This is a genomic window from Rhizobium sp. Root1204 (assembly GCF_001424965.1).
Lineage (GTDB): Bacteria > Pseudomonadota > Alphaproteobacteria > Rhizobiales > Rhizobiaceae > Pararhizobium.
In genome coordinates this window covers 1-45223 of sequence record NZ_LMCZ01000024.1, presented here as the reverse complement: position 1 = coordinate 45223, position 45223 = coordinate 1, and the positions used below count along the sequence as shown (strand labels likewise).

Below are 45223 nucleotides of genomic sequence, written 5' to 3'. Positions count from 1 at the left end.
GATCTCGATGCTGCTCGTATTCGCGGTACCAGTTCCTCAGCGCATTCTTGGTCGGATAACCCAATTGGCGGATCGTCGCCTTAACCCGCTTGCCGAGCTGAATATAAAGCTCGACCGCGCGAACCCTGTCTGCATGGGAATACATGAACTACCTCCTGGTGGTCCAAGTTTTCGTCCGCATCCCCTTATGCGTCTAACCGGCTCAGTTCTGAGTGGAAACCAACATCCAAGTTTTTTAATAGCTGGCTCTGTTGTGCGTGGGGACTACCAGCAAATGCCGAGCAAGGTCGCGCTTGCCGATTTAGCGGCTGACTGCGTGATACTAAAGGCAATGTAGACCAACGAAGACGACAGAAGACGACTTACGAGCTGGCTTCCCTGCAAGAGGATGCGATATCCGGATTGAAAGCCCTTTTCTCAAGGCAGTGCAGGACGAGCAGCGCAATCGCGAGTGGTTCGAGACGGCGAAAGCAAATGATCTTGAAATCCAGTGACTGTGTTCGCATTCAAGGCTCAAACCCTGGTCGATAGCCGCCTGCTGAAGTTAGAACAAGAGCGGTTCAAAACCCTGCGCTAAGGCCGAACGGACTTCTGCCCCGGCAGCTTCGTCGCTGGCGTGCGGTGCCACGATCAAGGTGCTGTTTCCCATCCTGTCGCCCTCGAGTTTTTCCATTGCGGGCGCGCCAAGCCGGCCGCTTCAGGTTGAAGTCCATCATTTGCCAGACGTCGGTAAGCCACGCCACGCCGTCGTTCTAGACGCCAAGGCCGAGCTTGTCGTCCTGCTTCAGTGCAACGAAAGCGGATTTGGGCATGAGATGTTCGTCTACAGGCCGGAACGAGCGACTGGCCTCGACCCAGACATCTCCCGAGCGCAGCCGGTCACGAAAGTGAGTTTAGCGTCGCGATCTCGTAAAGTCGCCGATTTGCTTTCCTTCTAGTATCAGTTCACGAGGCCGCATCTCATGGGCGCCGTCGTCGGCCTCGTCATCCTGTCGGGGCTCGCCTCTGGTCTGGGGATTACCGCGCGCCGTTTCGTAGCGATCTGCGCAAGCCGGGCCTGCACTTGGTGTAAAAATGCCGCGGTAGTCGCCGCGGCGTTTGGATTGGCTACTCAATGGATGGCGGCTTCACCGCAGGCCAAAGAATGACAAGTCCGCGATTACGATAATGACGAGGCCCACAACATAGATAACGCGGTTCATGACGGGCTCTTTAGATTTTTGACGTACCAAAACACATTGTAAAGAGTGGGTTCCTTTCACAACGCCGGTCTCTCGAACGTCAGCCAGCCATGCTTTCTTTCACAATCGTGTCCCCAAGCCCAATTATTTCCCGGACCAGCAGGGTCAGATCGCTGCGCCGCGTTCTGTGATTGTCTATCGCGACCCGCAAGCAATGAGCGCCGTTAACTGTCGTATCCGATAGCACCGCAGTTCCTTCTTCCTGGAGTCTCAGCATTATCTCCATATTGAGTGCCTTCAGATCCCCGGCGCTCATCCCTTCCGCGCGATAGCGAAAGCAGACGATGCTGATGTTTGTCGGTGCGACCAGCTCCAAAAGAGGTTCGGCCTCAACCAGTGCGCTGAGATAGTGGGCCTGCTCAATATTCTGATCGATCAGGCGACCAAACTTCTCGATGCCATGTTCCTTGATAGCCATCCAGACCTTAAGCGCCCGAAACCCGCGGGAGGTCTGCAAGCTGTAGTCGGAAAGCCAATTGGTCGATGCAAGGCCGCGTGGTGTCATCTCCAGATATTCCGGTGTCACTGCAAATGTATTGCGATGCGCTGTGGCATCCCGGATCAAGGCGCACCCGGCCTCAATTGGCGAGTGTAGCCATTTGTGTGGATCGAGCGCAACGGAATCGGCGCGTTCGATGCCCGCAACGCGATAGGAATTCGACGGGGCAATGGCGACGAAAGCGCCGATGCAGCCATCGACATGGAACCAGAGGTTCTCCTGTTCCGCTAAGCTGGCGAGAGCCTGCAGATCGTCTATAGCGCCGGTATTGACTGTCCCGGCCGTGCCGATCAAACATGCAGGCTGGAGCCCCGCCGCACGGTCCTCCGCAATCGCCGCCCGCAAAGCCGTTAGATCAATGCGCAGCGCGCTATCTGTTGGAATGCGTCGCAGGGCCCGATTCCCGAGCCCCAACACCTCCATTCCCTTGCGGTGGCAACTGTGAATTTGATCAGAGCCGTAGAAACGCAAGGGCTTCGCCATGGCTGCGACACCGTGCTCACGCACGTCGACGCCCGCCTTCACATTTCGAGCCACGTTCAAGCCGATAATATTGGCCATCGAGCCGCCGGCCACCAACGTGCCGCTGGCAGACACAGGAAAGCGGACCATCTCTTTGCACCAGGCCACCAGTTGTTGATCGACCATTGGGGCCGCATGGTTTCCGCCGCCAACATTCGAGCCTTGGATGGCCGCCAAAAAATCTCCCAGCGCCCCCGTAAAATTGCTTGCCCCCATATACCAGGCCCAAAAGCGCGGATGCACGTTGCCCATGGGATAGGGCATCACGTTTTCGGTTACCTCGCGATAAACATCAGCCAGTCGTGCCGGTGATCTTGGCAAGGGGGATGTGAAGAATACCCTTACCTCCGCCGGCATCTCCCGCCAAACTGGACGGTCGCGGACGTCACGCAGATACCTAACTCCATCATCGACGATTTTGTGCGCTATATCTTCAACTTCCGACCAGTTGGTTGGGTCAAGCGTTTCTTCGATCGGGCTTGCTGCTGTAACGTCAACCATCAGAACCCCCAAAAAATACTGATGCCTTAAGATTATATACGCATCTCCTTATGAAAGCTATTCAACGGGGTTCGCGATTGGGTCCGATACTGTCAACTGGCGCCTTCGGTCAGCTTGTGGCTTCTTTCTCAAGGTTTCAATGGACGTCTACCAGGCTTGTGAAAATCGCAATCTTGCGGTGACCGCTGCGTCACGCCATTGCGTCAAGTTCTCCGACACCTTGAAGTCCCAAGCGAGATCAATCGGTGCGCTCAACGGCTGCTGCCTCGCGCGCCTTCCGGTCCGTGGGAGGTGGGTTCCTCGCCTTGACGGGGTACGCGAGGACCGGTCCCCGGACAGCGCGCGGCAGCTCTATAACATCGTCATTGCGGCGGCCCAGACCGCCAAGCCGGATGGGATCGCACACGCAACGCCACAGCTTGGTTACGCTCGTGTTGGAGGACGGCACCAACTGCAGTTGATAAGTCCCTGCAAAGGCCACGCCAGAATTCGAGGACACGCAATCTCGCACGCGAGCAAGTTGAACGCGACTGCGTCCCGTTCCAAAAAAGTAGCCGCTGGCATATTTACATCATCAGCTTCGGCAATTCGGTGGCCAGCGTATCGACAACAAGGCGAACTTTTCACGCAAGATGAGGTGTTCGCAACCACAGGGCGTAATTCTCAAATACGTGCCCCGGCTCACCCTGCAACAGCGGCATGAGCATGCCAGCTTCTACGCGTTCGCGAATGAGCCAGGAGGGAAGCCAGGCGATCCCCATGCCCGCCATCGCGGCATCGGCAATTCCTTCAAGATCGTCCAGGCGCAACCGACTGTTCAGCGTGATCTCGGCCGCAGGTTGCCCATTACGCGGAAACAGCCAGGGATGGGACCACCCGGGCCGACTATAGCGAATGGCGTGATGCCGGTCGAGGTCCTCCAGTTTAAGCGGCCTGCCGTTGATCTCGAGATAAGCCGGCGAAGCGCAAACGACCATGCTGTGACGGGCGATGCGTCGTGCGATCAATCCCGCCCTATTCTCGAGACCGCCTGTCCGGATGGCCAAATCATACCCATCCTCGGCAAGGTCGGCGATGTCATCACGGAACGACAGATCCAGTTCCATGGCAGGATATTGCCGCGCAAGCTTCACGAGAATCGGGCTCACGCATCGCCGCCCGAGAAGGGCGGGCATCGTAACGCGCAGCCTTCCACGCGGTTCCGATAGCTGTTCGGCCGCAAGAGCATCGGCCGCGTCGATCTCAGCAAGAATTTGCCGGCATCGCTCGTCGTAGTCGCGCCCGAAGTCCGTCAGGCTCTGACGGCGCGTAGTTCGGTTGATCAGACGCACTCCCAGGCATTCCTCGAATAGGCGTATATGTTGGTCCGGACATACCGAGTGCCGCGGCCACCGCCGCGAACGAGCCCAGATCAACGGCCTTCACGAAGACCGACAAGGAGGATCTTGAACTGCGGCTGAAAGAAATTGCCGCCCCCACTGGCGCCCGCATGGTGTTTGATCCCATCGGAGGTTCGATCTTCGAGGCACTGACAGCCGTGGCTTAGCGCCCGAGGCCAGCGCCCTTCCCGCTGTTCGCGGTCTTGAGCAAGCGCTTGACGCTGCGCGGCTACCTCGTCCACGAGATCGTGGCGACCCGGTGCGCCTGGACGCGGCAAAGGCATTCATCCTTGAAGGACTGGCGTCCGGCGAGCTTCAACCGGAAATCGCCAAAATCTTTCCGTTTGACCAGATTGTCGAAGCGCATCGCTACTTGGAATCGAACGAACAATTCGGCAAGATCGTCGTGAGGATTTGATGCCAAATCGGTAGAGCGAACGTACTCGGGCGACATCAGTCGCACTTCGTGTCCTCATGCTGCGAAAAGTCAACCAAGGTGGTGAGCCCCGCAGCATGCTTCCATTGCAATGACATTCTCGCCATTTTGATTTCCTAGAGAAGCTGGCAGACCAGACATTCTGGGAGGAGAACTATTGATGCTTAACTGGGTTGATCAACGACGGACACGGCGGCGAAATATCGCGGGCTTCTGGATGTACGGCACCATACGACCGATGACGATAGTTGCGTTATGGGCAGCCGTCAGCTGGTCGGGGCTCGGCAATCGGGCGTTTTCTCAAGAGACGCTTTACGTTGGGCGGCCAGGTCTCGCCGAGCCAGAGGGGACTCCGCTTGAAATTGCGACCTGCAAAACCATCAAACAGACACTGGATGGCTTCCAGCCACAGCGGGATCGGGTTGATCTTTGGATCTCCGGTCCGCTTACGCTCGTGCATACCGACAAGGTCCTCTGGTATCTTGCAGTCTGTCCGGACACTGGAATTCGCGTGATGTGCATCACCTATTCCGACAATGGCATGAAGACAGGCGATCACGTCGTTCTGGCGGGCGCGTTGGAAATCCAAGATCGCAAACACGCGGTTCTCGACCCCTGCCTTGCCTCACGCGATTAGACGACGGCCAACTAACGCAACGTCAAAGAGTCGCTCCGCCGGCATGGGTTTCTCCTCTTTCTGGCACGAGATAAAATATGATAAAACGAAACTCGTTCCTCCGCCCCGTGGTCAATAGTCAAGAATTTCGAGGTCGGAGAGATGCTCGTGACGCGTTAGCGTCATCGCGGGGCGTAGCGGCGTCGGCTATGTAGTTCGCGACAACTTCACTATGCCGTCCCATGACTCCCTCGCGCGTTCGCAGACTATCCTGTTTCAACCGGGGGGAGTGGCCGTGAGGTTCCCGACGCCCACTATGTGTGCTTGCGAAAGATCATGATAGATCGGCGTGGCAGCTGCTAGACAGCTGGCTTTCGAACCACTCCCTCGGATCGCCAGTTGGAGGCCTCGCCTGCCTGGCGCGATCAGGCCTCGCCGTTGAGGCACGGATCATGTTGATTTTATGGGATTGTAGGTATTGACCTTCTGCCGCGCCACACCAAGTCTGTGCACAAGCGAGGGGTAGCAATGACTTACGATTGGGATGGACGACGGAACCGGCTAGCCAGGGCGGCACGCATCACGACAGGGCTGGGGCTAACGTTGGCTATCCTATCTCTTCCACTACTAATGTTTATTTGATATGCGCCAACAGCTTTGCGCCGTGACACGCCAAGCACCAAGCCCGTCGCTTTAGTCGGGCGGCGGCCGGGTGCCTTTAAAAACGTCGTTTTTAGAGGTTGTAGAAAATGTGTCATTGTAGTCTGGCCCGAGAGGATTCAGGTGTGACGGCTAATGGATAATCGTCGTCAGATGGTATGGTCGGAACATAGCCCGTCTCCGAAGTGGCTACCCGTGTGGCACCTGGCGTCAGCTTTCGGCCAGAATTGATCGTCCGTGAAGTCAGCCGAAATCGGTCGATGGCCTAGATGTCCCAAGATGCGTGACAGAGGGCGGGGACATAGCCTGCGGACTGTTGCCACATGTCGCTGAGCCTCGCAGCAAAACCTGCGACGCTCGTAGTGGATCTCACGTATTTAAGGGCTTATTTCCCCCCTTGGCGAACTAATCTGAGTGTCGGGGGTTGATAGTAGTTTACCGCGATAAAGCAGAAGCAGCGTATTTTGCCGTCACAAAAGGGAGTTCTCAATGCGGGAGGGCCCATCACTAGAATCCTACGAACTGCGCCGCACCGGACTCGTCCGAGAACTAGGGTTGATGAATAACGACGGTAGTCAGGACGCTTATGACCGCATAGCCGGAATCGCCAAGAGGGTTTTTGCAACAGATATTGCCCTGATCACATTCATCGATGGCGATCGGCATTGGTTCAAGTCCCGCCTTGGAACGGACTTGACACAGACTCCGTGCACTCAGAGTTTCTGCACCCATGCCATGACGGCTAAACAAGTATTGGTCGTTGAGAACGCCCCAGACGATCCGCAGTTTCACGACAACGCTCTCGTCGTTGGCGCTCCCCACATTCGCTTTTATGCCGGCGCACCGCTGCTGACCCATGAAGGCTATCCCATAGGCACGATTTGTGTGATGGACAAACAGCCGAGACGGTTCGAGCACGAAGATCAGTATATGCTGCAGGCCCTAGCTGATCTTGTGATGACGCAGATGCGCGTGGACAGTGACCTGACCCACCGCGATACCGCTACAAACATGCCTAACCGCATTCAATTCTTCACGGACCTCGCCGAATTCGGCCGCACGCACGAGGCGCAGGACAAGTGGGTTGTGTTGATCGAATTGATGGGCATGCATGAGGCAAACGACGCCGTCCGGGCTCTTGGGCTCGGATATATCTACGATCAAATCGCCCACTCCGCGGAACGGATACGTTTCACCGTTGATAACGCGACGGTTTATCATGTCGGGCCTGCCCACCTTGCCTTCTGCCTGGATAAGGATAAAGATGCGCTTCAAATCCTTAATAGCGTCGTGGCGAGACTGCGCCAGCCGTTCATTACCAGCTCAGGCATTCCTGCGAAGCTCGCACCTGGCTGTGGCGCCCGCAACATAACCGGCGCGGAACTGTTTGCTCCCGAGGTTTTACGCACGCTCCTTCAAGCCGCGCGTGAAGCGCGTGATAGTCCCCGAGGTGTCGCGCTTTATGATCCGATCGCCGACGGGGCCCATCGACAAGCCTTTTCGCTGGTTGTCGAAATGCCGCGTGCGCTTAGCGCAGATGAGCTTTTTCTTGTATATCAGCCTCGCGTTAACGCACAGTCCGAATTGTGGGAAGGCGCCGAGGCTTTATTGCGTTGGCGCCATCCATCGCTCGGCGTCTTAACCCCCGGAAATTTTTTACCGCTGATTACGAAGACGCCGCTGATTCGGGATGTGACCGACTGGGTCATGGATGCAGTGTGTAGGCAGCTCGGCAGCTGGCAGGCGGAAAACCTTAATATGCGCTGTTCATTCAACGTCAGTGCCCGCAATCTGGAAGAGGACGATTTCGTGGAACGACTCGCCAGCGTAATGGCGGAGCATGCCGTCGATCCCCGCTGGCTGGAAATCGAAATTGTGGAAGACGTCTCAGCCACCGAAAATGAGACGATCTTGTCCAGATTGATCGCCATCCGAGATCTCGGAGTCACCATCGCAATCGACGATTTCGGCAGCGGATACAGCAATCTTGCCTATCTTCTGGAACTTCCAGCCACGGTGCTCAAGCTCGAGCGCTCCATCGTGGCTGGCATACTGACCAAGCCTTCGTACGCTACCGCCACCGCCTCCATCATCGCGATGGGTCATCAACTCGGCTATCGCATTGTCGGCGAAGGCGTTGAAACGGCCGATATCAAAGAGAAACTCGTCCAATGGGGCTGTGATGAGTTGCAGGGGTACCTGTTTGCCAAGCCGCTCGAAGCCGAGGCATTTAAGCAACATCTACTAGCACGTTAGTTTCTGACGTTAAGCTTGAGCTGAAGGTGTGAAAAGGGACGCAGCGCCGTTCTTGCGGATACGAGACCGGCAGCACTTGTCTCAAGCCGCAGAATGGAACATGCCTCGCCGTGAATCAACCTCTGACACCCTGCCCTGGTCACGATGTCATTCGAAGGGTGCTAATAGCCGACGACGAGCCGCTTGATCCGTCCGCTACATTGAACGCATTGGTTATGGCATGCGCCGACAAACGACGGTTCCCGGGGTTGGTCCCATCACCGCGGCGACGATAAAGGCTTTGGTTCCTGATCCAGGCGGGTTCAAGTCGGCGCGCCACTTTGCTGCTTGGGTTGGGCTGACACCCAGACCTCATTCCAGCGGAGGTAAGGAGCGATTGGGTGGAATCTGCAAAATGGGCAATCCCGAACTTCGTGTTCACCTCGTTCTCGCGGCACCAGCCGTTCTGCGGATTGCCCCGAACGTGACCGCGCGCGACCTTGGCTGAAAGCGCTGCTCGCCAGGCGTCCCTTCAAGGTTGCTGCTGTCGCATAGTCAACACGATGGCACGGATCATCTGGGCCCTTCTGACTAAGGGCGGGATCTACAATCCTCCCGAGCCATCCTCAATTGCTGCGACAATCTGACGAGTCTCGGCACCGATAAACTGATCTGGCCGGCGTCGTCCGGCAGATGCAGGGGCTACTGCAAGCCATGAACCCATGGGACGAAATTCCGGAACGAGTGAAGCCGCCGACGCTGCACTTAAAGTGCGTGGATGTGATTTAGCTCCTCGTTTCGCGGATCTCAACGAGGCCAGCGGTCATGTACCGCACTCAAAGGCCGTACATATGAACGCACCGTCATGGTGTGTGAATCCGATTGCCAAGCCCGTTGCCTACGAAGGAGAAATTCGATGCCACTCGGATGAACAATTGACAAGGATCCTGATGTGAGAGGATGCGAACCGACGGCCCGTCGTTCAGCAGATGTATTCGTATTAGATTTTCCAACCCGGGCAGCTACTTACCTGCTGATAGCCATCAGTTGTTTTTGGACACGCCCCCGATGCCGCATTAATCATGGTGACGGCGCCGCCGCGATGCGTAGTCATGAAGCCACGCAACCCTATAGCTGGCCAGCCGCTGGGCAGCCGAACGCAAAAACCAGAAAGCCATGCCTTCCGTTTGGGTCCAAACTGTCAGTGAAAAATGATCGGGTGGGGGGCCCCGCTGCCTATCCGCCGCAGATGAATCTTCGAAGGGGTGATCCGCCCCGGAAGGCAATGGACGTAAAAACCGGCCCCAATCACGACAAGACGGCGCGTCGTGAAAGCCGGAAGGCCTTCTATGACTGGCTGGCCGAGACGATCACGATCACGATCACGATCAACGGTATCCAAAAGATAGAGCGCGATACCGAATTCGACAATGAGACGTATCGCAGTGGCTGCATCCGCCTCTACTACCCCGAGACGTCCGGCACGAATCGGATCTCAAGAACGGCGTGTTGCTCGAAGCCGGCTTCGACACGGTGGCTCCCAATATCGACAAGGATATCAGCTCCTGGCCTAAAATTACGCAGCATCGCGCGTCGAGCTGATCGATAATCGCGTGCTGGCCGTTCCCTGCTACGAGCCCGGCTACACGCTGGTCGAGAAGCTCCATACCATTTCCACCAAATATCGCGAACAGCAGGAAACCGGCCAGTTTCCCGCTAATTTCCTGCGGCACTATTACAACGTGTTTTGCCTACTGGACCAGCCGGAAGTGCAAGACTTCATCGGTACGGAAGCCCATGTTGTGCACAAAAATCATCCCGAAGGCTGACAATCAGGACATCGGCAGCGATCCCGCTTTTAGCCTTTCCGACGCCGGGACGTTTGGGCTTTACGACCGAGTAGACGAACGGACGGCGGCGCTCTATTATTACGGCCGGCCCAGCCTGAAAGACTCCTCGCACGCATCACCTCCTACACGGAGCGTCTATAGCGATTCCACTCCAATAGCTTCCTCTATAAGTCATTGTTCAAACATGCTTCTTTTACGGGCGAACTTGTCCCGAGGCAGAATTTGGAGACGCACGTAAACTACACAACGATATCGTTTGACCTGCGGCCAAGCACGTACCCGTGCCAGAACTGGATACGCAGCAAAAGTAATACCGCGGTTGACCTACAAAGGTATATCTTCAAGACCGTCCGCCAAGCACAGGGTGAGCGAGATAGGCATGGGCCATTGAGCCCGGAAATGGAGAATGGCTTAAGCCCTCGAGCTGCGGGAAGATGAACCACAATCCAGAGGCCTTGCTTCCGGCCATTCTCCAATTCCTTGAGGGCGGTGTCGTAGAGCCGAGACAGGCGTCTCGGCGACAACACCGCTTCACCTTTTGCACCACCGTTTCACCGACACACGTCCGACATCGTTTGAAAAAGCCCCGTACTTGATGGCGTGGGTGGCCAGCTCGTGGAGGAGAAGGGATAGCGATAACCCCGCTTTTGTTCCAAGCCTGACCTTGGGTCCGTCCAGTACTGGCGGGTATAGACATGTACACCAATCCCCCTTGTAATGGGACGACTCTCGGGAAGCGGTCATTCAGATGTCACTTCGTAAGTGTCATTCAGATGTCACTTCGTAAGTGAATGTCAGCGATCCGACAGAGATCGACTTGCCGGAGCCGTCTCTGACTTTCACGGTTACTATCCCGCGATGCTCGTCATAGGGAAGCTCGTCTCTCGCGATATCCGACATGATCCGCGCGACCTCTCTCGGCAAGTCTGCCTTTGATGAAATCAGCATGCCGACATCGTCAATCACCTGACCGTCGCCGTTATGGATGTCGAAAAAGTATCGGGTCGTCATCGTTGCGGAGCTCTCGTGATGGCATCTTGGCGGAATTGATATGGTCGCAGTGTTTTCGAAGGAGCTGATGGACTAACTCCGGGGTCAACGGCTTGGAAATGAAGGTGGCGTTTTGGGGTACGTCTCCTGCAGCAGGCTGCTCCGGAGGCGATGACGACGCAGATGTGGGGCCAACGTTCCGCAACGACACGGGCGAGGACGAAACCGTCTAGTTCGCCAGGCGTGCACGTCCGTGACAACAAGCTGGAGCGAAGAATGCCGGTTGAGGAATTCGTATGCCTGGCCGGCGGTCGTGGCTTCTACGCCGACATCTCCCTCGTCCGCGAGCATGTCGGCGGTGTCCATGAGGATCAAGGGTTCGTCATCCACGATAAGTGCGATCGGTATCGCGAGCTTTCGAATTCTGCTTTTTCCATCCGCCATAAATCTTTAACATGACGAATAGTTCCTCAAATGGTGCAGATGGACGTACGTCGCTCAGCACCGGGTGGGTGAGACCGAAGATCGAATGGAATTCGAATGAGGCAGCTCCACGTGCGCGGCGTTATGGCGAGGCTGATTATCTCGTCCCCCCGTTGCGCGCGAACGGCCGCATGGACGAGAACCGCGGTAGAGGGGAGATTGAGGATACCAGAACTGCAACGGACAACAGTCCGCGATTTGCAATTTCCGCCCGCGCGCGAAAGCCGCTCTCCTTAGCTACCATCAACGAAACTTCTGCCCGTTGGACTTCTGGCAAGGAATTGTCCGTACCGCTTTCGGTCATTTTTCGAGCTTTTCCTCAACCATACTCCGGTTGTCACCCGCGACGTTCACGGCTTCCTTCACCTGAGCCTTCGATAGGACCTCTTTCTTCGCTTCGTAGCTCAGCTCGTGATGTTGTCCGGCTGCGACACGCGCTCGATCCTGATTTCTTCCGCGAGTGCGAGTTGCCATTTTCAAAACTCCGTTTCGAAAACGGCTTAACTCCTCCCTGCCCTTCAGGTTTCGTCGACCGCGACTGACAATCAGCATATTCGGCAGCCTCTGCGTCGCTTTTGGGAGCAGATCTGAACGATGCATTCAGGAGGCGTCTCATTCATCAACGAAGCCTGCTGAATGATAAGGGCCATGGCGGCACGTCGCTCTTCCGGCAGCTTGAGTATGAACGTATCCATGTCACGTCCAAAGTTTGACCACGCCTTATCGCCTGCTTGGCCGCGCTCGATAACGCCTGCCGTCTCGAGGGCAGCTCGATCCACGTTCTCGCGAGCAAGGGATATTTGAAGAAGGTCCGTCCCGGCGATCATTGTCCAATCCCCTGTTGTCTAAAATTTACCGTCTCGTGGCTAGAGTGTCCGCGGAGTGCTCTCTTCCTTTTCGATTAGCGTGTGGTAATCGGCCGCCGCGAACGTGCTGTCGTGCTGGAACCCCGAGACGAGGGCATTGTTCTAACGTTGTGAACATCATGGATGCCCTGAAGAAGTCCCTGGCGACGGAACTGAAGAACCGCAAGGCGGTGATGAAAATGCTGGCATGGTAGCCGCGCCAGCGGATGGCTTTCATTGGTCGCCCGAAAAGCCGACCGTGAAACACGAAGGGCGCTCGATCCATTTCTGGAGAGCGCCCTTCGCAGACCCGGGCAGCACGCCACGCGACGAAGTCACTGTGGCAAGCCATCGAAACGGGTGATGTCCATAAATGAGATTGGCAAGCGGGGTTTTCAAGACCCGCGAATAATTGGAGCGCCGTCGCCGAACGACCCAATCGACAGCACCTTCCTCCGCCTGGCGCGGACATCGCGAATACAACGCACTCCCGACGAATTCGGTCGGCTACAAGCAAGGACTCTTTGCCAACAATCCTAATAAAATGCCTACGATCGAGGTCCTGCCCTGCCAAGTCCTTCTTTAAGGAGTTCGAGGGTCCTCGCATCGGCCTTACCGCCGAAGTAGCGCTCGATGGCTGTGCGGAACGGCTCGGGATCGTTGGCAGTCTCCCGAAACAGCGTCATCGACGAGTGCAGTTTTAGATCATCGGGAGAGCCGAATATCTCGTGGGCAGTGCGATTGGGGACCACGTTAATCGCGCGGGTACACTGGACGAGGCGATCACCAAGCAACGGGTGGGCGAGATAGGCATGAGCTTCGTCCAGCCCGGAAATCGAAAACCTAATCGCGGTTGGCGAATGGCCGAGGCCAGCGACCTGCGGGAAAATGAACCACATCCAGTGGCTTTGTTTGCGGCCCCGCTCCAACTCTCTAAGGGCAGTGTCATAAACGAGTGCCTGCGCCTCGATGAAGCGTGAGAGATTATAGGGGTCGCTCATGTGCTGTACTCCAAACTCGAGAATCTGGCCTGCGCCGCTGGCACTGTCCGCAGATTTTACCATTTCTGATGAGTATGTCAGTGAATCATCCGAGTGCATCACGACTTATTTGGCGACTCAGCGAAGCTGACGTGATCGCTCCGGCGACGGCCAATCAACTCGAGGCTCGAAACAAAAAAACTGCGCGGTTAAGGGCGTTTCTTCTTGAAATCAATGACTTGCATGGTAGGGGCGACCCACCGAAGGGTACGTCTGCGCGGCGACTATCCATCGGAAATACTCATGCGCGAGAAAGAACTTCGTGAGATCGAAGGGATCGCGGCCACGATCAGACGACTCGTAACGCCGGGGGTGAAACCCAAAGCGCTGATTGCCGCGGTGAAAGAACGGCATCCGAAAACCGCGACGAAGGAGATTGCTCGCACGACGTTTTGAGCGTCATCCTGTCCGCGGAATTAGTTCCCGAAGACACGCAGGCACTCCATGACCTGGCAATGGATAAACGTGACAGCACTGATGGGTTGGATGTCCCTCCCACCGGCATCGCAGTGTGCCAAGATGGTGATGCGTTAAGTCACCAACAGAGGAGGAGGCATCCATGGAGGAAGTTAGCATTGTAGGCGTCGATCTTGCAAAGCAGGTTTTCCAGGTTCACGGCGCAGCAGCGGATGGCCGGGTTTTGTTTCGTAAGAAGCTCTCGCGGCTTCAGTTTCCAAAATTCATGGCGGCACTGCCCCCTTGTGTAGTCGCGATGGAGGCTTGCGGGACAGCTCATTACTGGGGGCGCGAGTTGGCAGGGTTCGGCCATGACATTCGGCTGATCCCACCGGTCTATGTAAAGGCTTTCGTTAAGCGCCAGAAGAACGATGCTGCCGATGCCGAGGCTATTGCAGAAGCTGCGATGCGGCCGACCATGCGGACGTCGCTGTGAAGACGTCCAACCAGCAAGCTCGCGCAATGGTATTGCGAACTCGCGATCTTCTTGTCGGCCAGCGATCGCGATGGCAAACAAGATGGCACGGGTGATTTGGGCCAAGCTAGCACGCAATGAAGACTACAGAGATCCGACTGGAGCGGTCTGCTGACGGCGACTGCTTCATTTGGAGCGCCGGCGATGTGAGGAGGACATGATCCGTATGGGCAAATGATCGAGCAGATCGAGGTTGGATAAACCAGTAGCTCTCAGCGAGCCCTCAGCTCGTTGCACTGATATGGAATCTGATCCGGGTATCACCATACCGGCCCGCGGCATGTCATGGCCGCAATATGAGGTCTGAAACATGTACGCACCCGATCACTCGCTCAGCGGTAAAAAAGTCCTTGCATCGAAATGGGCATCCAAACATGAGAGCTAGCACGGGCAACTCGCGCGCATTCATCATCCAGCAGGGACGAATGCGATCGTTGCCGGGACCGCTGCGTTGCACCATATAGTCTGAACGCAATTCAGAGCGCCAAGCGGCGCGGGAGCATCCATGACAGCAACCATCGACGCCGGGCCTGACCAGAAAGCAGCTTTTCGTGCTACTTCTCGGTTCGATCGGGGTGGTTTACGGCGATATCGTCACAAGTCCGCTCTATGACTTTCGGGACTCCATACGCCCATTTTCCCGTGACGGGATAATTCTCAGAACCAATCGGAAAGACACATGGCCACAGGACTGATTGCACTCCTTGACGACATCGCTGCCATCGCCAAGCTGGCCGCGGCGTCCCTGGACGACATTGCCGCGCAGACCGCAAAGGCGGGGGCGAAAGCGGCAGGGGTCGTAATCGACGACGCGGCTGTGACGCCGAGATATGTCGTCGGCCTGTCCCCGGCGCGCGAACTGCCGATCATCGCCAAGATTGCTCTCGGGTCGCTGAAGAACAAACTTCTCTACCTCCTGCCAGTCGGGCTTTTGCTCGGCTATTTCGCGCCATGGGCTATCACTCCGCTTTTGATGATCGGCGGCGTCTACTTGTGCTATGAGGGCACCGAAAAGCTCTACGAAGCCTTCTTCCCTCATGACGCCCACGATCACGAGGCCGCGGTATCGGGAACATCCGATCCGGCCGCACTGGAGAATCAGAAGGTCTCAGGCGCGATAAGGACGGATTTCATTCTGTCCGCCGAAATCATGGCATTGACGTTGGCCAATGTTGCGGCGTCCAACATTTACACGCAAGCAGCGGTGCTAGCTTGCGTGGGAATCCTGATCACGTTGGCCGTCTACGGCGTCGTCGCGCTCATTGTGAAGGCCGACGACGTCGGTCTGACCCTCGCTGGTTCATCCCACGGCCTGCTGCGAACGTTCGGGCGCGGGCTTGTGGTAGGCGTCCCTGTCTTTCTTAACGTTCTCGCCATGGTTGGCACGGCTGCGATGCTCTGGGTCGGCGGAAGCATTCTGGTGCACGGGATGGCCGAACTCGGCCATCACGGGCCCGAGCATTTCATTGAAGGCATAGCGGCAGGAATTGGAACCGTGTCCGCCTACTTCGCCGAAATCCTGCATTGGGCGACGACATCGACGATCCAGGCCGCTCTGGCCATAGTGATCGGCGGCCTGACCATCGTCCTTGTTCATGCTTCGGCTCCACTGATCAAGCGGCTGAGACCGCAGAGCTAATTGATGCAAAAGCGAACCTCCGCGAGCAAGAGATGCTCGCCGGGGGAGCTACGGCGTGGCGAGAACTGGTAAGACCTTCAACCGCCAAAGCATCTGGATTTCCATGACAGTCGTTGCCTCAATACAATCCTGCCGCAACAGCACTGTCCACATGAACAGCGCTTTTGGCAACCATCGAGACTAAACATTATTGTTGAGGTACGTAACCGATTTCCAATGGTAGGGACGCCAGGTCTACATGGCCCGCCAAGGCGTGAAGTTGGCGATGTACGAATGGCTTGGCGAGACGGAACATTAGTTCCGCCAATAAGTTGTTGGCACACAATTGCCGGCTGTCCGTGCAATGTCCCAAGGAGGCAATCCCATGGCCAAATTACTCGAAGACCTTTTCCTCGACACGCTCAAAGATGTCTATTTCGCCGAACAGAAGATCGTAGACACTTTGCCGGAGATGGAAGCAGCGGCGACGAATATTCAGCTAAAGTCCGCTTTTCGAAAGCATCTGGACGAGACCAAAATACACGTGACCCGCCTGGAAGCCATCTTCAATGTGATCGGCGAGGAACCCGAGGCGAAGACGTGCGACGCCATCCTGGGCATCACCGATGAGGGTGCCGAAATCATGGAAGAATACGAAGACTCCCCTGCCCTTGATGCTGGCCTCCTTGCTGCCGCTCAGGCCGTCGAACATTACGAAATGTCACGCTACGGCACGCTGCGCACTTGGGCGCTCGAACTTGGCTACGAGGAAGCAGCCGAAATTCTCCAATCTACGCTGGATGAGGAACAGGCCACCGATTTGGCGCTCACCGCGATTGCCACTTCCGTGGTCAATCAAAAAGCTGAAGGCTGACGAGCTGGCGGCGGCTGTTCACACGGTCGCCGCCCCTTGTCAGGATGATGATGACCAATCGCTTTACCTATCTGCTCACGACGATACGCGGCAACGCACTGTTGATCGGTTCAGAGAAGCAAACAATCAACGACATCTAATCCTTGCTTGTTGAAAATGGCTTGCCTATTGAATCCGGCCCTGCCGAGTTGCACCAAGTGGGGAAGTTGAAGATCGCCGAGCAAACCGCTGAAGGACTGATTAGACCATTTTGTTGGCGAAACCGAATGCGGGGTGGAAAAACATGTCGCCCGGACGATGGATAATGCCCGGTTGAAAATGCGGGGGCTCCACCACGCGGGCAATATTCGATAACACCTGTCCAATGACATACTCATCGACCGCACCGTGTTCTGGAAACCCGGCTTTTTGTGCCGGGTTCCCACTGTCAGCGACGTGGCTACCGCTAATGTTCCGTGTTGTTCATCAACGCGTCGATGAGCATGATCTGCGAGCGGTTTCCGCGCTTGTATTCGTTGATTAGGATTTTTACCTCAGCAGTCGCCTTCTTGCGGGAGATGCGATGCTGAGCATACCAAACATCGAGAACATGAAGCATGTTCAGGTCTTTAGGTGGTATCCCGACATCGGACATATGCATCATCTTCCTCCAAAGGATACATCATCTCTTGTTTGAAAAAAAAGCGCCTCCCCGCGGCCTCTCTAGGAAATAATCCTAGTCTTAAATCGAGGAGGCTGAAGACGAAAAAATGGCACCAGTTTGAGGTGCGTTTCCCATTTTTGATCCCGTTCAGCGTACACGGTAGTGGTCAGATTGAACGAGACCATGCGTTGAAATTCGGTCTTTGGCTGAAGGATTAGGCCTTTCCGATGGTGCCTCATTCCCCACGAGTGCCGCTCCCCCTGTCCTCGTTGACCTCTTCCAATATCTTCAGCCCATCGCTGTATTTAGCCGTATCGAGTTCATTCGCCAGCGCCTGCTGAAGGTTGTCCTTCAAATCCGCCTGCTTTACCGCTCTTGCGAGATCATTCGACGCTGCACGGCGGACAAACAACGCTTCGTGTTCATCATCACGCTTGGTTAGGGCATCAACAGCTGAGACGATGGCATTGGAGAAGCCTTCCGCTTTCAATCGCTCAAGCGTCCATCTTTCCCGCTTTTCGACGACGTCATGGAGATAAGCCACGATTTTCTCGTCAATCCCGCGGACCAAAGCCGCAACCCGATTGCAATGCAGAAAGTATGGTTCACCTGCCTTGTCGGTCTGTCCCGCGTGCGCGTCCAAAGCTATTTCAATTGCCCGGTCCAGTTCGTGCATTTCAAGCACCTCCGCGTATGCCATCGGAAACATACTTCAAAATGCGGATTGTCAGTGATGAGTTCCACGGGTAGCGATCCCATGGCTGGGGCCTCCTCAGGCAATCGGAAGAGCAGCGTCGAGGAAAGCGCCGACGAAAGCTTGGCGGGTCTACCGCCTTCTGAAGGGCGCGGCGGCAATTGCGCTTAGCCTCATGGTAGAACTCGCCTTCCGCTCCGTCCCAGTCGTGATCGAGAAAATCCAAGGCCTGGTCGGGCCCAGTGATCACACGCGCGCCGCCGTCGCGACGCTTCACCTTTACTGGCTGCCAAGTGATGGTTCCCATACTGTTTCTCCATTGAACGTCTAGAAACACACACAGAACCTCAGTTGTTCCGAGGCAAGATTCGTAATCGTTATTATAAGGAACGGAATTGCAATAATCCGGGGGTCCGCCTGATCAACTTGATCTAGGATGGCTCGAGCCTTCATCCGCCGACAATGAACGCGATACGTCGATGCTCTCCTTGAACTTGCCGTCCGCATCGCAGCGGATGTAACGCTTATCGGTCCCGGTATCGATCATCTCGACCAAGTGCCATATCAGGCTATAATCGACAGTGTTGCGACGACCGGTTGGATCTGCCCGCCGGTCATTCAACGGTCAATAACAACGGCCTCCATCGCGCTTACATGGCCGATGTACGGCGCCATACCCATTGCGGCACCCCAGCCGCCATCAGACGGTTATTGCAAGGACCGCGACGCAATCCCCTGCCTTGACAAGACCGGGAAAGTGCCGTGCGCAGAGAACACCATCCATCTTTGCAGAGATTTCGATCGGCGCCTGGCCGGTGCGCCCGACAGGATGGATGAGGGCTACAGCCTGGCCTCTGCTGACAGTATCGCCTAAATCCGCAAGCGGTTCGATGAGCCCGGCGTCTTCTGCAAAACAGAAACAATCGCCATCCGGCATGTCGAGCCACTGTGTCTGCGCTACGTCAAGGGCGCCTTTGACGATCCCGGCCTTGGATAGAATGTTCCTGACGCCGCGCTTGGCAATGCCAGCACTTTTCGCCGTTGCCGTACCTCCGCCGCCGAGTTCGGTGGTGATGAAGATCTTGCCCATCTCTTCTGCTGCGGTATCGTACATTCCGACGGCGTCGATCTCCAGCATCTTCATGGAGTAAGGTGCCGAGAATGCCTCGACGAGTTCGAAGGAGCGCGCCTCCTGCGCCTTGTCGGACAGGATGTGGGCGGCACAGAAGGGCAGGAAGTCGAGTGTCTTGCCTCCGGAATGGAAGTCGAGAACGATGTCGGCAAGGGGCAAGAGTTCACGTTGGAAATAATCGGCGATTTTCTGGGTCACGTTGCCATCGGGCCTGCCCGGAAAGCTGCGATTGAGATTGCCCCTGTCGATCGGCGACGTTCGCGTGCCTGCCAGGAACGCGGGATAATTCATGGCCGGAACGATGATGACACGCCCGGATACGTCGTCCGCCTGCAATGTGCGTGCGAGATCGAACAGGGCAATCGGCCCTTCATATTCGTCGCCATGATTGCCGCCGGTGAGAAGGGCCGTTGGGCCCTCCCCGTTCTTGATGACCGTGATCGGGATCATCACGGAACCCCAGGCCGAATCGTCACGGCTATAGGGCTGCCGCAGGAAGCCATGCTGGATACCCTCGGCCGAAAAATCGACCGTTGGCGTGATCGGGGACGGTCGAAGTCCTGTGTCGTTCATGGCAGGCTCAATCCTTGACGAACAGTTTGCGCGGTACATTCGCAAGGCATTCGACGCCAGTATCGGTAATCAAGATGCTTTCGGTAATTTCCAGCCCCATCGTTTCCAGCCAGAGCCCGGTCATGAAATGGAAGGTCATGCCGGGCTTTAGCTCCGTCCGATCGCCCGGGCGCAGGCTCATGGTGCGCTCGCCCCAATCCGGCGGATAAGAGATGCCGATGCCGTAGCCGGTTCGGTTATCCTTGACGATGCCGTATTTCTTCAGCACCGCGAAGAAGCCGTTGGCGATATCCTCACAGGTATTTCCGGGTTTGGCCGCAGCCAGTCCCGCATCCATGCCTTCGAGCGTTGCCTTCTCCGCGTCGAGGAATTCCTGTGTCGGCTTGCCGAGGAAGACGGTGCGCGACAACGGCACATGGTAGCGATTGTAGCAACCGGCAATCTCGAAAAACGTTCCCTCGCCCCGCTTCATCGGCCTGTCATCCCAGGTCAGGTGCGGTGCAGAAGCATCGACGCCTGACGGAAGCAGCGGCACGATGGCTGGGTAATCACCACCGATGCCATCGACGCCGCGGGTACCGGCATCGTAGATTTCGGCAACCAGATCGCATTTGCGCATTCCGACCTCGATTTTGTCGAAGATGCGCTGGTGCATGCCTTCCACAATACGGGCAGCGTTGCGCATATACTTGATCTCGGTCTCGCTTTTTTCGGCCCGCTGCCAGTTGACCAGTGCCGTTGCATCAACGAAACGGGCATTCGGCAGATGCCTGACCAGGGCTGCGAAGGCGGCCGCCGAAAACCAGTAATTGTCCATTTCGACGCCGATCGTTAGCCTGTCGTAACCGCGCTCGACGAGCTTGGCAGACAGATAATCCATCGGATGACGCTCGGTCGATTGCACATAGTGATCGGGGTAACCGATAATGTTCTCGTGTTTCAAATAGGCTGTCAGCTTGGCGCCGTTGGCGTCCTGCCCACGGCCGAACCAGATCGGTTCGCCGCCCGGCGGCACGATGACGGCCTGATGCACATAGAACGACCAGCCGTCGTAGCCGGTGAGCCACGCCATATTGGAAGGATCGCTACAGATCAGCAGATCGATGCCTTTTGCTTCCATGGCCTTGCGCGTCTTGGCGAGACGCCTCTCGTATTCCCCAAGGGAAAATTTGAGGTTCGGTTGGGTCATCTTTCTCCCTCATTCTCCGGCTTTGCCGGTCTCAGCTTTCAAATGGCGTGCCCGCGCCGGCAAGGCCGGCACGCGCAAGGGCGAGTGTTGCAATGGCCGTGTCCTGGATACCGGTCCCGGTGAGGTCGGCGATGGTGATTTGGTTGGGGGCGGTGCGCCCCTGCTTCTCACCGGCGACGATCTGACCGAGTTCGGGAAAATCCGCATTCGGAGCGACCGCGCCAGTTCTGATTGCGTGATGCAACTCGCCAAGCCGCCGGGTCTGTGCCAGACGATCGGCCACGTAGAGACTGGCCTTGGCAATCGCCGCCGGTTCGATCTCGTTCTTATGCTCGGCATCGGATCCCATTGCAGTAACGTGCTGCCCCGGCTCCAGCCATTCCGCCTTGAGGATCGGCGTTTCCGAGGGTGTCGTCGTAACGACGATATCCGCGCCAGCAATGGCACGCTGCGAATCAACCGCGGCGACAACACTGATGCCGAGCGACCGCGTCAGATCGATGGCCGTCATTTCCGCCTTTGCCACGTCCCGCGCCCAAATCCGTGCCTCGTGGATCGGCCGCACCATGGTTAGCGCCTGCAGTTGCAGCCGTGCCTGCATTCCCGCACCGAAGATCGTGGCAATACGCGCATCCGGCCTCGACAGGTGTTTTGCGGCGACCGCGCCTGCAGCGGCGGTGCGCACATCCGTCAGGTAACCGTTATCGAGCAACAGCGCCTGCACGAGGCCGGTTGTTGCCGACAGAAGAACCATCATGCCATTGGTGCTCGGCAGACCGATCGCCGGATTGTTGAAGAAACCTGGGCTGATTTTGATGGCGAAACCATCAAGGCCGGGCACATAGGCGGTCTTCACATCGACCTCGCCGCGATGTTCGGGAATGTCGAGCCTGAGGATTGGCGGCATGACAACCGCTTTGGTCGCAAGCGCCCGGAAGGCGTCTTCCACGCAAGCAATTGCGTCCATATCCAGTTTCACCACGGCTCGCAGATCTGCCTCTGTCAAAATGATCATCCGGCTCATGCCGCCACCTCTACGGGCAAGGCGGACGCGCCGTTGATGATCCGGCGATGCAGATCCATGTCGATGTTGCGTCCCGACAGGATGGCGACGATGGGGCCGGTCGATGTCACCCGTCCGGACAGAAGGGCGGCGACACCGACGGCACCGGCGCCTTCAACGATCTCGCGCTCGGCCGCGTAGGCATGACGCAGACCGGCGGCAATCTCTTCTTCGGATAGAAGGATCACGTCGTCCAGCAAATCCCGGCACATGGCAAAGGTCAGCGCATTGCCGAGCCCGATACCGCCGCCAAGCGAATCCGCAAGGCTCGGCAGTTCCTCGATTTGAACCGGGTGCCCCGCATCACGGCTCGCTTTCATCGCGGCCCCGCGCTCCATGGTCAGTCCGATGATTCTTGTGTTTGGTCTCAAAGCCTTGATGGCACAGGCAACGCCTGCCGCCAGCCCACCACCGGATAGCGGCACAAGCACTGTTTCCACCTCGGGCACTTGATCCACGATTTCGAGCCCAAGCGTTCCCTGCCCCGCGATGACGGCCGCGTCATCGAACGGTGGCACACTGACCATGCCCTTATCGGCAACAAGCCGGTCGACCTCTTCCTGCGCTTCGTCCTGCGAATTTCCGGCAATGCGGACCTCGGCGCCGAGCTTGTGGATTTCTGAAACCTTGTTGCCAGGCACCAGGCGCGACATGCAGATCGTCGCGACCGCGCCCTGCGCCCTTGCTGCATGTGCAAGCGCCCGGCCATGATTGCCGGTGGATGCCGCCACAACACCACGAGCGCGCTCGGCAGATGTCAGCGACAAGATTGCATTGGTTGCACCGCGCAATTTGAAACTGCCGGTGATCTGGTGTTGTTCAAGCTTGAGATGGACCGGAACACCCGCCAGCTCTCCAAGTGCCGCAGACTGCATCGTCGGCGTGTTGAGAACATGCCCGGCAATGCGAGCGGCCGCAGGCCTGATATCATCGAGTGAAACCAATTGCCGGTGCTGGCTCATCTGTCACCGCTCCGGATAGGGCTTGGTCATGAGAATGCCGAGATCCGGTCGCGAAACAGCATCACCGCAGATCCTGATGCACGCCCAGGCGGTCGCGAGATTGCTGCTCACCACCGGTTTTCCAAGCACCCTTTCGATACGGGGAACGACCTCTGCGGCGCGAACGGCGGTGCAGGAAATGAACAATGCATCGGATTCCGGCGCCATGGCTTCTTCGGCGAAGGCGGCGATCTCGACATGTGAAATGCGCGCCATTTCCCGATCATCAGTCAGGCCAAGACACGTGAAGCGGTCGATCTCGAAACCGAGATTGGCGAAATAAGCGGCCATCGGGCGGCTGGTTTCGACGGTATAGGGCGTCAGTATCGAAATTCGCTTGGCACCCACAGCCTTCAGGGCACGGACAGCCGCATCCGTGGGTGTGACAACCGGAACGCCGGGTTTTGCTGCCTGAACCGCAGCCTCGATCTGCGCATCCCCGATGACGACGGACGCCGAGGTGCAGGAATACATGACCACGTCGAGCGGCTCGTCCGGCAGGATCAACGCGGCACCTGCGGTTAGTGACGGCTGCATCTTCAGCAGGTTTTCCGGCGTCACCGGATTGGCATAGGGGATGCGGGTGACATAGACGCCGATGCGCTCACTGGCCACAATGCGCTGGAAGTCGACCTCGGTCGTGTGGTCCGTCGCCAAAATGATCAGGCCGATGCGCTTTGCCAGCGGGCGATCTTCGAGGCGGGGCGTACGGCTTGCCATTTCAAACCGGATATTGTCTGTCATCATCGTTCATCCACCCGGGCATAACGTTCTTCCAGGAAACGCAGCGCAACCACCGAGATCAGGCTGATGACCAGGAAGAACACGCCGACCATGGTGATCGGCTCGATATAACGATAGCTGCTATTGGCGACGCTCTTTGCCTGGTTCATCAGTTCCAGCACGGTGATCGCTGAGAGCAGCGGCGTCTCCTTGAACATGGCAATGAAATAGTTGGCGAGCGCCGGGATCATCGGTGGAATTGCCTGCGGCAGCACGACATGCATCCATGTCTGCCGGATGCTGAGATTGGTGGCACGCGCTGCCTCCCACTGGCCGCGCGGCACATTGTCTATGCCGGCCCGATAAACCTCGGCGGCATAGGTCCCGTAATGGATTCCAAGGCCGATGACACCGGCGACCAGCGGCGACAAGCGAATGCCGATATCCGGCAGCACGTAGAAAATGAAATAGAGCTGCACCAGAAGCGGCGTACCGCGAATGAAATCGGCCAGAAGTCCGACCGGACGGGCAATTGCCGGGCTCGGCGAGCGTCTTGCGATTGCCAGGACCAGGCCCACGACCGCGGCAACGATCGCCCCAAGCACAGTCGCAAGGACGGTGATCTTCAACCCTTCGAGAAGGGTCGGCATGATCTGCCAGACGAATGCCCAATCCCATTCCATGATCAGACCCTCATTCCATCAAGACCGCGCGAAGCGCGGCGCTCCAGCCACCGCACACCGGCAGAAACAGCCATGGCCATGGCGAAATAGAGAACGAGAATTGTCGCAAACGGGATCAGCGTGCTGCCTGTCTGCGCGCGCACCACTTGCGCCTGGAAGGTCATGTCGGTCAGCGAGATCAGCGAGACCACGGCCGTGCCTTTCAACAATTCGATGGCATTGTTGCCAAAGGTCGGCAGCATCAGCGGCAATGCCTGCGGCAAGATCACGTGCCGCATCCGGTGATAACGGCCGAGATTGAGGGCGACGCACGCCTCGAGCTGCTCCCGGCCGATAGCCCGGACGGCCCCCCGCACCACCTCTGCTCCATAAGCGCCGACATTCAGGCCCAACGCCAGAACGCCCGCCTGCATCGGCGTCAGTGTGATCCCGGCAAACGGCAGGACGAAATAGGCCCAGAACAACTGGACGAAGATCGAGGTGCCACGAAAGAACTCGATGTAGACCGTGGCAAGTGCGCGCACGGCGGCAAAGCGCGACATGCGGCCAAGGCCGGCAGTAAACGCCATGACCAGCGCCAATGCTGACCCCATGACCGTCAGCTCGACGGTCACCAGCGCACCTTGCAGTATCAGCCCTATATAGCCGGACCAGTCGATCATCTTGCTTTCTCTGTCCCTGCCGTTTCAAAGCCAGGTCCTGCCGGGCCCGGGTGGAAAAGGAGAGGCAGCGCACCCCCTCTCCGGTTGGCCGTCAGTTGGCAGCAGCACAAAGCTTTTCGCGCGTCGTCGACATCGCCGCCGCGGCCGAAAAACCATAAGGCTCGATAATCTTGGCGAACTCGCCGGATTCCTTGAGTTTTGCCAATTCGACGTCAAAGGCATCGCGCAGAGCCTCGTCGCCCTTCTTGAAAGCTGCGCCATCACAATAAACCGGCGCACCTTGAACCGGAGCGATAACCTCCAGGTTGGGGTCATTGGCCTTCTTGACGAGATCGTTGATTGACAGCACCGGTAGCGAGTAGGCGTCTATGCGGCCGTCCTGCAGCATCTTCAGACCGCTCTGACCATCCGGCACGACGATGACGCGGTCGCGCGGAACGCCGGCTTCCAGCGCCAGCTTCTCTTCCGTGCCGCCGCCCGGCGCGCCGATGGTGGCGGACTGATCGTTGGCGACATCGGCATAACTCTTGAAGCCCTTCGGGTTGCCCTTCTTGACGAGCATCGCTTCTGCATCACACAGGACCGGCTCGGAATACGCGACGGCTGCACAACGCTCCGGCTTCATGAACAGACCGGCGGTGACGGCATCGTGCCGGCCGGCCTGCAGGCCCGGGATCATCGCGCCATATTCCGAGATCGACGCTACCACATCCGGCACGCCAAGCCGCTTGAATACTTCGCGGGCGACGTCGGGGGCCGCACCGGAAACCTTGCCGTCGGCGCCAACAGCCGTGAACGGCGGCTCGTTGGCGATGGCGATGCGGGCAAAGCCTTGCGCCTTCAACGCTTCCAGCTTGGCATCGTCGGCGTTCGCCGGGGCTGTAGCAAGAACAGTCATCAACGCCGTGGCGCCGGCTGCCATCGTCATGAAATGCTTCAATCTCATCGTTCCAACTCCTCTGGATTTTTTCTATTTTATCGGGGGCATTGACCGATCGCCGCAACGATCAGACGCGGTGCCCCGCCGCGATTATCTTGCGCAGGAAGTTCTGCGTGCGCTCCTGCCTGGGATTTCGGAATATGTCGTCCGGCTTGCCCTCCTCGACGATCCTTCCCTTGTCGAAGAACAACACACGATCGGCAAAGTCATGAGCAAAGCCCATTTCGTGGGTAACAAGCAGCATTGTCATGTCGGTCTCGGCAGCAAGTTTGCGCATGACGTTCAGGACTTCCTCGACCAGTTCCGGATCGAGCGCAGAGGTCACCTCATCGAACAGCATGATCTTCGGCGAAAGTGCCAAGGCACGGGCGATGGCGACGCGCTGCTTCTGTCCGCCGGACAGTTGCGCAGGCATGTGTTTTGCCTTCTCCGCCATGCCGACCATATCGAGAAGCTCCATCGCCCGTGCTTCGGCAACGGCTTTTGTCTCGCCCTTGGTCAGCATCGGTGCCAGCGTGATATTGTCGAGCACACATTTATGCGGGAACAGATTGAAGTGCTGGAAGACCATGCCGATCTTCGTGCGCATCTTTTGGAGATGCTTTTCATCGGCAGCTGCCAAGCTGCCCGCCTTCTGCATGTGGTAGAGTTGATCCCCATCGACCTCGATATGGCCGCCATTGATCTTTTCCAACGTCATGAGGATACGCAGGATAGTCGTCTTGCCCGATCCGGAGGGGCCGATCAGCGCCAGCTTCTCCCCCGGCATGACATCCATCGACAGACCGTCGAGCACCGTCAGTGGCCCGTAGGTCTTTAATATATTGTCGATGCGGATAATGGGCGAAGGCATGCAGATCTCTTCCTGCTGAGACGAGCGATGCCTAACGATGACGAGCGTATCAAATCATGTCAATTGCCAAAATAATCTCATGACAATTATTCTTTCCCTGCCCATTTCATGGACGAAACTATCAAATCGCAAGCAGCAACGCTTCCGGATTTCCGTGCGCCAGCGATGCGACGATGCCGAGCCCTGTGCGCAACTCCGCCTCAGATGTCGAACCAAGCGAGATGCGCACCGCAGGCGCGCGGCCATGATCAGCCGTTTGGAACGATATGCCCGGCGCGATCGCCACGCCGCGCAACCGCGCCTGCGCCACGAACCCTTCTTCCGTGTGCTGGCAGGTCAGCGGCAGCCAGATATGCAGGCTTTGTGGATGGGAATGGTAGACGAGAGCGCCCAAGGCTTCCGTCGCAATCTCGTGACGTCGCGCCAGCGCGCGGCGCTGCCAGTTGACCAGTTCCATCGCGGTACCGTTGCTGACCCAGCGCGTTGCGATCTCGGCAATCGCCGGCGTCGCCATCCAGTTGGAAACGAGATGCCGGTTGGCAACCGCCGCGACGTAACGGTCGGGCGCGACGAGATAGCCGATGCGCAAGCCCGGCACGGTGATCTTGGTGAAGCTCGTGACATAGAGCGTGCGCTCAGGCGCAAAGGTCTGCAGCGGCGGCGGCCTATTTTCGACCAATGGACCGAGGATATCGTTTTCGATGATCGCAATATCATGCCTGGCCGCCACGGCCGCCAGCGCTTGACGCCGTTCAGCGCTCATCAACGTTGCGGTGGGATTTACCACCGAGGGCTGAAGAAAAACGGCCCGGATCGGCCCTTTCCGGCAGGCTTCGTCCAAGGCCTCCGGGATCATTCCGTCTTCGTCGATGGCCAGGCCTTCCAGATGAATGCCCAGATAGCTCGAGAGTGGGACCAGCGTGTGGTGGCTGATCGCCTCGGTGGCCACGGTTGACCCTGGAGGTGCGACGCTCATTAACGCCACTGTCATGCCCGAGGTGGCACCATTGGTCAGATTGACGTTGAGCGGAGAAACCTCCAATCCGCATTGCGCCAGCCACTCGGCCGCTACTGCCCGATGGCGCGGAAACACCATGTTCGGCCGAAACGACAAGGCCGAACTCGATGGCAGGTTCTCTGCCAGCCAGCCGAAGGCCTCGCGCATTCGCTCGAGATGGATTTGCTCGCAAACCGGCTTCAGGATCGACAGGTCGATGACTTCGCCCAACCGCTCCGGCAGATAAGGCGGCTCCGGCTCTTTTGGCTGGGTCTGCACGAAACTGCCACGTCCGATCTCGCCGGCAATCATGCCGCGACGGATCAACTCGTCATAGGCGCGACTGACCGTCTGGATCGACAACTTCAGATCTTCCGCGAGCCTTCTATGCGTCGGCAATCGTTCGCCATTGATCAGCTTGCCATCGTGAATCGCATTGGCAATTTGCTCGGCGAGTGAGAGATAAGCCGGACGGCGAAGCTGCTGTGGATCGGGGCGCCAATTTGTCATGATTTTACAGTGCTAAAATTCAGGTCAATTGACAATCCAAAATTTGCATTCACCCTCTCGATTTCATAACATCGCCCAAGATTTTCACACCGGGATACCCGTCCGAATGAAACTTGACGCCATCGACCTGCGCATTCTGGAAGCAGTCCAACGGGATGGCCGCATCACCAAAGTGGCGCTGGCAGAAGAAGTCGGCCTATCGGCGACACCGTGCTGGATGCGGCTGCGCAAGCTCGAAAAGGCAGGGATTGTCTCAGGCTACCACGCCCGCGTCGCGGTGCGCCGCGTGGCGCCGGTTGCCAGCGTGATGATGGAAGTTACGCTCGGCAATCACCGCCAGATGGATTTCGATCGCTTCGAGCGCGCGGTGACCGCCATTCCCGAAATTGTGGCCTGCTGGTCAGTCGGCGGCGGCGTTGATTATATCCTGAAAATCATGGCCCCGGACATCGATGCCTATCAGCGGCTGGTCGATGATCTGCTGGACCGCGAAATCGGGATTGCCCGCTATTTCACCTATATCGTGACCAAGACAGTCAAGGAGGAGACCGTCCTTCCGCTCCCGGTCCTCCTGTCGCAAGGTGAGGCCGCGGACGGCTAGACATTTCCTCTACGGCAAGCCCTTCATTTGGACAGATCCTCTTCAGGCGTCCCGCCCAAGAGACCATCTCTCGCCTCGAAGCTGTCAGACTGAGCGTCAATCGAAGCACGAGGAGCCGCAGATGAATGCTGTTTTCGCACGACCCGCCTGTCACGACGCTCTCGCGCAGATGACCGACAAGCATCTCTTGAAGTCGCTCGCCTATGTCGGCGGACACTGGGTTGCCAATACTGCGAACCGCACGTTTGAAGTCCGCGACCCCGCCACGTCGGTACCACTTGCCTGGGTCTCCGAACTGAACGCCGACGAGACGACGGCGGCCATCGATGCTGCCGCGCGCGCCTTTCCGAAATGGCGCTCGCTGTTGCCGCAGGAGCGCGCCAAAATCCTTCGCCGCTGGTATGAACTGATCCTCGCTGCCAGGGATGATCTGGCGTTGATCATGACCCTGGAACAGGGAAAGCCGCTGGCAGAATCAAGAGGCGAAATCGACTACGCCGCCTCGTTCATCGAATGGTATGCCGAGGAAGGCAAACGGGTGAACGCCGAGAACGTCACCAGCCATCTGCCCGGCGCCGAGATGATCGTTCGCCGCGAGGCGCTGGGTGTGGCTGGCATTGTCACCCCTTGGAATTTCCCTTCCGCCATGATTACTCGCAAGGCAGCGGCGGCACTTGCGGCAGCCTGCACTGTCGTTGCCCACCCGTCCTCGCAGACCCCTCTGTCGGCGTTAGCACTGGCAGAGCTTGGAGAACGGGCAGGCATTCCCGCCGGCGTCTTTAACGTCGTTACCGGCGATGCTGCCACCATTGTCGGCCGTTTGTGCGAAGACAGCCGTATCCGCGCCCTCAGCTTCACCGGCTCCACAGAAATCGGTAGGCTTATCGCTAGGCAATGCGCACCGACGCTGAAACGGCTGGTGATGGAGCTCGGCGGCCACGCACCGCTGATCGTCTTTGACGATGCGGATATCGCCAAAGCGGTCGATATCGCCGTCAACGCCAAATTTGCAACGTCGGGGCAGGATTGCCTCGCCGCCAATCGTATCTTCGTGCAACGCCCGATCCTTGACGCCTTCAACGCTGCCTTCAGGGCGCGCATCGAAGCCCTGCAAATCGGCAACGGCCTCGAACCCGGTACGGAAATTGGCCCGCTGATGCACGAACGTGCGGTGGAAAAGGTTGAAGAGCATGTGGCGAACGCGATCAGGCGTGGCGCACGCTGCCTGACTGGCGGCAAACGCCATGAGGCCGGACCGCTGTTCTACATGCCGACGCTCCTCGTCAATGTCCCCGAAGATGCCCTGATCATGCGCGAGGAAACGTTTGGTCCAGTGGCGGCCGTAACGGCATTCGACACAGAAGCCGAGGTGATCAAACGTGCCAATGACACCGAGTATGGCCTCGTCGCCTATGTCGTCACTGAAAACGGTGCACGTCAGATGCGGCTCGGCCGCGCACTCGAATATGGCATGGTCGCCATCAACCGGGTGAAAGTCACCGGCGGCCCCATTCCCTTCGGCGGCTGGAAACAATCTGGTATCGGCCGCGAAGGTTCGCGCCACGGGATCGAGGCCTTCACCGAGCTCAAATATCTTTGCATCGACACCGCCGCCTGAACGCGCGCCCTCTTTCTAAAATAGACTTAAGGAATCCGCATATGTCCGACCACAGCAACGAAATGACCGCCTGGGACCGCGACCACTTCTTCCATCCGTCAACCCATATGGGCATGCACGCGCGCGGTGAGGCTTCGACGAGGATCATTGCCGGCGGCGAAGGTGTCTACATCACTGATACCAACGGCCGCACCAGTCTCGATGCATTTGCCGGCCTTTATTGTGTCAATGTCGGCTATGGCCGCCAGAAGATTTCCGATGCTATCGCGGAACAGGCAAAGAACCTTGCCTATTATCACGCCTATGTCGGCCACGGCACGGAAGCCTCAATCACTCTGTCGAAGATGATCATCGACCGGGCGCCGCCGCATATGACCCGCGTCTATTTCGGACTTTCCGGATCGGATGCCAACGAGACCAATATCAAGCTGATCTGGTACTACAATAACATCCTCGGTCGTCCGGAAAAGAAGAAGATCATTTCACGCTGGCGGGGATATCACGGTTCCGGCGTCATGACTGGGAGCCTCACCGGTCTCGACCTGTTCCACAATCTGTTCGACCTGCCGCGCGCGCCGATCCTGCATACGGAAGCCCCCTATTATTTCCGCCGTGCCGACCGGTCGATGAACGAAGAGCAGTTTTCGCAACATTGCGCCGACACGCTGGAAGAGATGATCCTGGCCGAGGGCCCGGAGACGGTTGCCGCCTTCATCGGCGAACCGATCCTTGGCACCGGCGGCATTGTGCCACCGCCGACCGGCTACTGGCAGAAGATCCAGGCCGTGCTGGAGAAATACGACATCCTGCTGATCGCCGATGAAGTCGTCACCGGTTTCGGCCGGCTCGGCTCGATGTTCGGCTCCGATCACTATGGCATCAAGCCGGATCTAATCACCATCGCCAAGGGGCTGACGTCCGCCTATGCGCCGCTCTCCGGTTCGATCGTCTCGGACAAAATGTGGCAGGTGCTGGTCGAAGGCTCCGACAGGATGGGCGCGATCGGTCATGGCTGGACCTATTCCGCCCACCCGATCTGCGCTGCCGCCGGCATTGCCAATCTGGAACTGGTGGATGAACTCGGCCTTGTCGAGAATGCCGGTTCCACCGGCGCCTATTTCCGCGCCGAACTGGCAAAGGCCGTATCCGGCCACAGGAATGTCGGCGAGGTGCGCGGCGACGGCTTGATGGCGGCGATCGAGTTCGTCGAAGACAGGGATGACCGGAAATTTTTCGATCCATCGCGCAAGATCGGCCCTCAAATCTCGGCAGCACTGCTGGAGCGCGGTGTCATCGGTCGTGCCATGCCGCAGGGCGACATCCTCGGCTTTGCCCCGCCCCTCTGCCTGACCCGGGAAGAGGCAGACATTGTCGTGAAGGCTGCCGCCGGCGCCATCGAAGCCGTTTTGGGCCTTTGACGAGAAGCCGACCCAACAGCAATACCAAGTTAATCGGTGCCGTGCTCTCTTTGAGGCAGAGCAGCGATGTTTTTGCCATAAGGGCGGCGCGGGCTCCCTAATTCTTCAGGTCCTCAAGCGGCACACTTAGGAAGCCGCAGTGTCATTTGAACGCATTTGAACGGTTATTGATGGATTTCGATTTGAGTCCGTTAGCAACGACAAACACCTGGGACCAGTTGGAACAAAACACTTGCGTTCTGATTGTTTAAGCGTTGAAGCGTCCCCACCGCTCGACACGGTGCAGAGCCCCAACTCGCATCGGCCTCACGGCCAGCCAATCCTGCCTGGATGGCGGGCCTTTTTTCCAGGCTACAAGGTCACGCGCCTATCTTGCGGATTTTCCAATCATTGAAGCGCACCAACTTTGTCCGTGTGGGCATGCTGCCCACGGTACAGCGTCGCGGGAGTGAGCGACCGCGTCATTGCCAAGCACTTGGGCAGCAAACGCTACGGAGAACTTCGCGATCCAACTGTGTTAAACGACGGCGCACGCATTCGGATTATGCAAGCCCTGCCACAGTACCGGAGACCTTATGGATGGGCCAGGAGAGTCCGGTGGAGTTGCCCCATAAAAACCGGACAGGATCAGATTTCTGTTTGACGGTTTAAGAACTCGCGCGGAGATCGATATCCCAAAGCCTTGTGAGGGTGAAGCGTGTTGTAATGCTCAAACCACAATGGCAGTTGGGCGATGACCGTTTCGGCGTCAGGGATGGGGTTGACCGAGATGTAATCGCGCTTAAAGGTTTTGACGAAGGCTTCGGCCATTCCGTTGGACTGAGGGCTGCGGACCGGTGTCGTGCGAGGCTCCATCCCAATATCCAGCAGCAGCGATTTCGTGTCTGCCGCAATAAAGCACGATCCATTGTCGGTCAGCCATTCGATGGGCTTAGGAAGGATATTGATGCGGCCGAAACGGTTTTCGACCGCCGTTATGACAAGGTCCTGAACATCTTCGCTCTTGATGCCTTCAGTTGTGGCGACATGGGCAATGGCCTCGCGGTCACAGCAGTCGAGCGCAAAGGCAACGCGGACCTTTTCCTTGTTATCGCAGCCGATTTCGAAACCGTCCGAGCACCAACGAAAATTCGACTGAGCGACTGCAACGCGACCATCGTGGCGGCGGTGATCAATGGCTCCAGTATGGCGTTGGAGAAGCAGGCCGTGCACCTTCATCACCCGATAAACGCGTTTGGCGTTCGGCCATGGGCGGCTTTCGCTGCGGGCTTTACGGCGTAAGATCGATGAACCCGGCGATATCCATAGGTCGGCATCTCGGAGATGATCGCTTTGATTTCATCGACGAGATCATCATCGGCGAGCGGCGGCCGACCACGGGCTTTGGAGGGACGCTGTTTCACACGCTGAGCCATGTTTGACCGGGCAACACCAAAAGTCTCGCACACAGCCGTCATCANCTGCGACCCCCGACAGCAAGCGATATCTCGGAGATGATCGCTTTGATTTCATCGACGAGATCATCATCGGCGAGCGGCGGCCGACCACGGGCTTTGGAGGGACGCTGTTTCACACGCTGAGCCATGTTTGACCGGGCAACACCAAAAGTCTCGCACACAGCCGTCATCAGGAACTTCCCTTCGGCAATGACAGCGAGCGCAACAGATGTTTTTTTGGGCCTGTGGCGATCTCAAGCGCCTCTTTGAGAATCTCGCCTTCCATCGTCTTCTTGCCGAGCAGGCGCTGCAACTCTTTGACCTGGTTCTGAAGGGCACGATATTCGGACGCCGGAACGACATCTTCCTCGGCAGCAGTTGCCGTCAGAGCCCCTTGGGTGGCAAGCTTACGCCAGGTGAATAACTGGTTCGGCTGGATGCCGTAGCGGCGAGCAACAATGCTCACCGTAGCGTCCGGCTCATATGTCTCCTGGATGATGGCAAGCTTCTCTGTCGTCGACCAGCGACGGCGGCGCTCAGGGCCGGACAGGACTTCTATCTTAGGACTGTGACTGGTCATAATGGGCACATTACCTCGCACACTTGTTAAGTGGGAGATCGTGTCCGGATATTTATGGGGCCATTACATCCGGATCTCCATCCCCAATGGAGGAAGTTCCCGTCATCACTCACGCGACCATCCCAAGGGACGCCGCAACGGTTGTCCAACACAAGGGTGATTTACGGGCTGCTCTTCCCACGATCAGTGACAGCCTCATAGGCACCGCCAAAACCTTTCAGAGACAGGGAGATAGGAACGCTTTTGCCATCCGGCGTTGTAACTTCGATCGAAGCTTTAGGCTTAGCTATCATCGCCGCTATCATCTTGGTCGGGACCGCACCTTCGACCAGACAACCTTGGGGCGTACATCTGCTAATGGGCATAGATCCGCTATAGGATTTATCGATCTCGATCTTAACCCCTTGTTGAACAGCGACCCCCAACGGCACTGCCATTTGGATCAATATCGTTGCGGCATCTGCGGATGGCGCTAGGCTCATTACTAAGACAGCCTGTTTTTTGTCAGCGGAAAGAACATTACCCACGATTTGGCAACGTCGATCACCCTTGGGATGATCAATACATTGTAATTCCCAGTCGTCGAACGTCTTTGAACTGTTATTGACAACGTCCTGAGGTTGAGATGCGTTCTCCCGCTTTTGACGATTGGAAGCGACCGGGTCACTAGGCCGCTGGGATTGCGCTCGATCGTTCAGGAAACGCTGCACCGCACCATTACCCTGGTTTTCGGGGTTTATGAGTATGGGAGCTCCCGTCGTAGAACGTCCGGCCGGTGTAGAAAAAAGTGGTGCGGTGTCTTGAGCATAGCTAGTCGGAACGACAACAACAAAGAACAGCGTGGCAGACGTCAGAATTCGTCGCAAACGTGATTTTCTCAACATTAAAAAATTCCTCAATACAGCTTTTGAAGTCGTTTTCCACGGAATTTAAAAAGAGTCAAACAGGCATCAAAATAACATATTAATAAAACCGATTGTCCCTGAGCAACTTTTATCATAAGCCGTCTTCCATATTTAACATTTTCGAGCGCCATCAGATGAAATCTAAACACCCGACCCTAGCTCTCTTGGTATTCTCGCTCTTCCTAGCAACGCTCCATCCTCATCAAACAATGGCACAAGCCTACGTTGATCAGGCGGGGACAGCCTCGAAGGGCGGAGCTTACGTTCCACAGGCGTCCCCCGAAATTCGCCGTCCCGTAAAGAAAACCAACACGCGCGCAGGCCGAGCCGCCGCCTCCCAACAGGAATTAGCGCGTACCCGGCTCGAGTCAAAATTGAGCCAACTCCCAACAGTCGGCGCCGGCTCATCCGCCCTCGTGAAGCTCGACGTTGATGATGTTGCCTGGCCAACAGTGGGAAAAGGACTCGCAAAGTAAATCGTATTATTTGAGACGATATAGCAGCAGTGTCCCCGTTTATGCCCGAAATAGCGTGTTCGACGTGATTGACCCAAAAATGGCGCTTACTGCAAAACGACCAGGATGCTACGCGCCAATTTCGATTTATTTGTCAATTCTATCACGTTAACGAAATAAAAAGAAATTCGTGCCGCCAACGTGACAGTTACGTTTTTTGTCCGTAAAGATAACGTCAAGACAGTTTAGCATTGTAAAATTTGGATACTGATATTTGGATCATATCCCTTTTTAGGACGTTAAATTCTGATAATGCCTACTGTATTATTGCGTATTTTGGGGGAATTATGAAGATTCTATTGGCGTCATTGCTGTTGTCCGCAACAGCAATCCTATCCGGCTGTCAGACAGGACAACAGCTTGACACTCCTGCTGCAACTCTTACGTCGCCAACAAAGACCAGCCCCAAGGTTGTTACATTGGCCACGCCCGACGTTCCGGTCGATGTCGCGGTCTACGACTTCCCAGACCTTACGGGTCAAGCAAAGCCCAATGAAAGCTTCGCCGAGTACAGCCGCGCTGTGACGCAGGGCGGCTCCGCGATCCTCGTGGACGTGTTGAAGAAAACAGGCGGAGGAAAATGGTTTCGTGTCGTTGAGCGAACCGGCCTGAAAAACCTCGTACAAGAACGTACATTGATTGAGAATACCCAGCGATCCTACGGTCAGGCGAGCGGATTGCCGCCTGTGCGGTTTGCAGGCCTTCTTTTGGAAGGTGGAATTGTTGGGTATGACTCAAACGAGTTGACCGGGGGCGCTGGCGCAAAGTACTTGGGTATAGGCGGCGATATCCAATATCGCTCAGACATTGTTACAATCAATCTCCGGGCAGTAAGCGTGCAAACCGGAGAAGTTCTCGCCTCTACCACCACAACAAAACAGATTTACTCAGTGCAAGTGCGGGGTGGCGCGTATAAATTTGCAACGGCTGGAGAGTTGCTCGAAATAGAACTGGGCCAGTCACGAAACGACCCGGGCTCGCTTGCAGTACGGGAAGGTATCGAGCTCGCAGTTTATTCGCTTACCGTAGATGGTGTCCGGCAAGGCCTATGGCACCTAAAGGATCGTTCGAAAGAGCCGGCCTTCATCGAAAGCTTTGAGAGCAATTACGGCGACAAGGCTTTGCCTTCTACATAAATCAATTGCGACGAAAATTAATACTTGCAATAGAAATCAATCTGCGGCCGCCTGCGTATATTCGGGTGGCCGTTGCTTATTTTTTTTTATATTTTTCATAACAGTCCATGTCGCCAAGAATTAGGATTAAACGGTCCTGTTTTAATACATTGCGAAAGCGCACCATTTTTGGGTGATTCTCATTTTACATTAACTAATTGTTCACGTTTCCCGTCAGGTGTATTGCTCCCGCGCAATATTGGATGATATTAATTGCTTGTTAAGTTTATTAATTATCCGGAAGCGCCTTGCAAGGACGCTCATCGATTAGAGGAACATTCCAATGAGTTTTTCAGCGAAACGAACCGTGTTGCTCGCGGGGGTTGCGATGATGACCCTGACCGCCGGCGCCGGCGCACAGGAAATCACAACGGCAAATTATGCGTTCATTAGCCAGATGAACAACAGCAACTTCGCCTATCTTTCTCAATCTGGTGCCCTTGGTGCAGAAGGTGGCGCCAACAGCGGCTTCATCTATCAGCACGGCACGAACAACATCTTTCTTCCCATCGCCAATGGCGCTCCCGCCGACGCGCAGCAGGGTGCAAACGTACTCGGAGTGATGCAGCTCGGCTCGGACAACTACATCGGTGGTGTTTTCGCACAAAACGGCACGAACATTGCCGGTCTTGCCCAGTTCGGCAGCGGTAACGTGATTGACACGTTCTTGCAGACGGGCGCTAATCGTGGGACCATATTCCAAGGAGGATATGCTAACGTTGCTCGTACAATCCAGGATGGCGAAGGCAATGATGCAGGTATCGTCCAGGTCAACACAGATCCGGCATTGGTGGGCAATTTCGCCTTCAATGAGCAGCGCTTTGGCACAAACGATGTCGCCGATGCGCGCGGCGGCGCATTCGCCGGTATCCTGCAGTCAGGATCGCAGAACGTTGCGAGTAACCGTCAAATTTCGCAGCGCATGTCCGATGCGGCCATTCTGCAATCCGGGAGCGGAAACGTTGCCGTCAACACGCAGGTCGTCGACACTTACAACTCAAAGTCGTTGATCGATCACTACGACATCGGTCAGGAAAATCAGGCCAGCGTCATCCAGCTCGGTTCGGCAAATGGGGCCGTCAATGCGCAGGATTCCAGCACCAATAGCTTCGTTGGGATTGTTCAAGGCGGAAACCGGAACGCTGGTTCAAACACCTATGTCGGCGGAACGGACCATGTTGGCCTCATTGCTCAGTTCGGAGACGACAACGGCGCAACAAACGTTAGCCGCGATGGAACCGGAAACACAGCAAATATTCTGCAGGGCGGTGATCGCAATGTGGCACTGAATACCGTGCGTGATGGTTTTGGCGATACCGCCGCCATCGCCCAATTTGGTGACGACAACATTGCTGCCAACGCGCAGACAGGTGCAACCAGCAGCCCGGGCGTAGCTGGCACAGTTGCCGCCATTGTCCAGGTCGGTAAGTCAAATCGTGCCGGCAACACGCAGTCAGCGCAGGCTCTCGGTAGCAAGAACCAGGCCGGGATTCTGCAAGTTGGCAACGGCAACTCTGGCTACAACATTCAGACCGGCGGTTCTGACGCTACGGCGTTGATCGTTCAGGGCGGCAGTGGCAATGTCGGCGTCAATACCCAGGTCAATGTCGATCCGACCTCTGCATCTATCATCCAGGGCGGGTCGGGCAATGTTGCTTATAACAGCCAGACAAACGTGATCGGTTCTAACGCCCTCACCGTCCAATATGGCCAAGGCGCGGCCGACAACCTTGGTATCAACGCACAGACTGGCGTCACAGGCAGCTCGGCAACGATTGTGCAGGGTAACACAGGGGGCGCAACCAACGTTGCACTCAATACCCAGATAGGAGTGACCGACGCTACTGGCCTGATTGCGCAGTTCGGCGCAGGCAACGGTGCTGTCAATCTTCAACAGGCCGGTAGCTCAGGCGTCGATGCTGCAGTTCTGCAGGTTGGCACGGGCAACGTTGCGAACAACACCCAAGGGGCAGAGGTTGCTTACGCGGGCTTGAACCTGACCGGCAAAACCGAATACTCGGTATCTTCAAACCTGACCACGATAAAGGTCGAGACACTCGCTCTGAGCACGCTAGGTGGAGTTGCGAAGGTGCCAGCCGTGGATTCTTCGGCCGCAATCGTTCAAGTCGGCGACACCAATTCCGCTTCAAATTCGCAGGTCGGCGTATATACTGCAGGCTCCGGAGCCAAGCAGGCAACTAAGACCTCGCAGCTGACTTGGCGCGGCTGGCAACAAGTCGGAAGCACCGCCGCGGTTTTACCTTCGGCTGGCAGCGTCGCCGCAACCGTCGCATCCAACGCCATCATCGGCCAGTTCGGCGATAACAACGTCGCCAGCAACCAGCAGATCGCAACTTCTGGCACGGATGCGGCTTCGGTACAGATTGGTGATCGCAATGGCGCCATCAATGTCCAAACACTGGCCGTTGACTCAGCGTCCGCCAATCTTCAGATCGGCGATGATAACGTTGCTCTCACTCAGCAGTCGGCGTCCCTCGGCTCGAACGCTGCGAACGTGCAGGTTGGCGCGAAAAACGCTGCGGGCAACTCGCAGACCGCGGATGCCGCCTCCAATGTGCTCAACATCCAGGTCGGAGACAGCAACACGGCGGCAAACACCCAGGATGGCACGGTCGGTTCAGATGCCGCAAACCTCCAGGTCGGCAACGGCAACCTCGCCGGCAACGTCCAGAACGGCGTAACGGATGCAGTCGCTGGCATTGCGCAGATCGGCAACGGCAACGTTGCTGCAAATACCCAGCAGAACGGCAGCTCGCAGGTCGCAGCGCTGATCGTTCAGACGGGTGAAGGTAACAAAGCTGGCAACATACAAGGTGCCGAGGCAACGGTGTTTGACACCTTCGGCACTGCGGTCGACGTCAAGGCTGATGCGTCTGCAAGCCTGTCTGCCGCGGCCATCGTTCAGTCTGGCAGCCGCAACACTGCGACAAACGTTCAAGGCGGTTCGCTTGAAGTGTCAAGCAACCCGATCTTCACAATCAATGCTCCGGCTCCGGTGGCAGGCTCTGTGGCAGGTATCGCCCAGTTTGGGAGTGAAAACACGGCAGCCACATTCCAGCTTGCATCCGTGGGCGCGGTCGCTGGCACAGTGCAGATCGGCGATTTGAACACCGCCGTGACAACACAGTCTTTGGTTGCCGGCGTTGCGGCGGTAACGCTTCAGGATGGCGACAGCAACATTGCTGTTACGACCCAGTCCCAGGTGAGTGCTTTGTCTGCGGCTGCCACCATCCAAAGTGGTGACCGCAACGTTGCGACCACGACCCAGGTCGCCAGCATCGGCAACGTGTCGCTGACAGTCCAGAACGGGTCCGACAACCTCGCGGCGGTCAACCAGTCCAACACGACGGGGAACCAGTCGCTTATCTTGCAATCAGCCGACCATTCTATTGTGCTCGTAGACCAGTCGGGTGCGGGCGGAAACAGTTCGGCCGTGAGCCAGGCAGGTGCATATTCTAATGCCTGGATTTCGCAGGTCGGAAGTGGCTCAAATTCAGTGGTGTACCAGCTTGGTACGGGGGGTGCCACTGAACGCAACCAGGCTTTCGTGAGTCAGACCGGCAACGGCCAAAACTCGTTAGTCGTCCAGGCCGGCAAGGCAAACGTTGCCTTTGTCACGCAGCATTAATTGTAAAAGCGCGGAGCGCTGCGATGGCGCTCCGCACCGCACCGCAACGAAGAAAGGGGAAGTCATGACATCGTATCGCTTCGCGTTGCCCGCAATTTTAGCGATCATACTGGCTGTCCCTGTGACGACCGGTGCAATGGCTATGGCCGACGGAACAATAAACGGGAAAACCAGCGATGGTTGCGTAGCGGCTTGCGGGTTTCGTATTAGCGGCGGCGAAATGTTGGGGTTGACTTCTTTCATGGAACTCGCCGGATCCTTTGACAGCGTGGTGACGTCGAAGGTCACCAGCGTTTCACGCCGTGGCTCAATTACGACTCGTCAGACCAGTGTGTTTAAGGCGGGTGCCAATCCCATATCAAACATATGGCTGAACCAACCCTCTGCCATTTCCATTGCAATGGGAGCAATGAACAATGCTGGAAAACAAATTTGCGAAATGAACCAAGCGATCGACCTAGCCGAACTTCCAACTGGCATCTGAGCAGATGACTTCGAAAAATTGAGTAAGGGAACACCATGAAACGGTCGACACGTAAGATCATACGAAAAATTGTAGCGCTGGTTATAACCTCCACCGTTGCCTTTTCCCCATCGGCTAAGGCTGAAGACCTCCTCGTCAGGGACTATGAGAGCTCGCCTACCGCGGTTCAATCATTGATGGAGCCCATTCAGCCATTCCTAGGGGGCGCAAACGGTTCTACTACGTCGATCATTCAGATCGGCATGAACAACCAGGTCAATTCGGAAATTCTGGGACAAGGCAGCCTCGCCGTCGTCCAGCAAGCTGGTGCAAATAACCGTGCCGTACAATCCATCACCGGAAGCAGCTCTGCCCTTCTCCTGGTGCAAGGCGGAGCCAACAATTCTGTGTTACAGGCCAGCCGTGGCAATAATAACTTTCAGTTGGTCGGTGTTTCTGGCAACAACAATGAAGTTGCCTATGTTCAGAACGGCGACAATCTTGCAGGCGCCCTGGACGTGCGCGATTCAACAAATTCAACAGTCCTAGCCTACCAGACTACACAAAGTGGCCGTTACATGATGCCCACCGGGTTGCGAGGCTTGGACAATAAGGTTGTTGTTGTTGTCCCAGGCAGGATGTACGTGATCAACAAGCCGAGATAAAACCACGACTAAGAAACCGAGTTATCATTTTGCCCAGCGCCGGCATCACAAAAACCGCGCCGACAAGTTGCAAAGGTTGCTGTGATTATCTCCTAGCATTCAGAAGGAAACGCTCATGAACCTCCAGAAATATTTAGTTATCACTGTTTTATTATGCACTGTGGCCGCAAGTGGTGCTTCGGCCTCGCAACTAGTCTATCGCGCAACCAACCCGAGCTTTGGTGGCGACCCGCTAAACGGTAATTGGCTGCTGTCGCAGGCAAGTGCGCAAGGTGAGGGCGCAAGCTCAAGTCCGGGCTTCTCCATCGATTTTCCCGATTTTGGCGATGTCGACCAACCGACCCCAGATCCGGACGAACTCCCGGACAATGGTAACGCACCAAACTAATCGGCTCCAAAAGAATTTAGGGCAGCACACGTGATAGGGTGCTGCCCTGGATCGGTTTTGTCCCATGTCAGGCCGTCAGCGCTGGCTGATAACGGCCATATTGCTACGCCCCTGCTGGAAGATAAATGCCTGGTGACTATTGCCCGTCTGAGCAATTGATGCGGAGTTCGCGTAGCCAATTTGCTGAATGAGGCCAACGTTGCGTGATCCAAGTTGGTCAATGTTGGCGGTATTGAAATCACCGCTTTGAGTGATGAACGCAAGATTGTTGGCGAGCCCAGAGGTATCCACGCGTGGGACCGCAGAGATAATGTTCATCAACGGCTTCATGATGGATGTTGTATCCATTCTGGAAAACCCGGAACCTGTTGCCTGTTTAACGAATGCCGGTGAGGAAAATGCGGTGCCAGCCTGCGCGGAGGCCGCAGAAAAAATGAAAGCAGAAATATAGAGTATAGTTTTAATTTTATTATTCATTTTTGTCTCCCTTGTGTCTGATGGAGGCAATTTAACACCAGCAAATAAAAAATATGCCAAACATGTTGGTAAATATATTATGGATTATTATCGAGATCTCGAACTATAATGTTTATAGGTTGGTAACCGTAACCCTATGCATTAAAAACCAGTTTGGAATTCCTCAAAGGTATGTCCTAGGACGGCTTCCATGACCATCAATAACGCAAAGGTTATTGGCGACTGTGGCAACAGGCTGCCCCACGTCCGAAACCGAGATAATGGCTATAAGGACACTGGGTCGGACCACATCCTGCAGTGGCCCCCTCTCCATCCGCCAAACTTCCTAAGATAGTATCGGAGTTGCCATGCGCGCTGAATGCATTCCAGCTGAAGCGGAAGATTGTTTTAGGCGTGACGCGCCTGGGCTAGCGAACCCTATGAAAAATTTCACCGCAGCACTTAAGGACGCCGTCAGGCTCGTCGCCAAAAATATCGCCGTCCGGGCTTTGTGCTGTGCACTCTCCCTCGGGAGTTTTTCCGCGTCAGCCAAAAACGTAGTTCCTACAGGTGAAGTATGTGTCATCAATGTCCGTGCGGATGATAAACTGAACGTGAGAACGCACCCGGACGCCAACTCGGCCGTCGTGACGAGCATTTCACCGGCCGAATGCGGCGTGATTATCACAGGACAATGCCAGCCGTATTGGTGTCCCGTTGAAATAAATAGTGCCTCCGGCTGGGCAAACAGACGCTTCATTTCGACGGTTTCGCCAGCACGATATTGTGTGTCAGGGGTGGCCTCTTATGATAAACTTGCCATGAGAGCAGCCCCCTCAGTTCACGCTCTCCTCTTAGTTGAGCTGCCTTCCTACCAATGCAACATCTCTTTGCTGCCTTTCTCTATCAGCGGATGGCAAAAGATTCGTCTCGACGACTGGGAGGGCTGGGTCACTCGCAGACATCTTAGTTTGAGATGAATAGCACGTATTACTTGTTCCATCGCGACCACATCCGAAACTGACATCAACCCTTCCGCGTTTCCGCAGGAAGGTCTGTAGGACTTGTCTTGGTCAGTTGGATTCCCGAATTAAAGCTCATGCTAATATTGAAGTCGGACGGTGAGTAAATCCCAATCACAGCCAGAGAATGTGACCCAGTCACGTCGGCGATATGAACATCCAACGCTTCTCAGGCGAAACGCAGAACAACCGTTTCGGAGATATCGGTCGCCGCAGCCGCTACGAGCAGCGACCGGCCCGAGAACTGGGCCAGTAATTACTAAGGGCTCAGGCCGTGGATCCGCTTAAAGGAGAAATTCGATGCCACTCGGATGAGCGATGCCAAAAAAACCTGATGTGAGGGATCTAAACCCAAACTGATGCCAGACTCTTTCGCGCCGAGTGTCCCCGGCCGGACCAGGACTGTCGGCCACAATACGATCTTCGTTGACGATCGGGATCCTTTAGCGCAGGTTTTCTATATTAGATGAAGGCGGCCGAACGGTGGAGTTGAGATGAAATCGTCGGAATCAAGCATGCCTGTCGATCGGCTGAAGATCGGTTTTGTGCTCGCCAAGTCCTTCACGCTCTCCGCCTTCGCTCTTTTCGTCGACACGCTGCGGCTGGCAAGCGACGAATTCGACAGGTCCGGCCGGGTGCTGGCCGATTGGCAGGTGCTTGGCAGCACGCGTCATTTGATAACGTCCAGTTGTGGTGTCAAAGTCGCGCCGACATCGGATTTCGTCGATCCGAGTCAATTTCAGTACGTCGTGGTGGTTGGCGGTCTACTTAACAACGCCCCCTCTGTCGACCGAGAAACGATCGACTTCCTGAAGAAGGCCTCGACAAAGAATGTCAGGCTGATAGGCGTTTGCACCGGTTCCTTCATCCTTGCCGAAGCCGGCCTCATGAAAGAACATCGGACCTGCGTCAGCTGGCTGCACTACAATACGTTTCGCGAACGCTTTCCCGACCATCAGGTTCGCTCAGACCGGATCTTCAACCTCGACCGGACCAGAGGATCCTGTGCGGGCGGCAGCAGCGCCGCCGACATGGCGGCATTGATCGTCCGGCGTCACATTAGCAAGGAAGCAGAGCGCAATGCGCTCGAAGTTCTACATATCGAAAAGGCCCGAACTGCGCTTGCCATCCAGACGCGGAAGCCACTCTCTATCGAGTGCAAGGACCCCAGGATCAGGGCCGTGCTGATTATGATGGAGCAGCACATAGAGGGAAGGCTGCAAATCGAGGACCTTGCTGCATCGGTCGGCCTCTCCAGGCGACAACTCGAGCGTCTCTTCATGAGTGAAGTTAACGGTTCCCCGGCCCTCATCTACCGGCGGGTGCGAATGGAACGTGCCAAGCAGCTACTCATCAAGACCAAGACTTCCCTAATCGAAGTCGCCCTCGAAGTGGGTTTTGAAAATGCATCGCATTTCTCGCGAGCATTTTCTCAAATATTTGGACAGCCGCCGACCAAAGTTCGAAATGCCTATTCCACTTAATGAAATGAAGAACGGAACCGCTATCTCATTGATGCGCGATTAGCTGGAACGGTACGATGCATTCCGTTGTCCGCTATACGCATATGGAAATTCTCCAGACCTAAGGCTTTAACTCTACTCCCATCCGGTCCCGGCGGCCACGTGAATTGGTGGCCATGGCAGATGCCGGTCGCCTTGGCCTCGACCAATACTTCGCCGGCGCGCGGGCCGTCGAGCTGAGCGGTGATGATTTCGAGTGGCTTGCCTGCCTGCACGGCAACGACGGCGCGTACATCCATGACGTACGCCTTCAGTTTTTCACTGGCCTAAAGTGCCTTTTCAAGCTCCGGAAGGATGGTGAAGAGATCACCGACGAGGCCGTAATCGGCAACCTGGAAGATCGGGGCTTCCTCGTCCTTGTTGATGGCGACGATGACTTTGGAGTCCTTCATGCCGGCCAGATGCTGGATGGCGCCGGAGATGCCG

At 56.6% G+C, this 45223-nt stretch carries 36 protein-coding genes and 9 pseudogenes; 20 read left to right on the top strand and 25 right to left on the bottom strand.

Annotated elements, in window-relative coordinates:
• On the bottom strand, nt 1–145 hold a 145-nt coding region (locus ASC96_RS32025; protein ID WP_156397682.1), incomplete at its 3' end, for a transposase.
• Nucleotides 146–589: 444 nt separating this feature from the next.
• Nucleotides 590–930 (bottom strand): annotated as a pseudogene (locus tag ASC96_RS33970) (Tn3 family transposase); the annotation flags it as partial.
• Between the two features lie 32 nt (nt 931–962).
• On the opposite strand from ASC96_RS33970, the gene ASC96_RS32855 reads away from it, so the two are divergent.
• On the top strand, nt 963–1148 hold the full coding sequence (locus tag ASC96_RS32855; protein WP_156397681.1) for a hypothetical protein: 186 nt from the start codon (nt 963–965) through the stop codon (nt 1146–1148).
• A gap of 133 nt (nt 1149–1281) precedes the next feature.
• Here the strand turns inward: ASC96_RS32855 and ASC96_RS20240 are convergent, their stop codons facing one another.
• Both ASC96_RS20240 and ASC96_RS20235 read right to left on the bottom strand, forming a co-directional pair.
• Nucleotides 1282–2763, bottom strand: coding sequence for an aspartate aminotransferase family protein (locus tag ASC96_RS20240; RefSeq protein WP_060504939.1), 1482 nt, complete (start codon nt 2761–2763; stop codon nt 1282–1284).
• A 623-nt stretch (nt 2764–3386) separates the two neighbouring features.
• A pseudogene (locus tag ASC96_RS20235) lies at nt 3387–4254 on the bottom strand (LysR substrate-binding domain-containing protein).
• Between ASC96_RS20235 and ASC96_RS32015 the strand changes: the two are divergent.
• From ASC96_RS32015 to ASC96_RS20215, 5 genes and pseudogenes are all read left to right on the top strand, one after another.
• Nucleotides 4193–4560: pseudogene (locus ASC96_RS32015) on the top strand (zinc-binding dehydrogenase); the annotation flags it as partial. The pseudogenes ASC96_RS20235 and ASC96_RS32015 sit on opposite strands and share 62 nt — an antisense overlap.
• 178 nt (nt 4561–4738) lie before the next feature.
• Entirely contained in the window at nt 4739–5215 is a 477-nt protein-coding gene (locus tag ASC96_RS20230; protein WP_060504934.1) for a hypothetical protein, read from the top strand.
• A gap of 1197 nt (nt 5216–6412) precedes the next feature.
• Nucleotides 6413–8110, top strand: a complete 1698-nt coding sequence (locus ASC96_RS20225; RefSeq protein ID WP_060504933.1) for an EAL domain-containing protein — start codon at nt 6413–6415, stop codon at nt 8108–8110.
• Between the two features lie 223 nt (nt 8111–8333).
• A pseudogene (locus tag ASC96_RS34435) lies at nt 8334–8736 on the top strand (transposase); the annotation flags it as partial.
• 966 nt (nt 8737–9702) lie between these two features.
• The gene (locus tag ASC96_RS20215; RefSeq protein WP_060504931.1) at nt 9703–9918 is read left to right on the top strand and encodes a hypothetical protein; all 216 of its coding nucleotides are present in this window, start codon (nt 9703–9705) and stop codon (nt 9916–9918) included.
• Between the two features lie 786 nt (nt 9919–10704).
• On the opposite strand, the gene ASC96_RS20210 is transcribed toward ASC96_RS20215, so the two are convergent.
• Complete coding sequence (locus ASC96_RS20210; protein ID WP_060504930.1) at nt 10705–10950, bottom strand: hypothetical protein; 246 nt, start codon at nt 10948–10950, stop codon at nt 10705–10707.
• 255 nt (nt 10951–11205) lie between these two features.
• Here ASC96_RS20210 and ASC96_RS20205 point away from each other — a divergent pair, with 255 nt between their 5' ends.
• Nucleotides 11206–11388 (top strand): hypothetical protein, encoded by a 183-nt coding sequence (locus tag ASC96_RS20205; RefSeq protein WP_060504929.1) that lies wholly within the window; start codon nt 11206–11208, stop codon nt 11386–11388.
• A 324-nt stretch (nt 11389–11712) separates the two neighbouring features.
• Here ASC96_RS20205 and ASC96_RS20200 read toward each other — a convergent pair whose 3' ends face one another.
• Both ASC96_RS20200 and ASC96_RS20190 read right to left on the bottom strand, forming a co-directional pair.
• Nucleotides 11713–11964 carry a DUF3606 domain-containing protein gene (locus ASC96_RS20200; protein WP_060504928.1) on the bottom strand — a complete coding sequence of 84 codons (252 nt, stop codon included), beginning with the start codon at nt 11962–11964 and terminating at the stop codon, nt 11713–11715.
• A gap of 841 nt (nt 11965–12805) precedes the next feature.
• A complete protein-coding gene (locus ASC96_RS20190; protein WP_060504938.1) occupies nt 12806–13258 on the bottom strand; it encodes a DUF1810 domain-containing protein in 453 nt (150 codons plus the stop codon).
• 282 nt (nt 13259–13540) lie between these two features.
• Between ASC96_RS20190 and ASC96_RS32850 the strand changes: the two genes are divergently transcribed.
• The 4 genes and pseudogenes from ASC96_RS32850 (at nt 13541) to ASC96_RS20175 (ending at nt 16720) form a co-directional block, all read left to right on the top strand.
• Nucleotides 13541–13693, top strand: coding sequence for a hypothetical protein (locus tag ASC96_RS32850; RefSeq protein ID WP_156397678.1), 153 nt, complete (start codon nt 13541–13543; stop codon nt 13691–13693).
• 163 nt (nt 13694–13856) lie between these two features.
• Nucleotides 13857–14260, top strand: a pseudogene (locus ASC96_RS20185) (transposase); the annotation flags it as partial.
• A 647-nt stretch (nt 14261–14907) separates the two neighbouring features.
• Nucleotides 14908–15867 carry a DUF808 domain-containing protein gene (locus ASC96_RS20180; protein ID WP_060504926.1) on the top strand — a complete coding sequence of 320 codons (960 nt, stop codon included), beginning with the start codon at nt 14908–14910 and terminating at the stop codon, nt 15865–15867.
• 364 nt (nt 15868–16231) lie between these two features.
• Complete coding sequence (locus ASC96_RS20175) at nt 16232–16720, top strand: ferritin-like domain-containing protein (protein ID WP_060504925.1); 489 nt, start codon at nt 16232–16234, stop codon at nt 16718–16720.
• Between the two features lie 445 nt (nt 16721–17165).
• Here the strand turns inward: ASC96_RS20175 and ASC96_RS20170 are convergent, their stop codons facing one another.
• The 12 genes from ASC96_RS20170 to ASC96_RS20115 form a co-directional block, all read right to left on the bottom strand.
• Nucleotides 17166–17354 carry a hypothetical protein gene (locus tag ASC96_RS20170; RefSeq protein ID WP_244482207.1) on the bottom strand — a complete coding sequence of 63 codons (189 nt, stop codon included), beginning with the start codon at nt 17352–17354 and terminating at the stop codon, nt 17166–17168.
• 244 nt (nt 17355–17598) lie between these two features.
• On the bottom strand, nt 17599–18039 hold the full coding sequence (locus ASC96_RS20165; protein ID WP_060504937.1) for an HD domain-containing protein: 441 nt from the start codon (nt 18037–18039) through the stop codon (nt 17599–17601).
• Between the two features lie 718 nt (nt 18040–18757).
• Complete coding sequence (gene doeB / locus ASC96_RS20160; RefSeq protein ID WP_060504923.1) at nt 18758–19762, bottom strand: N(2)-acetyl-L-2,4-diaminobutanoate deacetylase DoeB; 1005 nt, start codon at nt 19760–19762, stop codon at nt 18758–18760.
• Between the two features lie 7 nt (nt 19763–19769).
• Complete coding sequence (gene doeA / locus ASC96_RS20155; protein WP_060504922.1) at nt 19770–20951, bottom strand: ectoine hydrolase DoeA; 1182 nt, start codon at nt 20949–20951, stop codon at nt 19770–19772.
• A 31-nt stretch (nt 20952–20982) separates the two neighbouring features.
• Nucleotides 20983–21975, bottom strand: coding sequence for an ectoine utilization protein EutC (gene eutC / locus ASC96_RS20150; protein ID WP_060504921.1), 993 nt, complete (start codon nt 21973–21975; stop codon nt 20983–20985).
• Complete coding sequence (gene eutB, locus ASC96_RS20145; protein ID WP_060504920.1) at nt 21972–22976, bottom strand: hydroxyectoine utilization dehydratase EutB; 1005 nt, start codon at nt 22974–22976, stop codon at nt 21972–21974. The genes eutC and eutB overlap by 4 nt, the downstream gene beginning before the upstream one ends.
• A gap of 3 nt (nt 22977–22979) precedes the next feature.
• Nucleotides 22980–23759, bottom strand: a complete 780-nt coding sequence (eutA, locus tag ASC96_RS20140) for an ectoine utilization protein EutA (RefSeq protein ID WP_060504936.1) — start codon at nt 23757–23759, stop codon at nt 22980–22982.
• Nucleotides 23759–24421: an ectoine/hydroxyectoine ABC transporter permease subunit EhuD gene (ehuD, locus tag ASC96_RS20135; protein WP_060504919.1), complete on the bottom strand. Its 663-nt coding sequence runs from the start codon at nt 24419–24421 to the stop codon at nt 23759–23761. The genes eutA and ehuD overlap by 1 nt, the downstream gene beginning before the upstream one ends.
• Before the next feature lie 2 nt (nt 24422–24423).
• Nucleotides 24424–25083: an ectoine/hydroxyectoine ABC transporter permease subunit EhuC gene (gene ehuC, locus ASC96_RS20130; protein ID WP_060504918.1), complete on the bottom strand. Its 660-nt coding sequence runs from the start codon at nt 25081–25083 to the stop codon at nt 24424–24426.
• 91 nt (nt 25084–25174) lie between these two features.
• The gene (gene ehuB / locus ASC96_RS20125) at nt 25175–26029 is read right to left on the bottom strand and encodes an ectoine/hydroxyectoine ABC transporter substrate-binding protein EhuB (RefSeq protein ID WP_060504917.1); all 855 of its coding nucleotides are present in this window, start codon (nt 26027–26029) and stop codon (nt 25175–25177) included.
• A gap of 61 nt (nt 26030–26090) precedes the next feature.
• Nucleotides 26091–26876 carry an ectoine/hydroxyectoine ABC transporter ATP-binding protein EhuA gene (gene ehuA / locus ASC96_RS20120; RefSeq protein ID WP_060504916.1) on the bottom strand — a complete coding sequence of 262 codons (786 nt, stop codon included), beginning with the start codon at nt 26874–26876 and terminating at the stop codon, nt 26091–26093.
• 121 nt (nt 26877–26997) lie between these two features.
• On the bottom strand, nt 26998–28383 hold the full coding sequence (locus ASC96_RS20115) for a PLP-dependent aminotransferase family protein (RefSeq protein WP_060504915.1): 1386 nt from the start codon (nt 28381–28383) through the stop codon (nt 26998–27000).
• Nucleotides 28384–28489: 106 nt separating this feature from the next.
• On the opposite strand from ASC96_RS20115, the gene ASC96_RS20110 reads away from it, so the two are divergent.
• From ASC96_RS20110 to ASC96_RS20100, 3 genes are all read left to right on the top strand, one after another.
• Nucleotides 28490–28984 carry an Lrp/AsnC family transcriptional regulator gene (locus ASC96_RS20110; RefSeq protein WP_060504914.1) on the top strand — a complete coding sequence of 165 codons (495 nt, stop codon included), beginning with the start codon at nt 28490–28492 and terminating at the stop codon, nt 28982–28984.
• A 121-nt stretch (nt 28985–29105) separates the two neighbouring features.
• Nucleotides 29106–30602 (top strand): NAD-dependent succinate-semialdehyde dehydrogenase, encoded by a 1497-nt coding sequence (locus ASC96_RS20105; RefSeq protein ID WP_060504913.1) that lies wholly within the window; start codon nt 29106–29108, stop codon nt 30600–30602.
• Between the two features lie 41 nt (nt 30603–30643).
• Nucleotides 30644–32020, top strand: a complete 1377-nt coding sequence (locus ASC96_RS20100; RefSeq protein ID WP_060504912.1) for an aspartate aminotransferase family protein — start codon at nt 30644–30646, stop codon at nt 32018–32020.
• 627 nt (nt 32021–32647) lie between these two features.
• On the opposite strand, the pseudogene ASC96_RS20095 reads toward ASC96_RS20100, so the two are convergent.
• The 3 genes and pseudogenes from ASC96_RS20095 to ASC96_RS20085 form a co-directional block, all read right to left on the bottom strand.
• Nucleotides 32648–33479, bottom strand: a pseudogene (locus ASC96_RS20095) (IS3 family transposase); the annotation flags it as partial.
• Nucleotide 33480: 1 nt separating this feature from the next.
• Nucleotides 33481–34036, bottom strand: a pseudogene (locus tag ASC96_RS20090) (transposase); the annotation flags it as partial.
• Nucleotides 34037–34197: 161 nt separating this feature from the next.
• Nucleotides 34198–34920, bottom strand: a complete 723-nt coding sequence (locus ASC96_RS20085) for an invasion associated locus B family protein (protein ID WP_060504910.1) — start codon at nt 34918–34920, stop codon at nt 34198–34200.
• A gap of 823 nt (nt 34921–35743) precedes the next feature.
• On the opposite strand from ASC96_RS20085, the gene ASC96_RS20075 reads away from it, so the two are divergent.
• The 5 genes from ASC96_RS20075 to ASC96_RS20055 all read left to right on the top strand — a co-directional run bounded on the left by ASC96_RS20075 (nt 35744) and on the right by ASC96_RS20055 (nt 41796).
• On the top strand, nt 35744–36592 hold the full coding sequence (locus tag ASC96_RS20075; protein WP_060504908.1) for a CsgG/HfaB family protein: 849 nt from the start codon (nt 35744–35746) through the stop codon (nt 36590–36592).
• A gap of 322 nt (nt 36593–36914) precedes the next feature.
• Nucleotides 36915–40280, top strand: coding sequence for a hypothetical protein (locus ASC96_RS20070; protein ID WP_060504907.1), 3366 nt, complete (start codon nt 36915–36917; stop codon nt 40278–40280).
• A 64-nt stretch (nt 40281–40344) separates the two neighbouring features.
• The gene (locus ASC96_RS20065) at nt 40345–40764 is read left to right on the top strand and encodes a hypothetical protein (RefSeq protein WP_060504906.1); all 420 of its coding nucleotides are present in this window, start codon (nt 40345–40347) and stop codon (nt 40762–40764) included.
• A gap of 35 nt (nt 40765–40799) precedes the next feature.
• Nucleotides 40800–41408, top strand: coding sequence for a hypothetical protein (locus ASC96_RS20060; protein WP_060504905.1), 609 nt, complete (start codon nt 40800–40802; stop codon nt 41406–41408).
• Nucleotides 41409–41523: 115 nt separating this feature from the next.
• On the top strand, nt 41524–41796 hold the full coding sequence (locus ASC96_RS20055) for a curli assembly protein CsgF (RefSeq protein WP_060504904.1): 273 nt from the start codon (nt 41524–41526) through the stop codon (nt 41794–41796).
• Between the two features lie 75 nt (nt 41797–41871).
• On the opposite strand, the gene ASC96_RS31995 is transcribed toward ASC96_RS20055, so the two are convergent.
• Nucleotides 41872–42273 carry a hypothetical protein gene (locus ASC96_RS31995; protein WP_082512184.1) on the bottom strand — a complete coding sequence of 134 codons (402 nt, stop codon included), beginning with the start codon at nt 42271–42273 and terminating at the stop codon, nt 41872–41874.
• Between the two features lie 1495 nt (nt 42274–43768).
• Between ASC96_RS31995 and ASC96_RS20045 the strand changes: the two genes are divergently transcribed.
• Complete coding sequence (locus ASC96_RS20045; RefSeq protein WP_060504902.1) at nt 43769–44758, top strand: GlxA family transcriptional regulator; 990 nt, start codon at nt 43769–43771, stop codon at nt 44756–44758.
• A gap of 155 nt (nt 44759–44913) precedes the next feature.
• On the opposite strand, the pseudogene ASC96_RS32840 reads toward ASC96_RS20045, so the two are convergent.
• Together ASC96_RS32840 and ASC96_RS32835 are read right to left on the bottom strand one after the other, a co-directional pair.
• Nucleotides 44914–45036 (bottom strand): annotated as a pseudogene (locus ASC96_RS32840) (S-(hydroxymethyl)glutathione dehydrogenase); the annotation flags it as partial.
• Nucleotides 45037–45063: 27 nt separating this feature from the next.
• A pseudogene (locus tag ASC96_RS32835) lies at nt 45064–45223 on the bottom strand (electron transfer flavoprotein subunit alpha/FixB family protein); the annotation flags it as partial.

Excerpts from the sequence above, each read along its gene's own strand:
- ASC96_RS32855 (WP_156397681.1), top strand. The coding sequence starts at position 963 with ATGGGCGCCGTCGTCGGCCTCGTCATCCTGTCGGGGCTCGCCTCTGGT.
- ASC96_RS20240 (WP_060504939.1), bottom strand. The coding sequence starts at position 2,763 with ATGGTTGACGTTACAGCAGCAAGCCCGATCGAAGAAACGCTTGACCCA.
- ASC96_RS20230 (WP_060504934.1), top strand. The coding sequence starts at position 4,739 with ATGCTTAACTGGGTTGATCAACGACGGACACGGCGGCGAAATATCGCG.
- ASC96_RS20225 (WP_060504933.1), top strand. The coding sequence starts at position 6,413 with ATGAATAACGACGGTAGTCAGGACGCTTATGACCGCATAGCCGGAATC.
- ASC96_RS20210 (WP_060504930.1), bottom strand. The coding sequence starts at position 10,950 with ATGACGACCCGATACTTTTTCGACATCCATAACGGCGACGGTCAGGTG.
- ASC96_RS20205 (WP_060504929.1), top strand. The coding sequence starts at position 11,206 with ATGCCGGTTGAGGAATTCGTATGCCTGGCCGGCGGTCGTGGCTTCTAC.
- ASC96_RS20200 (WP_060504928.1), bottom strand. The coding sequence starts at position 11,964 with ATGCTGATTGTCAGTCGCGGTCGACGAAACCTGAAGGGCAGGGAGGAG.
- ASC96_RS20190 (WP_060504938.1), bottom strand. The coding sequence starts at position 13,258 with ATGAGCGACCCCTATAATCTCTCACGCTTCATCGAGGCGCAGGCACTC.
- ASC96_RS32850 (WP_156397678.1), top strand. The coding sequence starts at position 13,541 with ATGCGCGAGAAAGAACTTCGTGAGATCGAAGGGATCGCGGCCACGATC.
- ASC96_RS20180 (WP_060504926.1), top strand. The coding sequence starts at position 14,908 with ATGGCCACAGGACTGATTGCACTCCTTGACGACATCGCTGCCATCGCC.
- ASC96_RS20175 (WP_060504925.1), top strand. The coding sequence starts at position 16,232 with ATGGCCAAATTACTCGAAGACCTTTTCCTCGACACGCTCAAAGATGTC.
- ASC96_RS20170 (WP_244482207.1), bottom strand. The coding sequence starts at position 17,354 with ATGTCCGATGTCGGGATACCACCTAAAGACCTGAACATGCTTCATGTT.
- ASC96_RS20165 (WP_060504937.1), bottom strand. The coding sequence starts at position 18,039 with ATGCACGAACTGGACCGGGCAATTGAAATAGCTTTGGACGCGCACGCG.
- doeB (WP_060504923.1), bottom strand. The coding sequence starts at position 19,762 with ATGAACGACACAGGACTTCGACCGTCCCCGATCACGCCAACGGTCGAT.
- doeA (WP_060504922.1), bottom strand. The coding sequence starts at position 20,951 with ATGACCCAACCGAACCTCAAATTTTCCCTTGGGGAATACGAGAGGCGT.
- eutC (WP_060504921.1), bottom strand. The coding sequence starts at position 21,975 with ATGAGCCGGATGATCATTTTGACAGAGGCAGATCTGCGAGCCGTGGTG.
- eutB (WP_060504920.1), bottom strand. The coding sequence starts at position 22,976 with ATGAGCCAGCACCGGCAATTGGTTTCACTCGATGATATCAGGCCTGCG.
- eutA (WP_060504936.1), bottom strand. The coding sequence starts at position 23,759 with ATGACAGACAATATCCGGTTTGAAATGGCAAGCCGTACGCCCCGCCTC.
- ehuD (WP_060504919.1), bottom strand. The coding sequence starts at position 24,421 with ATGGAATGGGATTGGGCATTCGTCTGGCAGATCATGCCGACCCTTCTC.
- ehuC (WP_060504918.1), bottom strand. The coding sequence starts at position 25,083 with ATGATCGACTGGTCCGGCTATATAGGGCTGATACTGCAAGGTGCGCTG.
- ehuB (WP_060504917.1), bottom strand. The coding sequence starts at position 26,029 with ATGAGATTGAAGCATTTCATGACGATGGCAGCCGGCGCCACGGCGTTG.
- ehuA (WP_060504916.1), bottom strand. The coding sequence starts at position 26,876 with ATGCCTTCGCCCATTATCCGCATCGACAATATATTAAAGACCTACGGG.
- ASC96_RS20115 (WP_060504915.1), bottom strand. The coding sequence starts at position 28,383 with ATGACAAATTGGCGCCCCGATCCACAGCAGCTTCGCCGTCCGGCTTAT.
- ASC96_RS20110 (WP_060504914.1), top strand. The coding sequence starts at position 28,490 with ATGAAACTTGACGCCATCGACCTGCGCATTCTGGAAGCAGTCCAACGG.
- ASC96_RS20105 (WP_060504913.1), top strand. The coding sequence starts at position 29,106 with ATGAATGCTGTTTTCGCACGACCCGCCTGTCACGACGCTCTCGCGCAG.
- ASC96_RS20100 (WP_060504912.1), top strand. The coding sequence starts at position 30,644 with ATGTCCGACCACAGCAACGAAATGACCGCCTGGGACCGCGACCACTTC.
- ASC96_RS20085 (WP_060504910.1), bottom strand. The coding sequence starts at position 34,920 with ATGTTGAGAAAATCACGTTTGCGACGAATTCTGACGTCTGCCACGCTG.
- ASC96_RS20075 (WP_060504908.1), top strand. The coding sequence starts at position 35,744 with ATGAAGATTCTATTGGCGTCATTGCTGTTGTCCGCAACAGCAATCCTA.
- ASC96_RS20070 (WP_060504907.1), top strand. The coding sequence starts at position 36,915 with ATGAGTTTTTCAGCGAAACGAACCGTGTTGCTCGCGGGGGTTGCGATG.
- ASC96_RS20065 (WP_060504906.1), top strand. The coding sequence starts at position 40,345 with ATGACATCGTATCGCTTCGCGTTGCCCGCAATTTTAGCGATCATACTG.
- ASC96_RS20060 (WP_060504905.1), top strand. The coding sequence starts at position 40,800 with ATGAAACGGTCGACACGTAAGATCATACGAAAAATTGTAGCGCTGGTT.
- ASC96_RS20055 (WP_060504904.1), top strand. The coding sequence starts at position 41,524 with ATGAACCTCCAGAAATATTTAGTTATCACTGTTTTATTATGCACTGTG.
- ASC96_RS31995 (WP_082512184.1), bottom strand. The coding sequence starts at position 42,273 with ATGAATAATAAAATTAAAACTATACTCTATATTTCTGCTTTCATTTTT.
- ASC96_RS20045 (WP_060504902.1), top strand. The coding sequence starts at position 43,769 with ATGAAATCGTCGGAATCAAGCATGCCTGTCGATCGGCTGAAGATCGGT.